At 65.0% G+C, this 56,581-nt stretch carries 50 protein-coding genes (1 of these 50 cut by a window edge); 37 read left to right on the top strand and 13 right to left on the bottom strand.

The annotated features are described in order from the left end of the window. Nucleotides 1-189: 189 nt before the first annotated feature. Nucleotides 190-1,764: a hypothetical protein gene (locus AC1AZA_RS08640; RefSeq protein WP_476514255.1), complete on the top strand. Its 1,575-nt coding sequence runs from the start codon at nucleotides 190-192 to the stop codon at nucleotides 1,762-1,764. A gap of 241 nt (nucleotides 1,765-2,005) precedes the next feature. Here AC1AZA_RS08640 and AC1AZA_RS08645 read toward each other — a convergent pair whose 3' ends face one another. Further along, the gene (locus AC1AZA_RS08645; RefSeq protein WP_476514256.1) at nucleotides 2,006-3,367 is read right to left on the bottom strand and encodes an SCO7613 C-terminal domain-containing membrane protein; all 1,362 of its coding nucleotides are present in this window, start codon (nucleotides 3,365-3,367) and stop codon (nucleotides 2,006-2,008) included. A 505-nt stretch (nucleotides 3,368-3,872) separates the two neighbouring features. Between AC1AZA_RS08645 and AC1AZA_RS08650 the strand changes: the two genes are divergently transcribed. After that, nucleotides 3,873-5,687, top strand: coding sequence for a proline--tRNA ligase (locus AC1AZA_RS08650; protein ID WP_476514257.1), 1,815 nt, complete (start codon nucleotides 3,873-3,875; stop codon nucleotides 5,685-5,687). A gap of 394 nt (nucleotides 5,688-6,081) precedes the next feature. On the opposite strand, the gene AC1AZA_RS08655 is transcribed toward AC1AZA_RS08650, so the two are convergent. Then, entirely contained in the window at nucleotides 6,082-7,029 is a 948-nt protein-coding gene (locus tag AC1AZA_RS08655; protein WP_476514258.1) for a DUF559 domain-containing protein, read from the bottom strand. Between the two features lie 343 nt (nucleotides 7,030-7,372). On the opposite strand from AC1AZA_RS08655, the gene AC1AZA_RS08660 reads away from it, so the two are divergent. Next, nucleotides 7,373-8,251: a single-stranded DNA-binding protein gene (locus AC1AZA_RS08660; RefSeq protein WP_476514259.1), complete on the top strand. Its 879-nt coding sequence runs from the start codon at nucleotides 7,373-7,375 to the stop codon at nucleotides 8,249-8,251. A gap of 141 nt (nucleotides 8,252-8,392) precedes the next feature. Here AC1AZA_RS08660 and AC1AZA_RS08665 read toward each other — a convergent pair whose 3' ends face one another. Further along, nucleotides 8,393-10,468, bottom strand: coding sequence for a M13 family metallopeptidase (locus AC1AZA_RS08665; protein ID WP_476514260.1), 2,076 nt, complete (start codon nucleotides 10,466-10,468; stop codon nucleotides 8,393-8,395). Nucleotides 10,469-10,688: 220 nt separating this feature from the next. Between AC1AZA_RS08665 and AC1AZA_RS08670 the strand changes: the two genes are divergently transcribed. From AC1AZA_RS08670 to AC1AZA_RS08680, 3 genes are all read left to right on the top strand, one after another. Next, entirely contained in the window at nucleotides 10,689-12,047 is a 1,359-nt protein-coding gene (locus AC1AZA_RS08670; RefSeq protein WP_476514261.1) for an HdeD family acid-resistance protein, read from the top strand. An 83-nt stretch (nucleotides 12,048-12,130) separates the two neighbouring features. Continuing rightward, complete coding sequence (map, locus tag AC1AZA_RS08675; RefSeq protein WP_476514262.1) at nucleotides 12,131-12,907, top strand: type I methionyl aminopeptidase; 777 nt, start codon at nucleotides 12,131-12,133, stop codon at nucleotides 12,905-12,907. A 209-nt stretch (nucleotides 12,908-13,116) separates the two neighbouring features. Then, nucleotides 13,117-14,409: a citrate synthase gene (locus AC1AZA_RS08680; RefSeq protein ID WP_476514263.1), complete on the top strand. Its 1,293-nt coding sequence runs from the start codon at nucleotides 13,117-13,119 to the stop codon at nucleotides 14,407-14,409. A gap of 102 nt (nucleotides 14,410-14,511) precedes the next feature. Here AC1AZA_RS08680 and AC1AZA_RS08685 read toward each other — a convergent pair whose 3' ends face one another. After that, nucleotides 14,512-15,387, bottom strand: a complete 876-nt coding sequence (locus AC1AZA_RS08685) for a hypothetical protein (protein ID WP_476514264.1) — start codon at nucleotides 15,385-15,387, stop codon at nucleotides 14,512-14,514. Next, nucleotides 15,377-16,057 (bottom strand): response regulator, encoded by a 681-nt coding sequence (locus tag AC1AZA_RS08690; protein ID WP_476514265.1) that lies wholly within the window; start codon nucleotides 16,055-16,057, stop codon nucleotides 15,377-15,379. The genes AC1AZA_RS08685 and AC1AZA_RS08690 overlap by 11 nt, the downstream gene beginning before the upstream one ends. 563 nt (nucleotides 16,058-16,620) lie before the next feature. Between AC1AZA_RS08690 and AC1AZA_RS08695 the strand changes: the two genes are divergently transcribed. The 6 genes from AC1AZA_RS08695 to AC1AZA_RS08720 all read left to right on the top strand — a co-directional run bounded on the left by AC1AZA_RS08695 (nucleotide 16,621) and on the right by AC1AZA_RS08720 (nucleotide 21,234). Next, nucleotides 16,621-17,325 (top strand): hypothetical protein, encoded by a 705-nt coding sequence (locus AC1AZA_RS08695; protein WP_476514266.1) that lies wholly within the window; start codon nucleotides 16,621-16,623, stop codon nucleotides 17,323-17,325. 10 nt (nucleotides 17,326-17,335) lie between these two features. Continuing rightward, entirely contained in the window at nucleotides 17,336-18,040 is a 705-nt protein-coding gene (locus tag AC1AZA_RS08700; protein WP_476514267.1) for a hypothetical protein, read from the top strand. 187 nt (nucleotides 18,041-18,227) lie between these two features. Next, complete coding sequence (locus tag AC1AZA_RS08705) at nucleotides 18,228-18,680, top strand: hypothetical protein (RefSeq protein ID WP_476514268.1); 453 nt, start codon at nucleotides 18,228-18,230, stop codon at nucleotides 18,678-18,680. A 75-nt stretch (nucleotides 18,681-18,755) separates the two neighbouring features. Then, entirely contained in the window at nucleotides 18,756-19,445 is a 690-nt protein-coding gene (locus AC1AZA_RS08710) for a hypothetical protein (protein WP_476514269.1), read from the top strand. Nucleotides 19,446-19,646: 201 nt separating this feature from the next. Further along, nucleotides 19,647-20,354 carry a hypothetical protein gene (locus AC1AZA_RS08715; protein WP_476514270.1) on the top strand — a complete coding sequence of 236 codons (708 nt, stop codon included), beginning with the start codon at nucleotides 19,647-19,649 and terminating at the stop codon, nucleotides 20,352-20,354. A gap of 196 nt (nucleotides 20,355-20,550) precedes the next feature. Continuing rightward, nucleotides 20,551-21,234: a hypothetical protein gene (locus AC1AZA_RS08720; RefSeq protein WP_476514318.1), complete on the top strand. Its 684-nt coding sequence runs from the start codon at nucleotides 20,551-20,553 to the stop codon at nucleotides 21,232-21,234. Nucleotides 21,235-21,318: 84 nt separating this feature from the next. Here AC1AZA_RS08720 and AC1AZA_RS08725 read toward each other — a convergent pair whose 3' ends face one another. Further along, on the bottom strand, nucleotides 21,319-21,600 hold the full coding sequence (locus AC1AZA_RS08725; protein ID WP_476514271.1) for a type II toxin-antitoxin system RelE/ParE family toxin: 282 nt from the start codon (nucleotides 21,598-21,600) through the stop codon (nucleotides 21,319-21,321). Continuing rightward, a complete protein-coding gene (locus AC1AZA_RS08730; RefSeq protein ID WP_476514272.1) occupies nucleotides 21,593-21,850 on the bottom strand; it encodes a type II toxin-antitoxin system RelB/DinJ family antitoxin in 258 nt (85 codons plus the stop codon). Before AC1AZA_RS08730 ends, AC1AZA_RS08725 begins: the two co-directional genes overlap by 8 nt. Nucleotides 21,851-22,137: 287 nt before the next feature. On the opposite strand from AC1AZA_RS08730, the gene AC1AZA_RS08735 reads away from it, so the two are divergent. The 10 genes from AC1AZA_RS08735 (at nucleotide 22,138) to AC1AZA_RS08780 (ending at nucleotide 33,074) form a co-directional block, all read left to right on the top strand. Beyond that, nucleotides 22,138-22,587, top strand: coding sequence for a hypothetical protein (locus AC1AZA_RS08735; RefSeq protein WP_476514273.1), 450 nt, complete (start codon nucleotides 22,138-22,140; stop codon nucleotides 22,585-22,587). A gap of 58 nt (nucleotides 22,588-22,645) precedes the next feature. Further along, nucleotides 22,646-23,335, top strand: a complete 690-nt coding sequence (locus tag AC1AZA_RS08740) for a hypothetical protein (RefSeq protein WP_476514274.1) — start codon at nucleotides 22,646-22,648, stop codon at nucleotides 23,333-23,335. A 189-nt stretch (nucleotides 23,336-23,524) separates the two neighbouring features. Beyond that, the gene (locus AC1AZA_RS08745) at nucleotides 23,525-24,232 is read left to right on the top strand and encodes a hypothetical protein (RefSeq protein ID WP_476514275.1); all 708 of its coding nucleotides are present in this window, start codon (nucleotides 23,525-23,527) and stop codon (nucleotides 24,230-24,232) included. 146 nt (nucleotides 24,233-24,378) lie between these two features. Next, nucleotides 24,379-25,545 (top strand): hypothetical protein, encoded by a 1,167-nt coding sequence (locus tag AC1AZA_RS08750; RefSeq protein ID WP_476514276.1) that lies wholly within the window; start codon nucleotides 24,379-24,381, stop codon nucleotides 25,543-25,545. Next, on the top strand, nucleotides 25,542-26,258 hold the full coding sequence (locus tag AC1AZA_RS08755; RefSeq protein ID WP_476514277.1) for an ABC transporter ATP-binding protein: 717 nt from the start codon (nucleotides 25,542-25,544) through the stop codon (nucleotides 26,256-26,258). The genes AC1AZA_RS08750 and AC1AZA_RS08755 overlap by 4 nt, the downstream gene beginning before the upstream one ends. Then, on the top strand, nucleotides 26,255-27,376 hold the full coding sequence (locus AC1AZA_RS08760; protein ID WP_476514278.1) for a hypothetical protein: 1,122 nt from the start codon (nucleotides 26,255-26,257) through the stop codon (nucleotides 27,374-27,376). The genes AC1AZA_RS08755 and AC1AZA_RS08760 overlap by 4 nt, the downstream gene beginning before the upstream one ends. Nucleotides 27,377-27,844: 468 nt before the next feature. Further along, the gene (locus tag AC1AZA_RS08765; RefSeq protein WP_476514279.1) at nucleotides 27,845-29,938 is read left to right on the top strand and encodes a CocE/NonD family hydrolase; all 2,094 of its coding nucleotides are present in this window, start codon (nucleotides 27,845-27,847) and stop codon (nucleotides 29,936-29,938) included. Nucleotides 29,939-30,095: 157 nt separating this feature from the next. Continuing rightward, the gene (locus AC1AZA_RS08770) at nucleotides 30,096-31,241 is read left to right on the top strand and encodes a peptidoglycan-binding domain-containing protein (RefSeq protein WP_476514280.1); all 1,146 of its coding nucleotides are present in this window, start codon (nucleotides 30,096-30,098) and stop codon (nucleotides 31,239-31,241) included. Further along, the gene (locus tag AC1AZA_RS08775; RefSeq protein ID WP_476514281.1) at nucleotides 31,238-31,963 is read left to right on the top strand and encodes an ATP-binding cassette domain-containing protein; all 726 of its coding nucleotides are present in this window, start codon (nucleotides 31,238-31,240) and stop codon (nucleotides 31,961-31,963) included. Before AC1AZA_RS08770 ends, AC1AZA_RS08775 begins: the two co-directional genes overlap by 4 nt. Then, nucleotides 31,950-33,074: a hypothetical protein gene (locus AC1AZA_RS08780; RefSeq protein ID WP_476514282.1), complete on the top strand. Its 1,125-nt coding sequence runs from the start codon at nucleotides 31,950-31,952 to the stop codon at nucleotides 33,072-33,074. The genes AC1AZA_RS08775 and AC1AZA_RS08780 overlap by 14 nt, the downstream gene beginning before the upstream one ends. A 50-nt stretch (nucleotides 33,075-33,124) precedes the next feature. Here the strand turns inward: AC1AZA_RS08780 and rlmH are convergent, their stop codons facing one another. Continuing rightward, nucleotides 33,125-33,604 (bottom strand): 23S rRNA (pseudouridine(1915)-N(3))-methyltransferase RlmH, encoded by a 480-nt coding sequence (rlmH, locus tag AC1AZA_RS08785; protein WP_476514283.1) that lies wholly within the window; start codon nucleotides 33,602-33,604, stop codon nucleotides 33,125-33,127. 198 nt (nucleotides 33,605-33,802) lie between these two features. Between rlmH and AC1AZA_RS08790 the strand changes: the two genes are divergently transcribed. Together AC1AZA_RS08790 and AC1AZA_RS08795 are read left to right on the top strand one after the other, a co-directional pair. Then, nucleotides 33,803-35,155, top strand: coding sequence for an MFS transporter (locus tag AC1AZA_RS08790; RefSeq protein ID WP_476514284.1), 1,353 nt, complete (start codon nucleotides 33,803-33,805; stop codon nucleotides 35,153-35,155). A 191-nt stretch (nucleotides 35,156-35,346) separates the two neighbouring features. Next, on the top strand, nucleotides 35,347-35,691 hold the full coding sequence (locus AC1AZA_RS08795) for a DUF6176 family protein (RefSeq protein ID WP_476514285.1): 345 nt from the start codon (nucleotides 35,347-35,349) through the stop codon (nucleotides 35,689-35,691). A 436-nt stretch (nucleotides 35,692-36,127) separates the two neighbouring features. Here AC1AZA_RS08795 and dapD read toward each other — a convergent pair whose 3' ends face one another. Further along, entirely contained in the window at nucleotides 36,128-37,111 is a 984-nt protein-coding gene (dapD, locus tag AC1AZA_RS08800) for a 2,3,4,5-tetrahydropyridine-2,6-dicarboxylate N-succinyltransferase (protein ID WP_476514286.1), read from the bottom strand. 158 nt (nucleotides 37,112-37,269) lie between these two features. Between dapD and AC1AZA_RS08805 the strand changes: the two genes are divergently transcribed. The 12 genes from AC1AZA_RS08805 (at nucleotide 37,270) to AC1AZA_RS08860 (ending at nucleotide 50,264) form a co-directional block, all read left to right on the top strand. Next, the gene (locus tag AC1AZA_RS08805) at nucleotides 37,270-37,404 is read left to right on the top strand and encodes a hypothetical protein (RefSeq protein WP_476514287.1); all 135 of its coding nucleotides are present in this window, start codon (nucleotides 37,270-37,272) and stop codon (nucleotides 37,402-37,404) included. Nucleotides 37,405-37,558: 154 nt separating this feature from the next. Continuing rightward, complete coding sequence (gene prfB / locus AC1AZA_RS08810; protein WP_476514288.1) at nucleotides 37,559-38,680, top strand: peptide chain release factor 2; 1,122 nt, start codon at nucleotides 37,559-37,561, stop codon at nucleotides 38,678-38,680. Between the two features lie 78 nt (nucleotides 38,681-38,758). Further along, nucleotides 38,759-40,075 carry a cell division ATP-binding protein FtsE gene (gene ftsE, locus AC1AZA_RS08815; protein ID WP_476514289.1) on the top strand — a complete coding sequence of 439 codons (1,317 nt, stop codon included), beginning with the start codon at nucleotides 38,759-38,761 and terminating at the stop codon, nucleotides 40,073-40,075. Beyond that, nucleotides 40,072-40,995 carry a permease-like cell division protein FtsX gene (gene ftsX, locus AC1AZA_RS08820; RefSeq protein WP_476514290.1) on the top strand — a complete coding sequence of 308 codons (924 nt, stop codon included), beginning with the start codon at nucleotides 40,072-40,074 and terminating at the stop codon, nucleotides 40,993-40,995. Before ftsE ends, ftsX begins: the two co-directional genes overlap by 4 nt. Nucleotides 40,996-41,060: 65 nt before the next feature. Then, nucleotides 41,061-42,497, top strand: coding sequence for a CHAP domain-containing protein (locus AC1AZA_RS08825; RefSeq protein WP_476514291.1), 1,437 nt, complete (start codon nucleotides 41,061-41,063; stop codon nucleotides 42,495-42,497). Nucleotides 42,498-42,636: 139 nt separating this feature from the next. Continuing rightward, nucleotides 42,637-43,116 (top strand): SsrA-binding protein SmpB, encoded by a 480-nt coding sequence (gene smpB, locus AC1AZA_RS08830; protein ID WP_476514292.1) that lies wholly within the window; start codon nucleotides 42,637-42,639, stop codon nucleotides 43,114-43,116. Between the two features lie 144 nt (nucleotides 43,117-43,260). After that, nucleotides 43,261-44,199, top strand: a complete 939-nt coding sequence (locus AC1AZA_RS08835; protein WP_476514293.1) for an ABC transporter substrate-binding protein — start codon at nucleotides 43,261-43,263, stop codon at nucleotides 44,197-44,199. Between the two features lie 378 nt (nucleotides 44,200-44,577). Further along, complete coding sequence (locus AC1AZA_RS08840) at nucleotides 44,578-45,495, top strand: ABC transporter substrate-binding protein (protein ID WP_476514294.1); 918 nt, start codon at nucleotides 44,578-44,580, stop codon at nucleotides 45,493-45,495. 51 nt (nucleotides 45,496-45,546) lie between these two features. Further along, entirely contained in the window at nucleotides 45,547-46,542 is a 996-nt protein-coding gene (locus AC1AZA_RS08845; protein ID WP_476514295.1) for an amino acid ABC transporter permease, read from the top strand. Nucleotides 46,543-46,580: 38 nt separating this feature from the next. Continuing rightward, entirely contained in the window at nucleotides 46,581-47,429 is an 849-nt protein-coding gene (locus tag AC1AZA_RS08850; protein WP_476514296.1) for an amino acid ABC transporter ATP-binding protein, read from the top strand. A 101-nt stretch (nucleotides 47,430-47,530) separates the two neighbouring features. After that, nucleotides 47,531-49,423 carry a glutamine--fructose-6-phosphate transaminase (isomerizing) gene (glmS, locus tag AC1AZA_RS08855; RefSeq protein ID WP_476514297.1) on the top strand — a complete coding sequence of 631 codons (1,893 nt, stop codon included), beginning with the start codon at nucleotides 47,531-47,533 and terminating at the stop codon, nucleotides 49,421-49,423. Between the two features lie 85 nt (nucleotides 49,424-49,508). Then, complete coding sequence (locus AC1AZA_RS08860) at nucleotides 49,509-50,264, top strand: pseudouridine synthase (protein WP_476514315.1); 756 nt, start codon at nucleotides 49,509-49,511, stop codon at nucleotides 50,262-50,264. Here the strand turns inward: AC1AZA_RS08860 and AC1AZA_RS08865 are convergent. Further along, nucleotides 50,259-51,395 carry a LacI family DNA-binding transcriptional regulator gene (locus AC1AZA_RS08865; RefSeq protein WP_476514316.1) on the bottom strand — a complete coding sequence of 379 codons (1,137 nt, stop codon included), beginning with the start codon at nucleotides 51,393-51,395 and terminating at the stop codon, nucleotides 50,259-50,261. The genes AC1AZA_RS08860 and AC1AZA_RS08865 overlap by 6 nt on opposite strands. 225 nt (nucleotides 51,396-51,620) lie before the next feature. Here AC1AZA_RS08865 and AC1AZA_RS08870 point away from each other — a divergent pair, with 225 nt between their 5' ends. Continuing rightward, nucleotides 51,621-53,696: a beta-galactosidase gene (locus AC1AZA_RS08870; protein ID WP_476514298.1), complete on the top strand. Its 2,076-nt coding sequence runs from the start codon at nucleotides 51,621-51,623 to the stop codon at nucleotides 53,694-53,696. Nucleotides 53,697-53,810: 114 nt separating this feature from the next. Here the strand turns inward: AC1AZA_RS08870 and AC1AZA_RS08875 are convergent, their stop codons facing one another. The 3 genes in view from AC1AZA_RS08875 to coaBC are tightly spaced (at most 51 nt apart) and all read right to left on the bottom strand, a layout consistent with a single transcriptional unit that may run on beyond the window. After that, nucleotides 53,811-54,584 (bottom strand): type III pantothenate kinase, encoded by a 774-nt coding sequence (locus tag AC1AZA_RS08875; protein ID WP_476514299.1) that lies wholly within the window; start codon nucleotides 54,582-54,584, stop codon nucleotides 53,811-53,813. A gap of 51 nt (nucleotides 54,585-54,635) precedes the next feature. Beyond that, nucleotides 54,636-55,409 carry a type III pantothenate kinase gene (locus tag AC1AZA_RS08880; RefSeq protein WP_476514300.1) on the bottom strand — a complete coding sequence of 258 codons (774 nt, stop codon included), beginning with the start codon at nucleotides 55,407-55,409 and terminating at the stop codon, nucleotides 54,636-54,638. Nucleotides 55,410-55,414: 5 nt separating this feature from the next. Beyond that, nucleotides 55,415-56,581: the 3' portion of a bifunctional phosphopantothenoylcysteine decarboxylase/phosphopantothenate--cysteine ligase CoaBC gene (gene coaBC / locus AC1AZA_RS08885; RefSeq protein ID WP_476514301.1), read on the bottom strand. 153 nt of this gene lie beyond the right edge of the window; 1,167 of the gene's 1,320 nt are visible here — the last part of the coding sequence; the start codon falls outside the window, past its right edge; its stop codon occupies nucleotides 55,415-55,417.

Consider the following 56,581-nt stretch of genomic DNA (forward strand, 5'->3'; position numbering starts at 1 on the left):
CAGCGGTCTGCGAACGTCCCCGTTCCCGGCGACAACACCCCCCGGATCATCAACGACAGGGCGAGAGAGTCATACCGGAACCGGCGACCCGGCCCCGACCATCAGGGCCTACCAAACATGGTAATGGGGGTAGCGTTTTTCCGTAGCGGTACCGGCTTTGGGCCGCGGAAACCAATGAAGGAAGAACCTATGAAGCAGATGAGGAAACTGGCGGCGGCCCTGGCCGCGGCCTGCACGCTGTTCGGGGGGATCGGTGCGGCTCATGCTGCGGACGCTCCGGCAGGCAATCCTGTGTCCGGTGCGTCCGTGAGCAACGTGAAGGTGTCGGACGTGGGCGCGCATACGGCGGACGTGTCGTTCGACTACAGCATCGATCCGGCCCTGCTGCCGCAGATCGCAAATGTGTGCTTCTCCGTCAACGTGCAGCGCATCACCGAGGTCACGGCCACCAAGGCTCCCTCCAACCAGTATGCGTGGGGCTGGTATGACGTGAGCTGCTCCGGCGTCGAGGACGAGGATCTCACCCAGAGCACCTACGATCACATCTACGGCGTGCACAAGGAGACCGTCAAGGATTCCCAGGGCAACGAGGTCGGCACCGCCAGCTTCCAGTCCTACAACCGCTACTACAAGGATTCGTGGAACGGCAAGGCCAGCGGCAGGTTCGACATGTCGCTCATCGGTCTGCAGGAGAACACCACCTACACCAATCAGGGGCTTTCCGAGTTCGGCCTGGCCCCTCTGGACGTGAACCTGTGGCGGATGGTGGATCAGGTCTACCAGCAGGGCGGGCACACCGCCGACGCGGGATTCGGCCAGATCTACGCCGGTCTGCGCATTGAACTCAAGAACGGCGACTTCGTGCCGTTCGGCAATGCCTCCGCTCCGGTGCCGAGCTTCACCACCACCGACGAGAAGTCGTCCGCCGCGGCGAGTGAGAAGCTCACCGAGCAGAACAAGGGCGACGTCACCGTCCCCGGCGGCACCGTGAAGGCCGGCAGCGTGGCCCGCGTATACATCAATGGGCTTCAGCAGGCGTGCGCCGCCAAGGTGGACGCCGGCGAGGACTGCTTCTGGTATGCGTACATCTACAGCGACCCGGTGCGCCTGACCGGCCCGGACGGCTCCCCGTACGTGACCGTCAAGAAGGACGATGCCGGCAAGTACTACGTTGACGCCTACATTCCCTCCGACTACTCCGGTAATCACAAGATCGCCCTGCAGGATGCCGACGGCGCCATTCAGGGCTGGACCGCCGTGACCGTGGGCGACAAGGCCGATGAGCCCGCGCCCAACCCCAAGCCGGCACCCAAGGCCGATAAGACCGCGCTCAATACGGCGATCGAAGAGGCCGGCAAGCTCGCTCAGTCCGACTACACCGAGGCGACCTGGGCGCCGTTCGCCAAGGCGCTTGACGCGGCCAAGGCCGTCGCCGCCAAGCAGGACGCCTCCCAATCCGACGTGGACGCCGCCGCGAAGGCGCTCACCGATGCGCAGGGCGCGCTGGTCAAGGCCGAGAAGGCCCCTGCTCCCGCGCCGGCACCGGATGCGAGCAACAACACGGGCGATAAGGATGCGGCCGTCACGCCGTCCGACGGTCAGAAGCCCGCCAACGGCTCTGCAACCAAGGATGCCTCCAAGCCCGCCGATGCCTCCAAGAAGCTCGCCGCCACCGGCGTGAGCGTTCTGGCGGTGGCGGCAGCTGCCGTAGTGTTCGTTGCTGCGGGCGTTGCTCTGAAGGGTGCCCGTCGCATGCGTCGCTGACTGCACATTACATTGCCGAGCCGTAGAGCCGCCGTGCGCGGCCATCGGGCTCGGTGACGGTCATTGACGGCAAGGGGCCATTTGGTTTCATACCAAATGGCCCCTTGCCGTGTTGCGATGTCGTGTTGTGATATCCGATTCGCCGAATCCGGCCTGTTGACGTGCAAATCGTTTCGGTTGATTCGGCCTGCCGGGGCCTGTTCATCTGTTCATCTGTGGACGGTTGATCGACGCCGCCAGATCAGCGCAGCTGCGAGATCCGGCGGCCTATCGATCGCATGGATCTGAGACTGGCCTCGTACCGGGCGGCCGCGGCCACCAGAACGATGCCGGCCGCAAGCAGCCAGATCCACCAGTAGTCCTGCGAGATCCGCACCAGCCACGGCCACAGCTGCCGCAGCACGTGGACGATCAGCACCGTCGCACCCGTCGTCACCGGTGCCTGCCATCCCAGATACGCGCCGGCCAGCAGCACGATCACCGCTGCCGTGAGCAGCAGCATCGACCGAACGGAGACGGGTGCCGGGTTCACCCAGCAGGCAAATAAGGTCGGTACGAACAGGAACGTCAGCCCGGGCCACAACGCCGTCCAGCTACGGAGCCTGCGGTCCGCCGCCATGCGCTGCGCGCCGATCGCCAACGCCATGAGGCCAAACAGTGCGGTGACGAGATCCGCAGGGATGATCCGATCGGCATCGAAAACGGCGAGCACCATGAGTGAGAGCGCCGTCAATCCCGTGAATGAGCCGGCAATCCACCGGCATGCGTTCCGCGCGTTCCGAGCCTTTCGCTCTACAGGGGCCGGAACCATCCACACCCCTGCGGTGACCGCGAGCATGAGCGCATACGTCACGACCGCCACGATCGGCAGTTCGAGCAGCGAGGAGTCGAAATCGCCGAGTGCCAGTGCCGTGAGCAGCACCATCGAGCCGACGAGCAGAATAATGCGCTCGGCGACCGGCGGCTTGGCGGGAGCGGATGCGGGGACCGGTGCAATCGCCGCATGCGGCATCAGGCTGGCGCCGGCGGCGAAGACGGCCAGACAGACCGCGGTGATTGCATCGCTCGCCGCACGCGACAGGAACGGCAGCCCGAGAATCATCGCCGTGGCCCACGGCAGGGCGATCGCCGCATACAGTCCGTAGGCGCGCAATGGGCGCGGGGCTGCACTGTCTGCCGCATCCGACCGTGGCTGTGCCGGCCGGACGGGAAGTATGCGCAATGCGAACGCCAGTGCAACGGTGAGCAAGAGCAAGCCGCCCACGGCTGGGTATCGGTAGTCGGAGAGTCGCAGCGCACCGAGATTGCCGATCAATGCCGCATCGATGCCCATCGCCGCCAATCCGGCCCATGCCACACCCTCCGCCGTGACGCGAAGTCGCTCGGCAATGAGACGTGAGATGACCAGCCCGGCCAGACCGATCAGACCGATCAGCGTCACTCGGGCGGCATCCCCGAACGCGGTGACCATGCTCGAGGCGAACGCCACAACCGCGGCGGTGATGAGTCCCACGCCCAGAACCAGGAGCAGAATCTGCACGCCGGAATTACGAGGCTGGGACGTGGCGGGCTGGTGTGATTGCGGGTACGGCTGGACGTTCACCGGCTGGTTGTTCACAGGCTGGCCGGCGAACGGACCGATCTGCGGAGCGTTGCCGAACGGAGGATCCCCCGATGGTGGAGCGTATGAGGGTCCGTACGGCGTCGGCTGCGCTGATCGGACTGGCTGCGTTGGCGGCTCCGCCGTTGCCGCCATGCCCTCGTCCCAGCGCGGGCCCTGCTGTGCCTCCCACCGAGGCGTACGCTGGGACCGGACGAAATCCCGGCGGTCGCTATCGGTTTGCTCCGGCGGGGCATAACAGGCCGAGCCGTCCGGGCCGGCTGAACCTGCCATCCCCGCGGAACCATTTGAACGTCCCGAATCGTGCGGCGGAACCCCAATTCCGTTGTTCGTCGGTTGATTGTATTGCGTCATCCTGAACCTCACTGTTCCATCCCTCACCATCCATTGTGGCATACGTGACGGCCAAACCGGACGGCACCGCGCGTCCCGCCGCATGCCCGCCTCCGGCCCCGGAATGTCCCCGAACGCGAATAACTTGGAACCCATGAGTTCCAAAGCATTACGACTGTCCACCATGTTCCTGCGCACCCTGCGCGAGGACCCCGCAGACGCCGACGTCGACTCGGCCAAGCTGCTCCAGCGCGCCGGTTACATCCGCAAGGCCGCGCCCGGCATCTGGACCTGGCTGCCGCTGGGCCTCTCGGTGCTCAACAAGATCGAGGCGATCATCCGCGAGGAGATCAACGGCATCGGCGCCCAGGAGGTCCACTTCCCGGCCCTGCTGCCGCGCGAACCGTACGAGGCCACCCACCGCTGGGAGGAGTACGGCGACAATATCTTCCGCCTCAAGGACCGTCATCAGGCCGACTACCTGCTTGCGCCCACCCATGAGGAAATGTTCACCCTGCTCGTCAAGGACATGTACTCGTCCTACAAGGATCTGCCGGTCACCCTCTACCAGATCCAGACCAAGTACCGCGACGAATTCCGCCCGCGCGCCGGTCTGATCCGCGGCCGCGAGTTCATCATGAAGGACGCCTACTCCTTCACCATCGACGAGGAGGGCATGCGCAAGGCCTACTACGACGAGCGCGGTGCCTACGAGCGCATCTTCCAGCGCCTCGACCTCAAGTACGTGCCCGTGTTCGCCATGTCCGGCCCGATGGGCGGCTCCGCGTCCGAGGAATTCCTTGCCCCGATGGCCATCGGCGAGGACACCTTCGCGCTCGCCCCCTCCGGCAAGGCATGGAACGTGGAGGCCCTCACCACCCCCGAACTGCCCGAGATCGACTGCTCCGCCACGCCCGCCGCGTCCAAGCGCCCCACCCCGGACGCCAAGACCATCGAGAACATGATCGCCCGCGCCAACGCGGACCATCCGCGCACCGACGGCCGCGAATGGCAGGCGTCCGACATCCTTAAGAACGTGGTCATCACCGTCAAGCACCCCGAGGACGCGGATCACGACGAGCCGTGGCGCGAAGTGATCGTGGTGGGTGTGCCCGGCGACCGCACGGTGGACATGAAGCGCCTTGAGGCGCAGTTCGCGCCCGCCGAGCTCGAGGAGGCCACCGAGGAGGATCTCAAGAAGCATCCCGAACTGGTGCCCGGCTACATCGGGCCGATGGCCCTGGGACCGCAGGCCGAGGCCGCCGGCGTCAAGGAGCCCGTGCGCTACTTCGTGGATGCGCACGTGGTCAAGGGCTCCGCATGGTTCACCGGTGCGGACGAGAACGAGGTCGACTACTACGATCTGGTGTACGGCCGCGACTTCAAGGCCGACGGCACCGTGGAGGCCGTTGAGGTGCGCCACGGCGACATGAGCCCGGACGGCTCCGGCCCGCTGAGCTTCGAGCGCGGCGTGGAGATCGGCCAGGTGTTCCAGCTGGGACTCAAGTACTCCAACGCGCTGGATCTCAAGGTGCTCGACCAGAACGGCAAGACCGTCCCGGTGTGGATGGGCTGCTACGGCATCGGCGTTTCCCGCGTGCTGGCCTGCATCGCCGAAACCCATCATGACGAGGCCGGTCTGGCCTGGCCCGCCGTCATCGCCCCTGCACAGGTGCACGTGGTGGCCACCGGCAAGGACAAGTCCGCCTTCGACGCCGCGGAGAAGCTGGTCGGCGAGCTGGAGGAACGCGGCATCGAAGTGATCTACGACGACCGTCCGAAGGTGTCTCCGGGCGTGAAGTTCAAGGATGCTGAACTCATCGGCGTGCCGCTCATCGCCGTTGCCGGGCGTGACACCGTGAACAACGGCACCATCGAGATCCGCAACCGCGATGGCTCCGACAAGGTGGCCGTTCCCGCCGCCGATGCGGCCGCCACGCTGGCGGATCGTCTCGCCGCGCTGCTGTAACGGCTGCGATGCGTTCGGCCGATTGATATCGGCCCCAAGGTTCCCGCTCGGTCGCTGCCGGGCGGGAACCTTTTTCGTTGCGTGGGAGGCGTGGGAGGCGTGGGCGTGAACGCATCGGCATGCGTATTTGCATAGTGTGCAGCACTTTTGCGCGATTGCAGGCATCTATCTGCATAGTGTGCAGTATGCTCCGCGTCGCAGTGCCCTGTCAGACCTCCCAGAATGGCGTTTTTCCGCATATGTGGGCAGGTGTTCGAGCTGTTGCGTGGTTACGAGTGCTGCACAGAACGCAGATAGATGGTTGCAGGTCTCGGAATGTGCTGCACACTATGCAGATGGAATGCCCAGACGGTCTGCATGGGCATGGATATGTGCCAGTGAGCCAGGAGAAGCCTCATGCACGGGCCCACGGCGCAATCCAACGTTCGCGCGGAATGCTCTGCCAAAGCGGCGTTTTCCTGCCTCGGCGGGCGTCGCAGATCTGTCGGTCCGTCATCCGGGGTACCAGCGGCACGGGGACTCCCAACACCATTTCGATCTTTGACGCGACGATCTGCGCCAGCGCCTCTTGGGAATCCGCATTGGCTAAATCCAGTTTGGTGACCTTGACGTAAATCCATCCGAGGGCCTCCAGCGCTCGTCTGCGGGCGTCGTCGCGCAGCACCTGCTCTCCGCTGAACCGGTGGTAGCCGCCGTCGTACTCGATGGCGATGCGCAGCTCCCCATAGGCCATGTCGAGCCAGACGGTGCGCCCGCCGCCAATGCGTACCGGGTGGTTCACGTCGGGTTCGGGCAAGCCGTAGCGCAGCAGGGTCAGTCTGGTGCGCGTTTCCTGAGAGGAGTCGGTGCTCGGGCGCATCAGGGCGAGGGCGCGTTTGCAGTTGCGCACGCCGAGGAATTGCCCGGCATGGTCCAGATAGGCCCGGAAGTCCTCCGGCTCCGCTCTCGCCAGACGCTGATCCCGGCGCATCATGGAGTCTGCGAGCACGATGAGCTCCTCCAGCGACAGTATGCCGGCGTAGTGCGCCCAGGTGCTCACCGCATCCAGACATTCCACGTTGCGCCCGACCGGCGTGGAGACAATGTTGCCGTTCCACACCAGCGTTCGGACGCCGTTGAGCTTCGAGCGTTTGGAACGGCTGTCCACGACGACGTCGACCTCCGTGCGAAGCCGTTCGCAGTCCGGTTCGATGGGCTGCTCCACGGCAAGGAGTTCCAGCGCGTCGGAGCGGGCGAAGACGAGCTGGCGGCCGGTGCGGCGCTGCAGGGCGTCGCAGATGGCGAAGCGGCGGCGTTTCGCCTCGGTGAGCGATTCCAGAGAGAACGATTCCAGAGTGACCATGCCTTCGACGCTAGAGGACAACGGCGGAAAAAGTAAAGCCGAACGGGCCTGTGTGCACGAACGTGGGTGTTGTGCAGGGTGTTATCCACCGTGACGGCATCGACACGCCCGAGGATGCGAGACCGGGGGGTACGTCCGTGCACACAGGCCCGTTCGGCTTGAGCGGGACCGACGCGATGCGGCACAGTGGAATCACCGCGCTGGTCGCGGCGCCGGAAGGCCGACGAGAAGATCAACCCAATCCCTCAAGCTTCTCTCCTCGTCGAGACTCCTGCAGAGGCGTCGCGGTCTGTCGCGGGCCAACGGCACAGCACAGCCAATCGTACGAAGGAAAGGAAACGTCATGGCAGCGCAGCAAGGCATCATCACCGTCAACGGGTACGTGGGAGGCGCTCCCAAACGTGTGGGGCAGACGGAGACGCCCATCAGCGTGTTCAACATGGGCACCACACGCAGCTACCACGACCAGAAAACCGGCAATTGGGTGGATCTTCCCACCACGTGGCTCAAGGTCAAGGCGTACCGTGCTCTGGCTCTGAATGTGCTCAGTTCGATCCATAAGGGCGAGCCGGTGATCGTGACCGGCCAGCTCGGCACCGAAACGTGGACGGATCAGAACGGCAGACAGCAGAGCAACGTCGTGATCAATGCGACCAACATCGGGCATGATCTCAACACCGGCAGCACTACGTTCACCCGAGTCGTCTACCAGAAGGACGGCATGGCGGCACAGGGGCAAGGGGCGTCGGGACAGGCGCAAACAGCGCAGGTGTCTCCGGCCGACGGGCTGGCAGGCGGAGCGCAGAACGGCGGCCGGCCTGGTCAACCCGGTCAGATTGGACAGGGCGGTCAGCAGCTGATGCAGCAGGCGGTCGGCGTTGACCCGTATGCACAGACCAATGCGCAAATGAACGTGAGCCCTGCCGGGCAGCCGCCGTTGCAATCGCAGTCGGAACGGTTCATGACCACCCAGTCATTCGGACAGCCGTCACCGGATCCGGACATGAATAGGCAGGAGACGGCCTCCGTTGCATCGGCATCGTCGGAACAACCTATGCAAGGGGCGCAGCAGACGAACTACCAAACGGGCGGGCAAACGGACCTGTCGGTCGTCAATCCGCCGCAAGCACCGGTCGAAGGCGGAGCGCAGCCGCCCGCCGACCATCATGACGTGGACGATTTCACCGTGACGAACGGCGACGATTCCGAAGTTCCATTCTGAAAGGAGCGGAACCATGAACCGTGCGGCGTTGAACAGTGACATCGCCCATAGCCAGAGCCCTCGGGCCGACCATGAGAAGGGGATCGGCCTCGAGGAGCTCGTTCGCAGGACCCGTCTATACCGGATGCGTCACCGGGCGCTTTACCAGATGCGCACGCGCTCGGACGGATCCAGCCACATGCCGTCGCCGGGCTTCACGTCGAATGCCTCGGCGAATAGGTCCACGTTCCTCACGATGCCGTTGGTGCGGCATTCGGCGGGGGAGTGAGGATCGATCTGCAGATACTGCTCGGCCAGCTCGTCGCGGTTCTTGGTACGCCAGATGGAGGCGTAGCTCAGGAAGAAGCGCTGCAGACCAGTGAATCCGTCCATCTCGGGGGCCTTGGCGAGCGCGGCCTTGATGGCCTCCGGGGTGCCGGATTCGGCGCTGCTCGGATCGAGCGCGAAGGCGTAGGCCTTGAGTGCGATGTTCACGCCGCCGAGGTCGCCGATGTTCTCGCCGATGGTGAGTGCGCCGTTGACGTGCGGCGCCTTGCTCGGGTCGTCCGCGTACTTGGCCTGGAGCTGCACGGGCACGAAGGCGTTGTACTGTTCGATGAGCGCGTGGGTGCGGGCTTCGAAGTTGTTGCGATCCTCGTCGGTCCACCAGTTGTGGAGCTTGCCGTCGCCGTCGTACTGCGAACCCTGGTCGTCGAACCCGTGGCCGATCTCGTGGCCGATGACCGCGCCGATGCCGCCGTAGTTCGCGGCGTCGTCGGCCTGGGGGTTGAAGAACGGGGGCTGGAGGATGGCGGCCGGGAACACGATCACGTTCATGGTGGGTTCGTAGTACGCGTTCACGGTCTGCGGGTTCATGAGCCATTCGTCCTTGTCGACGGGCTTGCCCACCTTGGCGAGCTGGTAGCCGGTCTCGTACAGGGCGGCGGCCTTCGCGTTGTCCGCGTAGGGGGCGTCCGCGTGCACGTCGAGGGCGGTGTAGTCGCGCCAATGGTTGGTGTAGCCGATCTTGGGCGTGAACTTGGACAGCTTCTCCAGCGCCTTGGCCTTGGTGGCCTCGCCGAGCCAGTCGGAGTTGGAGATTGAGACGCGGTAGGCGTTGATGAGGTTGGCGACGAGCTGTTCCATGCGCTGCTTGGAGCTTTCCGGGAAGTGACGCTTCACGTATTCGCGGCCCACGTCCTCGCCGCAGGTGCCGTTGACCAGGCTCACGGCGCGCTTCCAACGGTCGCGCTGGGCCTTGGCGCCGGAGAGCACCTTGCCGTAGAAGTCGAAGTTCGTCTCGTCGAACTGCTTCGACAGGCCGGAGGCGGCGCCGATGATCGTGTGCACGCGGGCCCACAGCTTGAGGTCGTCGAGATCGGCGGCGTCCCAGAAGGCGTCGAGTCCGGTCAGGAAGCTCGGCTCGTGTACGATCACCTTGGCGAACACGGACTTGAGGTCGATGGGGCGGGCCTTGGCGGCGCTGGTCGCGTCGTAGGCGGCCTGCCAGGCGTCGATCCACGAGACAATATCGAAGCGGGAGAGCGTCTCCGCGAGCTTGCTGAACTCGGTGGGGTTGTAGGTCTTCACGGAGTCGCGGGTGGCGACGTTGTCCCAGTGATTGGCGGCGATGCGGGTCTCCACTTCGAGATAGCGCTTGGCCTGCGTGTCGGCTTCGGCGTCGTCGGTGGCGTAACCGGCGTTGACCAGCTGCTTGGCGACCATGGCCACGTAGGCTTCGCGCACGGGGGCGTAATGCTCGTCGCGGTAGTACGCCTCGTCCGGCAGACCCAGACCGGCCTGCTCGAGGTGGGCGACGTTGACGTCCGGATCGCCCGGATCGCCGAAGACATACAGGCCGAACAGGTCCGGGCCGCCGGTGGGGTTGATGGAACCGAGCACGCGGGTGAGCGCGGCCTTGTCCCTGGCGCCGTCGATCGCGTCGAGATCGGCGCGGATCGGTTCGATGCCGGCTTCTTCGATGGCGTCCACGTCAAGGAAGCTCCGGTAGAGTGCGGCGGACTTCACGGCCGGGCAGTCGTCCTCTTCGAGGATGTCGCGCACCTGATTTTCCGCGTCTTCGGCGAGTTTGTCGAAGGAACCGAAGCGGGAGCGGTCGTCCGGAAGACGGTAGGTGTCGATCCACGGGCCGTTCACGTAGCGGAACAGGTCGTCGGAAGGCTTGGTGACGGAGGAGAAGGATGCCGGGTCGAGGCCCGAGGTCAATGCGTTGGTCATGACCCCAGCCTAGCCGCGTTCGGCGACACGGTCGGGTGCCCGATCGGGATTGGACGAGTGTGCGTGAAGTTCGGGATGAGCCTTAAATAGACAATGTGTTGTTCGTCGTTGAGACTTTGAGCAAACTCCCAAGAACCGCTCATATGCATGGAAGCAACAGGCGGAACGGAACGGCAGAAGACCGTCCCGCCGGCAGGATGATACGAACCAAGGAGTTGCAATGACCGACTTCAACAATGGCATGAGCGATGCGGACGGCAAGAACGGCATGAACGGCGTGGCCGGCGCGGCCGACGCGAACGAAGCGGGCGGCCAGCCGGGTGCCGGGGAGGGATCGCCCAGGGAGGACGGCCGGCCTCCGATGAACGGTCAGACCGAGACGGACGGTCAATCTGCAGGGAGCGGTCAGTCCGGTCAGGCGGCCGGATCGATGCCGCAGGACGATTCGGCGCCCGGCCCGCAGATGCCCTACGTGGAGAATCCCAACGGATTCGGCGCGAACTACGTGAACCAGCAGCCGACTGGCGCTCCGGGACAGCCGGGCATGGGCAACTCGAACGGCGTCCCGAACGGCGGCGTCCCGAACGGCCAGAACCCGTACGGCCAGTACGGACCGTACGGCTACTACGGTACCAACGGTCAGCCGAACTACGGTCAGCCGAACGGTGGTCAGCCGAGTCAACAGTACTACGGCCAGAATCAGACCGGTCCCCAGTACGGTCAGCCGAATTCCTACGGTCCGTACACATCAGGGCCGTATGCGTCCGGTTCTTACGCCTACGGCCCGTACTCCGGACAGTCGGGTTCGCGGCAGAACGCGCAGCAAGGCCCGTACGCAGGCCAGCAGGGCCAGCCGGGTCAGCAGCAGCACGGTCAGCAGACTCAGGGTCAGTCCGGCCAAGCCGGTCCGCAGTACGGCCAGCCCTACGCCTACACGCCCCGTCAGCAGCCCGGGCAGGATCCGCGCAGCGGCTGGTACGCCGAATTCTCCCGCACCGACTTCGATCCGTTCAAACTCATCGAGGAACATCTGCCGCAGCAGGCCAAGAACTGGATCCGCGCCGTCTATGCGGTGGTCGGCGTGGCCGCTCTCCTCATCGGCATCGCGCTGCTGGTGTGGCCGGGTCCGACGCTGGTGGTCGCCACCGTGGCGCTCGCCATCTACTTCGTCATCTCCGGCATCGTGCGCGCGGTCACCGCGTTCGCCGTGCAGGGCGTCCCGGCAGGCTGGCGCGTGCTCGACGTGGTCGTGGGCGTGCTGCTGACCATCGGCGGCGTGGTGATGCTCAAGAACACCGCGTTGTCCGCCTCCACGCTGCTCATGCTCATCACCTCGATCGTCGGCATCAGCTGGATCATGGAAGGCGTGGTGAGCCTGGCGGAATCGTGGCGCGTCCCCTCCTCCGGGTGGGCGGTGGCGTACGGGCTCATCTCCGTGTTCGCCGGATTCGTGCTGCTCGTCACACCCATGCAGTCCACGGTGTTCCTGGTCATCTTCGCCGGATGCTCGCTGGCGGTCATGGGCGTCACGGCGCTCGTACGTGCCTTCAAGTTCGGCCGCACGCCCAAAGCCCGCTGAGCGCACGGCCGCCGCGACGGTTGTTGGGCGTGCGCGCTAGGCTAGGGAGTTAACTGAGAACCATGTTCGGTAGAAAGAAACTCATGATTGAACTCAAGACCCCTCGGGAAATCGAAGAGATGAAGCCCGCCGGCCGTTTCGTCGGCAGCATCCTGCGCGAACTGCGCGGCATGACCACGGTCGGCACCAACCTGCTGGAGATCGACGAGTACGTGCACAAGAAGATCGTCGACCGCAAGGGCGCCGAATCCTGCTACGTGGACTACGCGCCGGACTTCGGCACCGGCCCGTTCGCCCACTACATCTGCACCTCCGTCAACGATGCCGTGCTCCACGGCGTGCCCTACGACTACAACCTCAAGGACGGCGACCTCGTCAGCCTCGATCTGGCGATCAGCGTGGACGGCTGGGTGGGCGACTCCGCCATCAGCTTCGTGGTCGGCAAGGACCCTGATCCGGACGACCTGCGCCTCATCAAATGCACCGAGGAGGCGCTCGCCGCCGCCATCGACGTGGCACAGCCTGGCAACCGTCTGGGTGACGTGTCCTCCACCATCGGAGATATCGCCCGCGAATACGGCTATCCGATCAATCTGGAGTTCGGCGGGCACGGCGTGGGCCACGTCATGCACGGCGACCCGCACGTGGCGAACGACGGCCGCGCCCACCACGGCTACAAGCTGCGTCCCGGTCTGGTGATCGCCATCGAGCCGTGGTTCCTCAAGACCACCGACGAGATCTACCAGGATCCCAAGGACGGCTGGACCCTGCGTTCCTCCGACGGCTCCCGCGGCGCGCACACCGAGCACACCATCGCCATCACCGAGAACGGGCCGGAAATCCTGACGGTCCGCGACTAGTCGCCTAACAGACCAAATCAAGCCAATCCAAGCCAAGATAGCCAGTCGGTGCCCTGCCGGCTGGCTATCCGCATATTGCACAAGGCATTGACGCATATGCCGCGCTATCAGACATCATCGCGCCGCCGTGCCCGCATTTCAGTCACGAAACACGATGGTTCACGGACGGTTGCTATGGTGGGCACCACCAAAAATCGAAAGGGGTGGCAATGGCGACTGCCAAGCTTGACGTGGATTCGAGCAGCTTCAATCTGCCGGTGGTGAAGGCCACGGCGGGTCCGGACGGCATCGTCGTCTCCACGCTGCGCAACGACGGATGGGTGACGCTCGACCCGGGGTTCCTGACGACCGCCCAGTGCGAATCCAAGATCACGTACATCGACGGCCAGCATTCCATCCTGCGCTACCGTGGATACCCCATCGAGCAGCTGTGCGACCAGTCCGACTTCCTTGAGGTGGCGTGGCTGCTGCGCTACGGCGAGCTGCCCACGCGCTCCGAGTTCGACACGTTCGTGCGGGACATCAACCACCGCACGATGGTGGGGGAGGACTTCCGTACCTTCATGGGTTCGTTCCCGCGCACCGCGCACCCCATGAGCGTGCTCGCCTCCGCCGTGAATGCGCTCGCCACGTTCTACCCGGACACCACGGACATCGAGGACTCGGACCAGCTGGACGAGGCGGCCACGATCATCATGGCGAAGGTGCGCACCATCGTGAGCTACATCTTCCGCCGTCGGCGCGACGAGCCGATGCTGTACCCGGACTACGCGCGCGGCTACGTGGACGACTTCCTGCGCATGTGCTTCGCCGTGCCGTACGAGCCGTTCGAGTCGGATCCGCTGTACGTGCATGCGCTGGGCCGCCTGCTCATCATCCACGCCGACCATGAGCAGAACTGCTCCACCTCGGTGGTGCGCATCGCCGGATCCGCGCACGCGAACCTGTATTCGGCGGTCGCGGCCGGCATCAATGCGCTGTCCGGCCCGCTGCACGGTGGCGCGAACGAGGCGGTGCTCCGCCAGCTCAAGGCGATCCGCGACTCGGGCAAGAGCGTCAGGCAGTTCGTGGAGGACGCCAAGGCGAACGGCACGCGCATCTCCGGTCTGGGACATCGCGTGTACAAATCGTACGATCCGCGTGCCGCCATCGCCCGCAAGTACATGGACCAGATCATGGAGCGCGAGGACACATCCAAGCTGCCGAGCGACGAGCGCGCCCTGTTCGACGTGGCCAAGGAGCTCGAGGCGATTGCCCTGCACGACGACTACTTCGTGTCCCGCAACCTGTACCCGAACGTGGATTTCTACACGGGACTCATCTACCGGGCGATCGGCTTCGACCCGGCCATGTTCACCACGCTGTTCGCACTGGGCCGCATTCCCGGGTGGATCGCCCAGTACCGCGAGATGCTGGCGGACCCCGCCACGCGCATCGGCCGTCCGCGGCAGGTGTACACGGGGGCCACGCTGCGCGATTACGTGCCGATCGACGAACGATAGACATAACCAAGGCCGCCAACACGGCAAAACGACCTTGACTCCCCAATTGCATGCCGGTGAAACCGGATGCGATCGGACTTCCACGATGAAGCCCTACCGAAATCAACGGTAGCGCTTGATAGAGGTTTCCTGCAAGGCACCATCTTCCGTTTCCGTGAAGATAGGGATGCGCGCGTAGCAGTTCCACTGCCATTGGCCGGAATGCCAGACGAGCTCGCCGCCGATATGCCGGATGATGAGCCGGTGCGCGCTGAGTCCCTGGCCGCCCACTTCCGGGGCGTCGGTCTCGCGGCGGGGTGCCGTCCACTGGCACAGTTCGCTGATCTCGATGCGGTCGCCGGCGCAATGCACGGACAGTTCGTAGACGCTGTCCGCGGAGGTACAGTGCTTGTTCACGTTGATGCACAGTTCGTGCACGAGCGCCAGGGTTTCCTCGCCGGTGGCCGCGTTCGGGGCGTGGACGAGCCGTCCGGTCACGCTGGTCTTGCCGGTAAAGCCCAGATCGGCAAGACGCGCCCGTTCCCGTTCGACGGCCCGCTGCAGCTCGCCTACGAACGCCTCGGCGGAGGCTGACGGCGCGGCGGAGGCGTTGCGGTCACGATTTGCGTCGAGCAGACCGGCCACGAGGCGGTGCAGATTGCGCAGCGCGCGGGTCACGTCCGCGTTGACGGCCTTCCATGCCGTGCGCTGGTCGTCCGTGATTGCAGGGGAGGGGGCGGTGCGGGTCTGGGATGCGGCGTCTCCGGCATCGGCGGCGCTTTGTGCGTCTGCGAGACGGATCTGCCGTTGCGCTTCGCGTGCCGCGAGAGACAGGGGGCCGCTCACCTCGTCGTGCAGATAGGCGGCAAGCTTGGCCCGGCGCAGCTGGTCGGAATCCGGCAGCTGTGCTTCCGTTCGTTGGTCCTCCGGCTGCTGCTGCGGATGCGATCGCTGGTGCGACGCTTCGGCTTCCTCGGAGCAGTCCTCCTCAGAGCACATAGCGCCGTCCGTCCTTTTCACTGCCGCTCCACCGCAACAGAGCCTGCCACCGGGTGTTCACGCCGAGCTTGTGCATGGCGGTCTGCAGATGCTTGCGCACGGTGTCCCGCCCGATCTGGAGGCGTTTGGCGATCACTTCGTCGTCGAGTCCCTCGGCCAGAAGGTCCATGGTCTGCGTCTCGCGCGTGGTGAGCGTATCCCTCAGGGTGGCGGGTTCGTATTCGAGCCGGTAGTGGGCCATCGCGGCGGTTTCGAAGCCGCCGTCTCCGTATGTGCCGCCGTCCACCACGGCGTTCAGGCCGCGGACGAGATCGTTCTCGTCGTTCTTGCTGGCGATGCCCTGCGCGCCGCAACGGCCGGCGTCCTCCGCGTAAAGGTCCAGAGTGAAGGAGGTGATGGCGAGCAGCGGCACCTCGTTGGTGGCACGGCGCACGCGGCGGCAGATGGTCAGTCCCGGCATGCTTTCCATGGACATGTCCACCATCATCACGTCCGGCTGGGTGGTGCGGTTCGTGGCGTAGATGACCGACTGCGCGCCATCCTGCACGGTCCAGAGCACAGCCGCTTCCGGAATGCGTTCCGCGATGATGCGTTCCAGTGAGCGCAGCGACAACGCGTCGTTGTCCGCTATGCCCACCGTGAACGCCCCGGTACTGCCGGTTCCATTCATCGCTTAACCTCCGTGTGACGCAAAGGCTCCCCCTCTGAGCGCCTTCGTAATTCCAAGGCCCCAGTATAGTTGGCCGGTTTTCCGGCATCGGCCCGGTCCCTCACGGAAGCGGAAGGTCTGGCGGCTCGGGGGTATGCGGGCGGGATGGCGGATGTCGGGCCGTCGTTGCGGTTTCCGGCCGGTCGGCCGGCAGGCGGGTCGAGAGGGAGTGCGCCTTTCCCTGCGCTGTACTCTTCTCCCGGAGGAAAATACGGGCTGGATGTGGCGAAATCTGCAATTCTAAGCGCGAATCTATCGCTGGAGCGATCATTTGACGCTTGGAATCCGGAATTTCGCGACATTCAGCCCGTATTCTGGCCGGCTGCGGCACAGTGCGGTCGTAACAGCCCGGTTGCGTGGGAAAGCCCTTCACGGGTTGGGAAGGTGGCTGCTTGCGGGGGTTGCGCGGGCTTGGATACAATTGTCGGTGACGGGATCCGATGGCGGGTTTCGCGTGGAGCGTGGCCGAACGATGGTGTCTGGTTGTTGTGGGGGCGCGGTCGGTTGGCCGGGAGGGAATCGTCATGAACGGGAGATTGGGTGTGCGTGCCGTTGTTTCCGTTGTGGCGGTGGTGTTGGTTGGTGTGTTGTCCGGTTGTGGTGGTGTGTCGTCTTCGGATGGTGGGTTGCCTTCGGGGTATGTGCCGCCGAATATGCGGACGACGTATGCGCAGTATTCGGATTCCGTGCAGGTCAACCAATCGTATATGGGTCAGATTCTGGATTCCGTTGAATATCGGCGTGGCAACAGTGATGCCATCGATGCGGTGCTTGCCGATCGTGTGATCACGGCGGATGAGATGAACGAGCTGGAGCGCAACGTCGTGGCGTGCATGGCGGGTTTCGGCTATGAGGTGAACCGCGACTACTGGTTCAGTGAGTCCGGTGGCATTGGTGCGGGTAATGCCCGCTCTATCCCGATCGAAGACATGAATAGCGTGGATTCCTGCGAACTGGATACAGGCTACTCCATACTTGCTGTGTACTACTTTGAGGCCTTGTACAATCCGGACAATGTTGATTTGGGGCCGTATCGGTTCCGGTGTCTTGTGGAGCATGGGTTGGTGGAGTCCGGGGTGTCGTATGGGGAGTATGTGGAGTTGGACAAGCAGGATAGGCCGCCGTTAATTGGTGATCCGCGTCGTTCGACGAGTTCGGTGCATGGCGTGTGGAAGGCGTGTCAGGCGGACCCGTTGCATAACATCGCGGATTCGCCGTTGAAGAAGTAGGGGGTGCGGCATGTCGAGACTGAGCGGTGCCGCTGTTTCCGTTGTGGCGGTGTTGTTGGTTGGTGTGTTGTCCGGTTGTGGTGGTTCGGGGGTGTCTTCGGATGGTGGGTTGCCTTCGGGGTATGTGCCGGCGAACATGCGGACGACGTATGCGCAGTATTCGGATTCCGTGCAGGTCAACCAATCGTATATGGACCAGATTCTCAATTCCGCATCCTACCGTTTCCATAGCAGTCATGACGTGGTGGATGCGGTGCTCTCGGACCGTGTGATCACGGCGGATGAGATGAACGAGTTGGAGCGCAACGTCGTGGCGTGCATGGCGGGTTTCGGCTATCAGGTGAACCGTGACTACTGGTTCAGCGAGTCCGGGGGCATCGGCGCGGGTAATGTCCACTCCATCCCGATCGAAGACATGAAGAACGTGGATTCCTGCGAGTCGGATACCGGGTACGGTACCTTGGCCAGCTATTACTACCGAATAAGGCGCAACCCGGATGACATCGATCTGATGCCGTATGTGTTCCAGTGCTTCCGTGAGCATGGCTTGGTGGATTCTTCGGTGTCGTATGACGAGTATATGCGCCTGCGCAGGGAGGACAGGGAACCGTTGATCGGCGACCCGACGCGTTCGACGAGTTCCGTGCATGGCGTGTGGGACTCGTGCTGGGATGATCCGTTGCGTAACATTGCTGATTCGCCGTTGAAGCGGTAGTCGTAGTCGTTTCTGGCGGGTTGTTCGGTTTTGCTCACGGGTTGGGAAGGTGGCTGCTTGCGGGGGTTGCGTGGGCTTGGGTAGCATTGGTGGTGACGGGATCCGATGGCGGGTTCCGCGGGAATGTGGCCGAACGATGGTGTCTGGTTGTTGTGGGGACATGTCGGTTGGCCGGGAGGGAATCGTCATGAATGGGAAATTGGGTGTGCGTGCCGCCGGTGCGGTTGCCGTGGCGTTGACGGTGGCGTCGCTGGGCGGCGTGCTGGCTGTTGGTGCGTCGGCGGCTCAGACTCCTGCGGGTCGTTCCGGCGTGGTGTCGTTGAGCGGCCGGTACGGCAGTCGCGCGCTGGCGGGCTGCGACTTCTATCAGGTGGATACGCCTCCGCCGGTGGGCGATCACCGATTCGCGATCAATAACACGTGCGATCAAGGCCTTAGGCATTGGGTACGAATTGGCAGCGACTATTATTTCCGCGGACAACAATATCGAGTCTATCCAGCGAGCGCATCTGATAGCTGGTGCGACACATTCGTGAATTATAATTATACCTATAAGCGTGTTCCATCCATCGGCGGTAGCTGCGTGAACGTTGATGGCGATTTGAAAGTTGCCATCAATGACTGGGGTAATGATTTTTGACAATTTCTAGAGTGTTTGGACTGATGATCAGTGCTATAGCTGATTATCAGTCCAACGCTAGGAGCAGTGATGCGTATGAGAAGGATAATGTGCGCTGTTGCGGCTTTGGTGCTGTGCTGCGGTGCCTGCGGAACGCCGCAGGACTCCAATAGTGCCGATGCTGATCCGCTGCTGAACAACATGAGATCAGAGTATGCGCAATACACCGATTCGGTTCCTGTCAATGCAGCCTATATGGATCAAATTAACGGATATCTACAGCGCAATGGTGATGGTCAGGATGTGGTTCGGCGGATACTCGCCGATGACGTCATCACCGCCGATGAGATGAATGTTGTGGAACGGACGATGGTTGGTTGCTTCGCGGAATACGGATATAGGATCAATGTTGATTACTGGCTGGCAAAGGACGGTGGTTTGGCGGCGAGCAAAGCCTCGACGATGCCTGCAGAAAGTGAGCAGGTTCAGACCGCCATGCGCCAATGCGAAAGCGCTACGGGGTATAACTTGCTCGTCAACTACTACTATCGAGCTTTGCACAATCCCGATAACATAGATTTGGATCCGTACGTCTTCCAATGCTTCCGGGAGCATGGTTTGGTCAGTCCGTCATTGACCTATGACGAGTTTCGGAAAATGGGCGATCAGGGAAAGAATCCGCTGATTGGGGACCCGTCCCGTTCCGGCAGTTCCATGCATGACGTTTGGTATGCATGTGCCTCGGATCCGTTGCATAACATTGCGGATTCGCCGTTGAAGCAGTAGGTGCGACGGTGCGTCGCGGTCGTCCTTTCGGACGGGCTGTTTGCCTTCACGGGTTGGGAAGTTAGCTGCTTGCGGGGGTTGCGTGGGCTTGGGTAGCATTGGTGGTGACGGGATCCGATGGCGGGTTTCGCGTGGAATGTGGCCGAACGATGGTGTCTGGTTGTTGTGGGGGCGCGGTCGGTTGGCCGGGAAGGAATCGTCATGAACGGGAGATTGGGTGTGCGTGCCGCTGTTTCCGTTGTGGCGGTGTTGTTGGCTGGTGTGTTGTCCGGTTGTGGTGGTGTGTCGTCTTCGGATGGTGGGTTGCCTTCGGGGTATGTGCCGCCGAATATGCGGACGACGTATGGGCAGTATACGCATTCGGTGCAGGTCAGTCAGGCGTATATGGATCGCATTCTGAATTCCGCGGAGTATTTGCGTCACAGCAATCATGACGTGGTGGATGCGGTGTTGGCTGATCGTGTGATCACGGCGGATGAGGTGAACGAGTTGGAGCGCAATGCGGTGGCGTGCATGGCGGGTTTCGGCTATGAGGTGAATCGTGACTACTGGTTCAGCGAGAGGGGCGGCATCGGGGCGTTTAACATTCATGCCATTCCGGCCGAGAGCGAGAAGAATGTGGATTTCTGTAGGGCGGATACGGGGTACAACGTCATCGTGGTTTATTACGACATGATCTGGACCAATCCGGACAATGTTGATTTGGATCCGTATTCGTTCCGGTGTCTTGTGGAGCATGGGTTGGTGGAGTCCGGGGTGTCGTATGAAGAGTACGTGCGTTTGAATCGTGAGGACAGGCCGCCGTTAATTGGTGATCCTCGTCGTTCGACGAGTTCAGTGCATGGCGTGTGGAAGGCGTGCCAGGCTGATCCGTTGCATAACATTTCTGATTCGCCGTTGAAGAAGTAGGGGGTGCGGCATGTCGAGACTGAGCGGTGCCGGGCATAGTGGCAGATCTTCGGGGGATGTTTCTGCGGATGGGGCCTGCGATGGAGTCATGTGCCAGTCATCGATGTCCGTTGTATCAACGGCGGCGTCAAGCCGGATTCGCCCTTCTCGCCGTGTAGGTGTTGCCGGGGGAATGCTATTGGGTAAGGGGTTGGCGATGAAGCGTCTAGGGTGGTTGTTGTCGGTCGTCGTGCTGCTGAGCGGATGCGGGGGACCGGCTGAAACTGGGAAGGGCGACGACGGGATGCTGGACAATATGCGTTCGGGGTATGCGCAGTATGCGGAATCGGTCCCGATCAACGCTTCCTACAGAAAGCAGATTGCAGGAGCTTTGGACCATGATTCCTCGGGGAAAGACGTCATCGAGCAAGTGCTTGCGGACGGCATCATCGACCCGGGGGAGATGAACGACGTGGAACGTCAGATGGTCGGGTGCTTCTCCGATTGTGGCTATGAGGTCAATGTGGATTACTGGCTTGCCAAGGACGGCGGATTTGCGGCCAGCAACGCGGCGACGATGCCTGCCGGCGACGAACGCGTGCAGGATGCGATCAGGCAATGCGAATCCAGGACGGGGTACGGCATATTGGTCTATTACTACAATCAGGCGAGCCGAAACCCCGATGACATCGATTTGGATCCATATGTGTTCCAATGCTTCCGAGAGCATGGATTGGTTGACGCAGGCCTTGCCTATGACGAATTCAGGCGGATCGGCGAGCAGGGAGGTAACCCGTTGGTGGGCGACCCCGCGCGTTCGGATAGCTCGAAGCATCAGGATTGGGAAATGTGCGTCTCGGACCCGTTGCATAACATCGCGGATTCTCCGCTGGCTCGGTAGACCCGTGCGGCTTTGCCGTTTGACCGTGGCGTGGGTCGGGTTGGCCGATGGGCCGGTCGTGCGGGGTGTCGTCTCCGAGACGGTTCAGTAGAGCTGGTCGTGCGATCCCGTTCTGACGAGCACCAGTTGCAGTTCGTCTCCGTCGATGCGGTAGATCAGCAGCCAGTCGCCTTCCAGGTGGATTTCCCGGTATCCCTTCCAATTGTTCGTCAGGGCGTGGTCTCGGTATTTTGTGGAGAGCAGGTCACGGTTCTGGGACATCAGCGCGTCGATCGCCCTGTGCATCTTCTCGGGATCGTAGTGTTTCTTCAGCAGTGCCTTGAAGTCCCGTTTGAACTGGCTGGTGCGGAAGATCGTTCTAAGCATCGAGCAGGTCTCGCATCAGGTCGTCGGCCGAGGAGAATGTCTTTCCGTCGCGTTCGTCGGCTTGGCGGCGGGCCTCGATGTTTTCCGCTCGGTCCTGGGTGATTTTGAACGGTATGCCGCCTTCCACGAGGGATTGGCGGAGGAAGACGTTCAGGGCGGTGGACAGGTCCATGCCCATGGATGCGTAGAGTTGCTGCGCCTTTTTTTTGATTTGCGGGTCCGTTCTGAAGCTGATGGTGGCGGTGTTCATGGAATCCCCCTGACTGTATTGCTTCTGTAATAACATTGTAATGCGTTGTGGGTTTCCGTCAATCGGCGTTCTTATGCTGCCGGGGTCGCCGTGGCTGCCGGGGTTTCCATTGTGGGGGCTGCTTGGTTTGCCTTCACGGGTTGGGAAGTTGGCTGCTTGCGGGGGTTGTGCGGGCTTGGGTAAAATTGAGGTGACGGGATCCGATGGCGGGTTCCGCGGGAATGTGGCCGAACGATGGTGTCTGGTTGTTATGTGGGGACATGTCGGTTGGCCGGGAGGGAATCGTCATGAATGGGAAATTGGGTGTGCGTGCCGCCGGTGCGGTTGCCGTGGCGTTGACGGTGGCGTCGCTGGGCGGCGTGCTGGCTGTTGGTGCGTCGGCGGCTCAGGTTCCTGCGGGTCGTTCCGGCGTGGTGTCGTTGAGTGGCCGGTACGGCAGTCGCGCGCTGGCGGGCTGCGATTATTATCAGGTGAATACTCCGCCGCCGGTGGGCGATCACCGGTACGCGATCAACTACACGTGCGACGGTGGCATCAAACATTGGTTCGTTATCGGATCATGGACCTATAGAGGACCATATTATGTTAGTCCTAGTGAAGCGTCAGATGGTCAGTGTGTCAGGATAAACCGTGACTACAGTCCTCCTAAAATCCCATCTGTCGGCGGCTCGTGCCATTACGCGGATAAGGATGTATTGCCCTTGATCAGTGATTGGGGAACTCAGGTTCTCGGCTAATTTACGGCAAAGTGTTCTCTCATCGGCAGAGGGGACACTTTGCAATAGGAGAGTTGCTATGCGCAATACTATTCGCCATGGCTCAATTGTCGGCTTGGTTGCTGTCGCATTATTAGGCGGGTGTGCCGGTGATGCGCTGTCGCCGAGCAACGTGGGTAGCAGGCCTATGGGGGCGCGGGATGGATATGGCCAATATGACTCTTCCGTAATGGTGACTCCGGCGTGGCGGGAAAAAATTGAGGTCGGTCTGGATAACGCATACGTGGATAGTGCCGGTGCGGTGGAGCAGGTATTGGCCGATGGGGCCATTACCTCCGAGGAGATGAACGCATTGGAAAGACAGGTGGTGGGATGCTATGCGCGGCACGGATTGACGGTGAATGTCGATTATTGGTTTTCGGAAGGTTCCGGCATTGATATTTGGAATGCTGCGAAGGTGAAGGGCGACAACCAATACGAACAGGAGTGCGAGATCGACTCCGGCTACCAGATTTTGGTGTATTACTACAACGGCATTCTTCGTAATCCAGATGACGTCGATCTTGAGCCATACCGGTACCAGTGCTACAAGGATCACGGTTTACTGATGAAGGAGTATTCGTACGAGGAGTTTGAAAGACTGAGATTGCAGGGGAGCACGGAGCCGTTGCTTAAGGGCGGCGATTCCGGGGATCCGATGACGTTGCTGGTGAACAAGTGCACCGACGATCCGTTGCATAACATTGCGGATTCGCCGTTGAAGCGGTAGTCGTAGTCGTTTCTGGCGGGTTGTTCGGTTTTGCTCACGGGTTGGGAAGGTGGCTGCTTGCGGGGGTTGCGTGGGCTTGGGTAGCATTGGTGGTGACGGGATCCGATGGCGGGTTTCGCGTGGAATGTGGCCGAACGATGGTGTCTGGTTGTTGTGGGGGCGCGGTCGGTTGGCCGGGAAGGAATCGTCATGAACGGGAGATTGGGTGTGCGTGCCGCTGTTTCCGTTGTGGCGGTGTTGTTGGCTGGTGTGTTGTCCGGTTGTGGTGGTGTGTCGTCTTCGGATGGTGGGTTGCCTTCGGGGTATGTGCCGCCGAATATGCGGACGACGTATGGGCAGTATACGCATTCGGTGCAGGTCAGTCAGGCGTATATGGATCGCATTCTGAATTCCGCGGAGTATTTGCGTCACAGCAATCATGACGTGGTGGATGCGGTGTTGGCTGATCGTGTGATCACGGCGGATGAGGTGAACGAGTTGGAGCGCAATGCGGTGGCGTGCATGGCGGGTTTCGGCTATGAGGTGAATCGTGACTACTGGTTCAGCGAGAGGGGCGGCATCGGAGCTACCAGTGTTAGGGCGATCCCTCAGGAGGATAGAAAGAATGTGGATTTCTGTAGGGCGGATACGGGGTACAACGTCATCGTGGTTTATTACGACATGATCTGGACCAATCCGGATAATGTTGATTTGGGGCCGTATTCGTTCCGGTGTCTTGTGGAGCATGGGTTGGTGGAGTCCGGGGTGTCGTATGAGGAGTATGTGCGTTTGAATCGTGAGGATAGGCCTCCTTTGGTGGGTGATCCTCGTCGTTCGACGAGTTCGGTGCATGGCGTGTGGAAGGCGTGTCAGGCTGATCCGTTGCATAACATCGCGGATTCTCCGTTGAAGCAGTAGGCGCAACGGCAGCGTAGCGCCTCCCTGTCCTCCTTTCGGACGGAATCCGGGCGGGAGGCGGTAAAACGGCGACGTAGCAACGGCATCGGGGTACACTGGAACCATAACGGGATGGTAGCGCGAAGACGCGCGGAGAGGCGGTCACCATGTTCGGCAAGAAGAAGGCGGACAAGCCCAAGCCGGTTGCGGCGGCAAACAGGTCCGGGCGGAAAGGGTTCGTGCTCGGCAAGCAGATGACGGCGCTCGTGGCCGTGGCCTGCCTGCTCGTAGGCGTGGGCGGCACCGCGATTGTGCTCGCCCCGCACCCGCCGCAGGTGCTGGCTCCAGCCAATGCGGACGGGGCCATGGCCATCGAAACCCAGCAGGTGAACGACGGACGATCCATCACCATCAACGCGGAGGAGGTCTCCATGGCCCCGGTCGTCTCCCCGCGCAGCGGCATGGTCACCGCATCCTCCTGCAAGCCCGGCGCCACGCTCGCATCCGGGCAGTCGCTCATGAGCATAGACGGCACCGGCGTACTGCTGCTCGCCACGGCCGAACCGCTCTGGCGGCCCCTCAAGGCGGGGGACAAGGGCTCCGACGTAACCGGGCTCAACAACGCGCTTAAAGCCATCGGTGCCGGGGACGTGGCCGGAGATACCGTGACCGCAGCCACCGTCGCCGCGTTCGTGCAGGCCTCCGCCAAGGCGGGCATCATGCTCGCCAAGGACTACACCACGATCGACACGTCCGACGTGGCATGGCTCGCCGCGGACGGCGTATCCGTCTCCGCATGCCCCGCTCCCGTGGGGCAGATGGTGGGGCAGGGACAGCCCATAGCCGAACTGCCCGCCATGGCCAGTTCCGCCAAGGCACAATCCCTGCCGGCAGGCGCCGTGGCCGGCGAACGCGTCATCCAGTCCGGGAACGTGACGATCGGCATCAACGATCAGGGCGACGTGGGCGATCTGACGGCGTTCTCGCGCACGCGCGCCTTCGAAACCGCATCGTCCATGCAGGACGGCACCCGGCAGGTGTCCGTGCAGTGGGTGCTCAAGGATCCGGTGACCGTGGGCGTGGTGCCCGCGTCGTCCATCGGCACCATGGGCGGAAACGCTGCCGGCGGGAATGCGCAGGGCGGCGTGCAGGCGTGCATCGTGGTGGCCGGCTCCGGCGACGTGGGCGGATCGTCCGCCGGTTCGGCCGGCGACCGCGCGGTGAACGTGAACATCGTGGGATCCATGCTCGGACGCACCTACATCCAAGGCGCGGACGGCGGCATCCCCTCCGGCAGCGTGCGGCTCACGCCCCATGCGGGAGGCTGCTCATGACCGGGATGGCCGGGGGCGGCACTCCGGCGCCGGACGGCATGCGCGTGACGCTGCACGACCTCGGCCACGCCTACGTGGCGGGCGACTTCCTGTTCCGCCACCTCAACGCCACGCTTGTGGCCGGGCGCATCCACGCGCTCATCGGCCCCTCCGGCTCCGGCAAATCCACCCTGCTCGCCATCCTCGCCGGATGGCTCCAGCCCACGGAAGGCAGCGTGGAACGGCACGACGTGAACCGCATGAACTGGGTGCCGCAGCTGCCGCTCGGCGTGGCCAAGCGCAGCGTACTCGACCACGTGGCCCTCCCCATGCTCGTGGGCGGCACCCCGCGCAACGTGGCGAACGCGGAGGCCCGGCGCATCCTGGAACAGTTCGGACTGGGAGACGTGGAGGACCATCCGTACGGCAGCCTGTCCGGCGGAGAGGCGCAGCGGCTCATGCTCGCGCGGGCGGCCGCCACCCGGTGCGACCTGCTGCTGGTGGACGAGCCGACCGCGTCGCTCGACCGCAACAGCGCGCGCACGGTCATCGCCCACATCCGTGGGCTTGCGGGGCTGGGATGCGTGGTCGTGGTGGCCACGCACGATCTGGAACTGCGGGACGCCTGCGACGATGTGGTCGACCTGGCGAAGGCGCAGCCGGCTGACGCGGGGGCGGAGACCGGGCCGGATGCGAGACCGGGCGGCGGAGCGGACGCGAAGGAGGTGGCATGATGGGCGGCAGGCATCGCGACGCCTCATGGTGGTGGCCGCTTGCGGAAGCCAGACGGGACCTGGCCTGCGGCGTGGGCAACCCCGGCATGTGGGCGTGCATCTTCCTGGTGATCCTGCTCATGTGCGGCGGGGCGGACGCGCTCAACGTGCGCCAGCTCACCGACACCGCATGGACCTACCGCCAATCCGGCGGCGACATCCTTACCATCAGCGCACCGGGAGGCATCCGTGGGCGGGACTGCGCGGCGCTGACCTCCATTTCCGGCGTGGAAGGCGCCATGGCAATGCGCGGCGCGGGGGCCGTTACGCCCATCGCGCTGCCGGACGCGCCTTACCTGTCCTACGAGGTCACCGCCGGGGCTCGGCAGTTGATGGGCGTCACCGGCGACGACGGATTCGTGATCTCCAACAAGGTGGGCGAGCAGCTCGGCGTGCGGACGGGCGAGGCCATCGTCACCACCGACGGGGCCTCGCATGCCGTCACCGGCATGTTCGACTGGCCCAACGACGGGCGGCTGCCCCAGTATTCGACCGCCATCCTGCTGACCGTGCCCGTCACCGAGGACGACACCATGTTCGACTCCTGCTGGGTGCGCGCATGGCCCATGACCACGCAGATCCGCGACGCCCTGAACTCGGTGGTCTTCCAGGCGGACGACATGGGCATTCCCGGCATGGGCTCCATGCCCACGCCCACCAGACTCAACCCGCTGCTCGCGGGCAACGCGCCGGGGGAGATGGAATACCGCACGCGCATCACGCGCTTCGCCGTCGTTCCTGCATTGCTGCTGGCGGCGGCGGTCGGTGCGGCGTCAGTGATACAGAGGCGCGTGGAACTGGCCATGCTGCGCCAGTTCGGCGCCACGCGTGCGCAGACGGCGGAGAAGATGCTCGGCGTGGCCCTGGGCTGGTCGCTGCCCGCAGCGGCCGCCGCCGCGGGATTGCTGGCGCTCATGCTCGCACCGGCGGCCGGGTCGGTGGCGGATGCGCTGGCCTTGTTCGCGGACGTGGGCGTACGGGCGGTGCTGGGAGGCCTGTGCGGGCTGTACGTGGGGACCATGGCGGCCGCCTGTGCCGTCAGCCCGAGGTCGCTGCCTACGCTGGTGCGGATTCGGTAGCGCGTCAATCGTTATATCTACGCGATGCGTGGTGCGCGAGAGGGGAAACGGCGCTCGCGGGAATTGCATTTCCGATTTGTGCGGTGGAAATTGGGACAGGGGGCGGATAGACCCTGCGTCATTCCGGCGTTTTTCCAATGGGTCTATGGAAGGGATCCCGGAAAAACAACCACACGAATCGAAAGTACGCATTACGTAGTCCGGTAATGTGCCCCAGCGCTTGCTCGATCGGTCCAATCTGCGGGCCCTGCGGCGCAGGTTGGACCGATCGGACGAAAATCAGGCCCGTTTCGGGGTCGAAAATCGCATGATCGGTCCAAGCTGCGCAAACAGGGAAGCAGGTTGGACCGATCGGATGATTCCGGGCGGAAATGCACCGGCCGAACATGCCGGGCGGCGGGCGCGGGCCGCGGATTGCGGGTAGTGTGGAAGGCGGGAGCCGCGGCGAGTGCGGCGGATGGAGGGGCAATGGCGCAGCAGCAAGCATTCCGCATCGGTGCGGACGGGACCAGCGAGGAGATGTTCTCGTTCGAGGATGCGATCCGGCAGTTCGTCTACGTGGAAATGCCGTTCGACGGGGACGACGACGGGAAGAACGACCTGATCCGCGTGGACATCATCCGCCCGCGCGAACTGGATGGCGACGGTCGGGTGCCGGTGATCATGGAACCGAGTCCCTACTACGGGCTGTACCCGCGGCACGGCGAGAAGAAGACCTACCTGCACGAGGGCGACAAGTGGAACAGCCCGCTCGTCACGTTCCCCCTGTTCTACGGCAATTACTTCGTGCCGCGCGGCTACGCGGTGCTGCTCACGGAAAGTTCGGGAACCGCGCTGTCCCAAGGATTCTGCGACATCGGCGGCAAACGGGACATCGCATCCGTGACGGCCGTGGTCGACTGGCTCAACGGCCGTGCCCGTGCCTACTGGACGCGCGACGACCGCAGCGACTCGAACCTCGCCACGGCATACTGGGCCACCGGCGCGGTGGGCATGCTCGGCCAGTCGTATGACGGTACGCTGCCCATCGGTGCGGCGGCCACCGGCGTGGAAGGCCTCAAGACCATCGTGCCGATCTCCGCCATCTCCAGCCAATACGACTGGTACCATCCGAATGGCTGCCTGCTTGACGGCGACGACGCGGACGGCGGCTGGTACGAGCCCTACAACTTCGCGGAGGTGCTGCAATCCACCGCGAACGGGCTCCTGCAGCGCTTCGAGGTGGCTTCCAACGGATACAAAGCGCTCAAGGCGGGGGCGGACAAGGAGCATCGCTGCACCAACGATTTCTGGCGCGAACGCAACTACCGGCTCAATGCGGACAAGTTCAAGGCGAGCGTGTTCATCGTGCACGGCACGAACGACCTCAACGTGATGATGAATCAGGTGGCCCCGTTCTGGGATCTGCTCGGCAAGGCGGGCGTGCCGCGCAAGATGTGGCTGCATCAGTATGCGCACGACGATCCGTTCGACTTCCGTCAGGCCGCATGGGTGGAGACCATCCACCGCTGGTTCGACCGCTGGCTGCTGGGCGTGGACAACGGCATCGACCGTGAGCCGGCCGTGTCCGTGACCGACCCGGACGACGTATGGCACGACTACCCGACCTGGCCGGTGCCGGGGACGGTGGACCATGCATGGGTTGTGCGGCGCGCGGGCGTGCGGCGCGTTCAGGACAGACAGGGCGGCGGTGCGGTGCCGGGAACGGTGACGCTGGAGCCGGAGACGGCATCCGTGGCGCCGGCGGCGGGCGGTGAACCGGCGGTGGTCGAACCGGCGGGCTGTGAACAGGCGGGTTGCGAACCGAGGAGCGCGAAAGAGCCGGTGAAGAAGACGGAGGCTACGGAGCATCCGGTGCAGTGTGCGGAACCGGGGGAGTCTGCGGAACCAGGGGAGCCTGCGGAACCGTCGGACATGCCGGAACTATCGGACATGCCGGAACCGTCGGATCCGTTCCGGTTCAGGGGCGCCCGCGTGGCGGAATTCGTGCCGCGCGCCGAATCCGCCAAATCGCACGACGATCGGCTTCTCGCAGTGTCCGAACCGCTGAAACGCGACATGCACCTGTCCGGCGAACCGCGCATCGCCCTGCGCGTGCGGCTCTCGGCCACGGGCCCGGAGGCCGCGGCGGTGAGCGAACTGGACACGAATCTTGCCGCGAGCCTCATCGAGTACGGTGAGGGCAACTACGTGCAGGTGGATGCGGATACGCACGTCATGATGGAGATCTCTGACCGGACGCGCACGGTGGGCCGGTCCACCCCGCAGGACAAGGCCACGTACAAGGTGAAGGTGCCGCGGCGGTCGTACGAGGTGGAGCACGTGGTGACGCGCGGATGGATCGCGCTCGCGCACCGGGATTCGTTCGAACGGTTCGAGCCGGCGCCGGTGGGGCAATGGCTGGACGTGGCGTTCCCGCTGCTCGCCTGCGACTGGACCGTGCGCGCCGGACATCGTCTGGCGTTGCAGGTGGCCAACACCACCACGCGCCTCGCCAAGGTGCCGCTCGCCGATTTCGAGGTGGACCTCGGTTCGGTGCGGCTCATACTGCCGTACCGCTGAGCGGCGTCCCTGGGCGATGCCGCGGTGGCGGAGAGCTGCGTGCGGCACGGTCAGGCGAAGGTCATGGCAATGGTGCGTACGATGGCACCAACGGCGTACCAAGGCCGGTCGAAGTCGACCGACGCGGACCGTCACGCCGGATCGGGAAGGGGTCGCGATGGCATTCGGCAGACGAACGACAGCGAAGAACGCTGCGGCGGTGCGCGGCGGGAACGGACGGCGCATACCGGTCACATGGCTCCTGCTGGCCGTGATCACGGCGGCAGCGGCGAGCGCGGGGGCATGCGCGTTGTGGCTGCCGGACCGTGCGCCCGCCATGCTGTCCGCACCTGCGGAGGTGACCGTCGCGCCCGTCTCCGTGCAGGCCTACGAAGGCCGCCAATCGGTGAGCGTGGTGCCCACCGTGTCCGCCAAGCGCCAGCTGCTGCTCAACACGTCCGGTACCGTCACCGAGGACCTGTCCGCGGGCGGTCTGGAATCCGGCAAAGGCGCGCTGGCCGTCAACGGGCGTACCATTGTGGCGCTCAACACGACCACGCCCCTGTACCGCGACCTTGCCCCGAATGCCAGGGGCGCCGACGTGAAGGCGCTCAACGCGGAACTCGCCCGGCTCGGCTATGGGGCTCCGGCCGACTCCGACGCCTATGGGCGCGCCACTGCCGCAGCGGTCAACGCGCTCATGAAGGCTGTGGGCAACGAGCCCGCCGGTGACGGCTCCCTGGCGCTGGCGGACGTGCTGTGGATGCCGCAGCGGCACGTGACGCCCACCGCATGGCAGGGCGTGGACGGCATGCCCGTGGGGGCCGGAACGCCCGTGGGCGAAATTGCCGGCGGCATTACGCGGATATCCGTCAAGGGCGGCACCCCGTCCGACCGGGACCGCACGCTCACGGTGTTCGGCGTGACCACTACGCTGCCGGCCGGGCAGACGGCCGTGGACGATGCGGAATTCTGCCGCAAGGTGACCGAAAGCGACACGTACCGGCAGATCGCCGGCCAGCCGCAGGTGGACCTTTCGCAAGGCTTTGACGCCACGCTGACCTTAAGCGAATCGGTGCAGGTACTGCGCGTGCCGGCAGCGGGCGTGTTCGGCGTGGGCCGCGGCGGCGACCCGGTCAAGGCGTGCGTGGCGGACGCGGATCGCAAGGCCGTGCCCGTGCGGATCGTCGGATCCGAGCTGGGCGTGAGTCTGGTGCAGGTGGAGGCGGACGCCGACGGGACCTCCGGCGATGGGCGGGCGTCGGACGCTCCGCCGGACAGTGTGTCGCTGGGCAGCGCGCTGGACGGTGTGCCATGCGCGTGAACGAGACGGAGCCGGGCGTCGGACGCAGCGTGGAGATCCTTGACCTCGGCCACCGATTTGCCGGCACGGACACCCTGTTCGAGCATCTCACCGCCACGCTGCTGCCCGGCGAGACCGTCGCTGTGTGCGGACCGTCCGGATGCGGCAAGTCCACGCTGCTGTCCATCCTGGCCGGCTGGGAGAAACCCGCCGCCGGACGCGTGGAACGCCACGGCGTTGCGCGCGTGGGATGGGTGTTCCAGAACCCGTACGGCGTGGCGGAACGCACCGCGCTGGACCACGTGGTCTTTCCGCTGCTTGCCAAGGGTCGGCGCCGGCGCGACGCCGAACGGGAGGCGCTGGAGGCCATGGCGCTGTTCGATCTGGCGTACGCCGCCGACCGGCCGTTCCGTGCGCTGTCCGGCGGGGAGGCGCAGCGGCTCATGCTCGCCCGTGCGGTCTGCTCCCGGCCGGACATGCTGCTCGTGGACGAACCGACCGCGCAGCTCGACACCCGCACCGCGCACGGCGTGAGCCATGTGCTCGGCAATCTGGCAGGGCAGGGCATGATCGTGGTGGTCGCCACGCACGACCCGGACACGCGCGACGCCTGCGGGCGGATCATCGATCTGGCCCACTATGCGCCCGGGGATCGCGCGCCCGGGGAGAAGGGTGCCGGGCCCGGGGCGCCGGACCGTGCGAACGCGGCAAGAGGGGAAGGGGGCGGACATGCGACTGACTGAACTGATCGGCGAGGCCCTGCGCAACATCGGCGCGGGCACGTCCAAGGCGTTCGCGTTCATGCTGTCCGTGGCGCTCGCGGGTACGCTGCTCGGCGGCTACGAGGCATATACGGTGATCGATCAGGAGCGCGAGGCGCTGGCACGCGTGAGCGCCGACGCGGACGTGAGTACCATTCTGGGCGGCTCTCCCATCGACGGGGCCGCATGCGACCGACTGACGCTCGCCGCGAACGGGCCGCAGGCCGCGGGAGCCATGCGCATCGCAGCGAACGTGGAACCGGCCTCCACGCCCGGCAGGTCGCTGAGCGCCTACGAGGTGACGCCCGGCATGCTCGGGCTCGTGGCCATGGGGGACCGCAGCCGCACGCTCAAGGCCGATCCGACCGGCATATGGGTCTCGCGCGATGCGGCGAACGACTTCGGCCTTGCGACCGGCGGCAGCCTGGAAACCACCGACGGTACCGTGCGTGTGGCCGGCGTCTACGACTGGCCCAACGACGGGCGTGACACGCGATTTGCCTACGCGGTGCTCGTTCCCGCGTCCACCGATCCGAGCCGCACCTATCAGGAATGCTGGGCCAAGCAGTGGCCTGCGGATCAGGACGAACTGTCCGCGCTGCTGTACACCACCGTGGCGGCGGGCGGTTCGGCAGGTTCGGGCGGTTCGGCAGGCTCGGGCGGTGCCGCGAACGGCGTGATGCAGCTCAACAAGAGCTTCGACCGTCGCTACGACGCCGCCGCGCTGTACGCCGGGCGCCCCACGCGGTTCGCCCCCGCGGTGGGACTGGCGGTGGGGCTGCTGATCGGCGCGGTTTCGGTACGTCGGCGCAGGCTCGAATATGCCGGCGCCCTGCATTCCGGGCAGCGCAAGAGCGACCAGCTGCTCGGCGTGGCCGTGGAAACGCTCGTCTGGGCGGGACTGGGCGTGCTGGCTGCCGTGGGAGCGCTGACCGTTTACTGCTGGCGGTGGTCGGTGTCCTCGCCGGATGCGGTGCTGTTCGCCGCGGTGCGCACGCCGGCCGCGCTGTTCGCCGGCGTGATGCTTGCCGCGGTCTGCTCGGCGGCGGTCATCCGCGAATCCCAGCTGTTCCGGCTGTTCAAGGCGCGCTGACGGGGAGACCGCCCGGCGGACGGGTCGCGGACGACGGGGACGAAGACGGCCTACTTGTGGTACGGCTCGTGGGCATTGATCTTGTAGGCGCGGTAGATCTGCTCGAGCAGGATCACGCGCATGAGCTGGTGGGGGAACGTGAGCCGCGAGAAGCTCAGCAGGTAGTCGGCGCGCTTGAGGACCGCCGGGGAGAGGCCGAGCGAGCCGCCGATCACGAGCTGGATGTGGCTCACCCCGCGCAGCCCCAGATCCGCCACCTTCGCCGCCAGTTCCTCCGAACTCAGCTGCTTGCCTTCGATGGCCAGCGCGATCACGTACGCGTCCGGGCTGAGATGCCTGGCGATCCGCTCGCCCTCGATCTCCTTGATGCGCCGGTCCGTGCCCTCGCTGGCGTTCTCCGGCGTCTTCTCGTCCGCCACCTCCACGATGGCGAGCTTGCAGTAGCGACTCAGGCGCTTGGAATATTCGGCGATCGCCTCGCGCAGATACGATTCCTTGACCTTGCCGACGGTGATGAGCGTGATCTTCATGGCAACCATCATGGCACAGGGTTGCGCGGACCCGTCCCACATATTGGGGTGCATGCCAATAATTAGTACGCTGGGATGCGGCATACGTTGGGATGTGGCATCCGTCGGGATGTGGCATCCGTCGGGATGCGGCAGACGAGAGAGCCATCGCAACGGCACTATCGCAGAGGAATCGCGGAGAGATTGCAGAGGGATCGCATGACGGGCACCAAGGAAGACAAGGACGCATCGCGCGGGCGCGCGGATCGACACGGAGCGGGACGGGCCGGCGACGAGCCCGCATACCGGGCGCTGGGCATTGCCGCGGGCATGGGGGCGTTCCTCGGATCCGGCGCCATCATCGCGCTGTCCGCCACGCTCGCCCTGTGGCAGCAGACGCTCGGACTCGACTCCATTGAGGTGGGCATGCTGTCCGCCGCGCTCATGTTCGCCTTCGCCATCGGGTCGTTCGGCGGAGGGTTCGTGGCCGACCGACTGGGACTGACCGCCACCTTCAACCTGACCATGCCCGTGTGCGCGGCGGCGTTCGCCCTGTGCGCGGGCGCCTTCGGGTTCTGGATGCTGCTCGCCGGCGTGACGCTCGCCGGTCTCGCCGCCGGCATCGAACTGCCCGTGGCACTGAGCGTGATGGGCCGGGACATTCGCCATGCCGCGCTGCGCACCAAGGCGATCGGCAATTCGCAGGTGCTGTGGTCGTCCGGCATTCTCGGTTCCTACGTACTTGCGCTGGCGGCCAGTCCGCTGCATGCCGCAGGCGCGCGCATGGTGTACGCGGTGCTTGCGGCGGTCGCGGCGCTGACGGGCGCGTGGAGGCTGTGCGACCGCAGGTTTACGGCGTTGCGCGCCGAGACGACGGTCATCGGGGCCGGGGCGAACGACGTCGGCTCGCGTGGCGGTGACTCGCACGGCGGCAGCGCCCGTGACGGCGGGGCTGCGGCCTCCACGTCCCTGCGCGAGGTGCTGCGCGGCACGGACGGTCTCGGGCGGCCCTACGCGCGCACGTTCGCGCTCATCGCGCTGTTCTACCTCATGTGGAATCTCATGGCCAACAGCATCAACCAGTTCCAGACGTATCTGCTGGTGGTGCAGCACGCCACGCAGCGGCAGGCCGTGGCCGTGGGGATCGCCGCCGCGGTGCTGTGCGTGGCCGGCGGCATGGTGTACACGCGCGTGACGTCGAAGCGGGGACGGCAGGTCATGTTCTGGCTCGGCGCAGCCATGCAGGTCGCGGCCATGATCGTGATGGCCGCCGGAGGAACCGTGGCCGCCACCGTGGCTGCCGTGCTCATGTTCCAGTTCTTCTGCAATTTCGCCGGCGAGATGAACGCCAAGGTCTGGACGCAGAAATCGTTCCCCGGCGGGGTGTCCACGCAGGCGCAGAGCCTGATTCTGGGGCTGAGCCGATTCCCGTGTGCGGTCGCCTCGCTTCTGCTGCCCACGTTCATGGTTCCGGGGACGATCGGCGCGCTTCTGTGGGCGTTCGTCGCCGTGGCGGCGGCTTCCGCGTTGTTCGGCGCGTTGTTCGTGATCGGGGATCGCAACGGCAGATAGATTGTTGCGGGTCTGTCTGTTGCGGCCCGTCTGCTGTGGTGCGTCCGCACGGTCCGCCGTGTGTCTGCCGTGTGTCTGCCGCGTGGATGCTGATGGGTGCAGGCCGCTCTGTCTGGACTCCGCCCGGATGCTGTGCGGATGCCGGTAGCATTGGCATCGGGACAACGGCAACCGAAGGAGGGACGGAACCCATGCACACCACGCTCGACAGATTTCGCATCAGGCCCGGGCGGGAGGAACTGGCCCGCGAGTGGATGCGGTTTTTGACCGATCATCTGGACGAGGGGAATGCGACGCTGCCGGACGAAGGCGCTCACGTGGAGACGTGGTTCCTCAACGAGGAGTCGGACGGACTGTGGGCGTACGTGTACACGATCGTCGACGACCCGGACGTGCAACGGGAGCGTTTCCGGCGCAGCGAGCATGCGATCGACGCCAGGCACGCGGAATACATGAGGCAGTGCGTCGACTACCGGACCCTCACGGAACTCAGTCCCGCCGTGGCGTTGGGGGATTATTCCGTGTTCGCGCACTGACGGGCGGCGGCCCGGCATGCTTCCGGGTGTGCCGGGAGTGTTGGCCCTTGGAAAGTGGCGGCTATTCCGGACTCGGAACGGCCGATCTGTGTCCGAATCCGCTACCGAAACGGGGAACGGTGGCTATTCCGGACTTGAAATGGCAGGTTTGCGTCCGGAAGAGCTACCGAAACGAAAAGTGGTGGCGATTTGAGACATGGAACAGCGGTTTTTGTCTCGAATCGCCACCACTTTCTGGGTCCGCGGATTTGATCGTGCTCCGCCAGCGCACGGCCCGGGATTGTGCGATAACGTGTGCGACTTCTAGGCGCACCGAGGGAAGGCGCTCCGTTATCGCACAATCAGTTCTTATGCCGAGCCGTGAAGCGGGAAGCCCTGTGGGCTTCCCGTAGGCGAGGGGAGCGGCCACTGCGGCCGCGACGGCTGCATAAGGACGTCAGTTCTTATGCAGCTTGGCGTTGAGCTCAATGCCCACCTTGCGGTAGCGGGCCTCGATGCGGCCGTTGACGGAGTTGCGGATGAAGAGGATGTTGTCCTTGCCGGACAGATCGGCGCCCTTGACCACGTTGAGGGGTTCGCCGGCGGCGGCCTTGGCCTTGTCCCAGATGGTGACCTTGGTGCCGGCGGTGACGTAGAGGCCGGCCTCCACGACGCAGTTGTTGCCCAAGGAGATGCCGATGCCGGCGTTGGCGCCGAGCAGTGAGTGCTCGCCGATGGAGTTCCGGAGCTTGCCGCCGCCGGAGAGGGTGCCCATGATGGAGGCGCCGCCGCCGATGTCGGAGCCGTTGCCGACGACGACGCCCTGGGAGACGCGGCCTTCGACCATGGAGACGCCGAGCGTGCCGGCGTTGAAGTTCACGAAGCCGGCGTGCATGACGGTGGTTCCTTCGGACAGGTAGGCGCCGAGGCGGACGCGGTCGGCGTCGCCGATGCGCACGCCGGAGGGGACTACGTAGTCGATCATGCGGGGGAACTTGTCCACGGAGAGCACGTTGACGTCCGCGGTGGGCAGCGGGGAGCCGGCGGCGGCCTTGAGCACGTCGAGCTTGCGCAGGGCGAAGTCCTCCACGGCGAACGGGCCGTAGTTGGTCCACACCACGTTGTTGAGCTTGGCGAAGATGCCGTCCAGATTGAGCGTGTTGGGCTTGGCCAGACGCTGCGACATGAGGTGCAGGCGCAGGTAGGCGTCGGCGGCGTCGGCGATGGGCTCGTCGAGTGCGGAGACGGTGAACACCGGGACGCGGCGCACGCCTCGCGCGTCCGGCGTTTCGCGGACCAGCGGGCCGAAGTCGTGGTTCGGGCGGGCGGATTCGGCGGGTGCCTCGCCCAGGGTGAGCTTGGGATACCACACGTCGAGGGTGTTGCCCGCGGCGTCCACGCTCGCCAGTCCCCAACCCCATGCGGTGCGTTCATCGGCCATTGGATGCTCCTTCTGTATGCATATGCGGCGGACCCGTCCCTCATGGGGCGGGCCAATGTCTCCAGTGTATGGCCCTCGGCGGTCCTCGGCGGGAATTGACCGAAAGCGACGGCGTTTGGCGGCAAGAAAATCCAGCGCGGTCGGTATGATGTCTCACCGTGAGTGATTACCGGGTTGAACGAGAGCAGCGCGAACGCCGCCGCCGCAATGTGATGCGGGCGGTGTGCATCGTCGTGGCCGCCGCCATGCTCGTCAGCCTCATCGTCCCCGCAATGGTCTACGCGGGCCTTTGACGCGCCCATTCTTCCGGCGTCCCGCCGTCCGCCGCGGACTGCCCGCGGACGGAATGCCGGAGCGCATGCGCATGGCATGCGTGCCGTGCGGTGCGGCATCGGGGATAATCGAAGCAATCAGGTTTTTCGCAACTAGAAATGTATGGTGGTAACGATGGCAGAATTTGATTTCTCGCAGGCGATCGGCGACGCGCGATCCAAGTACGACACGATCGCCGAGGCGCTGGACGTGGACCGTCTGCGCTCCCAGATCAAGGAGCTCGAAGCTCAGGCGAGCGAGCCGGGCCTGTGGGACGATCCGGAGCACGCGCAGAAGGTCACGAGCAAGCTGTCCGCGGCGCAGTCCCAGCTCAAGCGCCTGACGGACATGCACACGCGCATCGACGACGTGGAGACCCTCGTGGAGCTGGCCCGCGAGGAGGAGGACGCCTCCTCCCTTGCGGACGCGAAGAGCGAGGTGGAGTCGATCGCCAAGGATCTGGACGATCTGGAGATCCAGACCCTGCTCGACGGCGAATACGACGAACGCTCCGCCGTGGTGACCATCCGCTCCGGCGCGGGCGGCGTGGACGCGGCCGACTTCGCCCAGATGCTCCTGCGCATGTACCTGCGCTACTGCGAGCGCAACGGGTTCAAGGCCAAGGTGATGGACACCTCGTACGCGGAGGAGGCGGGCATCAAGTCCGCCACGTTCCAGGTGGATGCGCCGTACGCCTACGGGCGTCTGAGCGTGGAGGGCGGCACCCACCGTCTGGTGCGTATCAGCCCGTTCGACAATCAGGGCCGCCGCCAGACCAGCTTCGCAGCCGTGGAGGTGGTGCCGCTGGTGGAGGCGACCGATCACATCGACATTCCGGATACGGACATCCGCGTGGATACGTACTGCTCGTCCGGCCCCGGCGGCCAGGGCGTGAACACCACGTATTCCGCGGTGCGCATCACCCACCTTCCCACCGGTCTCGTGGTGACCATGCAGGACGAGCGTTCGCAGATCCAGAACCGCGCCGCCGCCATGGCCGTGCTCCAGTCCCGACTGCTCGTGCTGCGCCACGAGGAGGAGGCCAAGAAGAAGAAGGAGCTCGCGGGCGACATCAAGGCCAGCTGGGGCGATCAGATGCGTTCCTATGTGCTGCATCCGTACCAGATGGTCAAGGATCTGCGCACGGGCTACGAGACGTCCCAGACGCAGGCCGTGTTCGACGGCGACATCGACGGGTTCATCGCGGCGGGCATCCGCTGGCGCCACCAGCAGCGCCGCGAGTCCGCCGAGGAGTAATTCCGGGGGCATAACAGCCGCGGCGCACGATAGCGTGGCGGGAACGGCTAGGGCAAGGCGAACGAAGGAGCGAGGCATATGGCGCTGATTGCACTGGACCATGTCAGCAAGATCTATCCCAAGGGGTCGCGTCCCGCGTTGGACGACATCAGCCTGAACATCGATCGCGGCGACTTCGTGTTTCTGGTGGGCGCGTCCGGGTCCGGCAAGACCACGCTCCTGAGCCTGCTGCTGCGCGAGGAGGAGGCCACGTCGGGCGAGATCCGCGTGGCCGGCAACGATCTGCGCCGGCTGCCTGCGCGCCAGATCCCGCAGTACCGCCGGTCGATCGGCTTCATCTTCCAGGACTACAAGCTGCTGGCCAACAAGACGGTGTGGCAGAACGTGGCGTTCGCGCTGGAGGTGATCGGCACGCGGCGGTCCACCATCAAGTCGCTCGTGCCTCAGGTGCTCAAGACCGTGGGGCTGACGGGCAAGGAGCAGAACCTGCCGCACGAGTTGTCCGGCGGCGAGCAGCAGCGCGTGGCCATCGCCCGCGCGTACGTGAACCATCCGCAGATCCTGCTGGCGGACGAGCCGACCGGCAACCTCGACCCGACCACGTCGCTGGGCATCATGGAGGTGCTGGACGCGATCAACCGCACGGGCACTACGATCGTGATGGCCACGCACAACGAGGAGATCGTCAACTCCATGCGCAAGCGCGTGGTGGAGCTCAAGGCCGGAAAGATCATGCGCGACGAGAAGCACGGCTCCTACGATTCCGCGCTGTTCTTCCCGGACGCCGAGGTGGCCAGCAAGGCCCATGAGGCGATCCACGGCGACGGCACGCCTGCGGCCGAACTGTCGCTGCCGGAGGGATCGTACACGGATCCGACCGCGGCCACGAACGTGGATGTCTCCGCCGCGGCCCTGCAGGATTCCGGACTGCGTGACTCTGGACAGCGTGACTCCGGCGACGACGGCATCGCCCGCCTCGCCAGCTCCATGCATTCGGGGCGCACCGGCCGCTACGGCGAGGTGTTCCAGTCCGTGGAGGACACGCTCACGTGGGGCAAGGGGCTGAACCTCGAGGAGCACGCCGCCAAGGAGGTGAGCGAGCGGGCCGCCGCGTCCGCGGACGAGTTCGAGACCGTGGACGATCCCGGCGATACGGCGCGAGTTGACGACACCGCGCAGTCCGAAAACACTGCGCAGTCCGAAAACACCGCGCCGGTGCCCGAGGCGACGACGCCGACCGAATCCGTATCCGTGTCCGACAACCGTGACGCGCAACTGTCCGGTCCGCTCATGCCGCCCGCGCCGCCTGCCCCGCCGAGCCCGGGGCTCGGACGCAACGCCGCCGACCGTGACCAGACCCGCGACCATGCCGAAGGGGAGGAAAACAAGCAATGAGGACCCGCTTCATCCTGTCCGAAACCTGGACGAGCCTCAAGCGCAACGGATCGATGATCCTGTCCGTCATGCTCGTCACCTTTATCTCCTTCCTGTTCATCGGTGCCTCCGCGCTCATGCAGGCGCAGATCACCAAGGCCAAGGGCACCTGGTACGACCAGGTGGAGGTCGTGGTGTACTTCTGCCCGGACGGTGCTAGTCAGGCCGCATCCTGCTCCTCCGGCAAGTCCCCCAGCCAGGAGGACATCGCCGGCGTGATCGACCTCATCAAGCAGGAGCTGCCCAATGATGTGGCCAACATCACATACGTGAGCAAGGAGGATTTTTACAACGACACGTTCCTCAAGGAATACCCCAACGGCGAGTACAACGGGCGCACACTCACGGCCGCGGACATGCAGGATTCCCTGAGGCTCAAGCTCAACGACCCGACCAAGTACCAGGTCGTCTCCGAGGTGCTGTCCGGACGCAGCGGCATCGAGGAGGTGGTGGACCAGCGGCAGATCTTCGACCCGATCTTCAACGTGCTCAACAAGGCCACGGCGGTGACCGCGGCGCTGGCCGGCGTGATGGTCGTGGTGGCCATCCTGCTTACGGGCACAACGATTCGCATGTCCGCAGCGTCCCGCAAGAACGAGACGGAGATCATGCGACTGGTGGGCGCGTCCAACTGGACCATCCGCCTGCCGTTCATCCTCGAAGGCATGTTCGCCGCGCTGCTCGGCTCGCTCCTGTCCGTGGGGGCGCTCGTGGGCATCGTGGACGCGTTCGTGACCAACGGCGTGGCCAGGACGGTCACGTGGATGCCGTTCGTGGACCAGACGACCGTGCTGCTCACCGCGCCCGCGCTGATCGCCGGGGCGCTCGTGCTGTCCGCCCTTGCGTCCGCGTTCTCGCTGCGGCGTTATCTCAAAGCGTAATTTCTCCCAGCCGCACCCTGTACAATCGGCCGGGAACCTGTCGGAAACGAAGGAAGTTGACCCATATGATGACTCAACGAGCCAAAGCCTGGGCGGGATGGGCGCTGTGCGCCGTCACGCTCATGACCACCGGACTGGCGAGCATGTCCACCGGCGTCGTGGAGGCGTCCGCGGTGCCCAGCTACTCCGAATACCAGCAGAAACTCGCATCCGCCGCGGATCTCAAGGCTCAGCTGGCCGGCGCGAGCGCAGACCTGCAGGATCAGATCGTCGCGCTGGACGACCTGACCGAGAACCAGATTCCCGCCGCACAGGACGCCGCCGATCAGGCCGTCGCCGCCGCCCAGAGCGCCAAGGAGGCGGCCGACGCAGCCGCCGAGCGACTCAAGGCCGCGCAGAAGGACAAGGCCGACCTCGAGGCGAAGATCGCCGAGACCGGTGCCGACTACGACGACGCGAAGGCCGCCGTGGCACAGCTCGCCCGCGAGAGCTTCCACGGTTCTGACGCCTCCAAGGTGATGAGCGTGGTCACCAATTCGTCCACCGCGGACGACTTCGTGCAGAAGATGCAGGCCGACGCCGCCGTCACCCGTTCCGAGACCAACGCCGCGAACGATGCAGCCGCCAACCTGAGCACGTCCATGAACCGCCAGCAGCGTCTTGCGGCCATCGAGCAGGAGATCACCACGCTCAAGACTCAGGCCGATCAGGACGCCGCCACCGCGCAGAAGGCCGCCGAGGATGCGCAGGCCAAGCAGCAGCAGCTCACCGCTCTGCGCGACGAGGGCGACAAGAAGCGTCAGGCCCTCGAGGCCAAGGTGGCCCAGCTCACCGACGCATCCGCCAAGGAGGCCGCCGAGGCCGTGCTCATCAAGTCGCAGATCGACGACTACAACAAGCAGCTCGCCGCGCAGCAGGCCGCCGCGGCCGCCGCGGCTGCGAAGAACGCCACGCAGGCGCAGGACACCCCGGCACAGTCTTCGAACAAGGGCAACTCCGGCTCGTCCAACTCCGGTTCATCCAATTCCAACAAGGGCAACTCGAACTCCGGTTCGTCCACGCCGGTGAACAACAACGCGACCGCCAGCGGCATGAACTATTCGGTGCCCGGCAACTGCGCCCCGCACTCCAAGACCTGCTACGGCCACGCCACGCACGACTTCTCCAGCACCTACCCGTGGAGCCAGTGCACGTGGTATGCCTACAACCGCCGCCACGATCTGAACCTGCCGGTCGGCACGCAATTCGGCAACGGCGCGGACTGGGCGAACTCCGCCCGCTCCTACGGCTATCTGGTCAACAACACGCCGCACGTGGGCGCGGTCATCGTGTTCCGCCGCGGCCAGAACGGCGCCAGCGCGCAGTACGGCCACGTGGGAGTGGTGGAGCAGGTCCGCTCCGACGGCACCATCCTCATCTCCGAGTGCGGCGCCCGCATGATGGGCAAGGCCGGCACGCGCATCATCCGCGACCCGCAGAACTATCAGTTCATCCACTACTGATCCGACCGATACCGGACCATCCAAGGAACGCGCCGTCTGCCCGTGAGGGTCGGCGCGTTCCGTGCTACTGTAGGCATCTTGTGGAAAACGACCATCGGACCGTCGGACGGCGTCCGATTGACATGAAGGGAGGGGCGGCATGGCCAAGGAGCAAGGCACCAAGCTGATCGTGCAGAACCGCAAGGCGCGGCACAACTACACCATCGAGGACAAATACGAGGCGGGCATCGCCCTGACCGGCACCGAGGTCAAGTCCCTGCGCGAGGGCCGCGCGTCGCTCGCCGAGGCGTTCGTCTCCATCGACCGGCGCGGGGAGGTCTGGCTCGAGAACGCGAACATCCCCGAATACCTCAACGGCACGTGGAACAATCACGCCCCCAAGCGCAAGCGCAAGCTGCTGCTCCACGCGGCGCAGATCGCCAAGCTGAGCCGGCAGATCGAAGCCAAGGGGTACACCATCGTGCCCATCAGCCTGTACTTCAAGGATGGGCGCGTCAAGGCGGAGATCGCCCTGGCCCGGGGCAAGCGCGAATTCGACAAGCGTCAGGCCCTGCGTGAGGAGCAGGACAAGCGCGAAGCCCTGCGCATCATGCGCTACAAGAACAAGGCAGTGCGCTGAGGCCTGCGCATTGATGCCTCCGCACATGTGCGCAGTGCGCGAAACAAGGCGGTAACGCGCGCGTAGCATGCCGACTTTATGGTGTGCCGCATAGGAAAGCCCGGTGGATCCTTCCCGGGCCCGCGCCTATGAGAGGAAGCCACCATGAAGATCACCGCCACCCTGAAACCGTTCGCCGCTGCCACGCTCGGCGTTGCCATGCTGCTGTCCGTCGCCGCGTGCGGCACCAGCGACGCGACCGATACCGCATCGTCAGCCGGCGCTTCCGGCTCGTCGTCCGCATCAGCGCAGGGCTACGATGTGAGTTCCGTGGCCAAGGACGATGCGATCGCCGCCCTCGTGCCCGACTCCGTGAAATCCGACGGCAAGCTCACCGTCGGCATGGACACCTCCTACGCGCCCGCCGAATTCCTGGACGATAGCCAGAAGCCCGTCGGCTACGACGTGGACCTCGCCAAGGCGCTCGGCAAGGTCATGGGGCTGGAGACCGAGCCGGTCACCTCCACGTTCGACTCGATCCTGCCGTCCATCGGCTCCAAGTACGACATCGGCATCTCCTCCTTCACCATCACCGACGAGCGCAAGGAGGCCGTGGACTTCGTGAGCTACTACAAGGCCGGTTCCACGTGGGCCGTGAAGAAGGGCAATCCGGAGAAGTTCGACTCCAAGAGCCTATGCGGGCTCAAGATCGCCGTGCAGACCGGCACCACGCAGGAGGAGGAAGTCAACGCGGCCAACGAGCAGTGCCCGGCGGACAAGAAGATCGAGATCCTGTCCAACAAGCTGCAGACCGACGTGACCACCAACGTGGTGACCGGCAAGGCCGTGGCCTTCTACGCAGATTCGCCGGTTGCCGGCTATGCGATCAGCCAGACCGGCGGACAGCTCGAGGCGTTCGGCGAGGATGTGGGCGTGGCCACGCAGGGCATCGCCATCAAGAAGGGCGACAGCGCGATGGACGAAGTCGTGCAGAAGGCCGTGACCAAGCTCATGGACGACGGCACGTACGCGAAGATTCTCGACCAGTGGGGCGTGAAGTCCGGCTCGATCGACAAGTCGGAGATCAACCCGGCCGCCGACTGACCGGTCTGGTTGGTTGAGTTGCCCGTCTGACCGGTTGGCTGTCTGGCCGGCTGATTGATCGACCGACCAACCGACCTCCGGCATCGATATTGTAATTTCGTTACAAAGTATGTCTCGTAGCGCGGCTTAGCGGCCCGGTTTGTAACGAAATTACAAAAATGGTCTCTAACGGCGCGTCAGCCATCATGTTTGTAACTTTTTTACAAATATGGTGGCTGACGGCCGCTACGAGACCATATTTGTAAAAAAGTTACAAAAGTGATGCGATTGCGGGAACGAGAGCGACTGCACGGGGACGGCCTGCAAGTAACGTTGTCGTAGCGAGACGTCATTATGGTGTTTTCCCAGTAAGACGCCGAGAGGTAAGGAACACGTTCCATGACGTTCAGATTCAAGTCCGCCGCGGCCGCGACCGTCGCCGCTTCCATGCTGTTCTCGCTCGCCGCATGCGGTACCACCGACGAGGGTGGCGCAGCCGCATCCGGTGCCGTCACGCAAGGGTACGACGTGAGCGCGGTGGCCAAGGACGATGCGATCGCCGCCCTTGTGCCGGACTCGGTGAAGTCCGACGGCAAGCTGTCCGTCGGCATGGAGCTGAGCTACGCGCCCGCCGAATTCCTCGCCGCAGACGGCACCACGCCGCTCGGCTACGACGTGGACATCTCCAGGGCGCTCGCCAAGGTGATGGGTCTCGAGGCGGACATCGTCTCCTCCACGTTCGACTCGATCGTTCCGTCCGTCGGCGCCAAGTACGACATCGGCATCACCGCCATGACCATCACCCCCGAGCGCCTTGACGCCGTGGACTTCGTGAGCTACTACAAGGCCGGCTCCACGTGGGCCGTGAAGAAGGGCAACCCGAACGGCGTGAACACCTCCGACCTGTGCGGTCTCAAGGTGGCCGTGCAGACCGGCACCGTGCAGGAGCAGGAAGCCAACGACGCCAACGCCAACTGCCCGGCGGACAGGAAGATCGAAGTGCTCTCCAGCAAGCTGCAGACCGACGCCGCCACCAACGTGGTGACCGGCAAGGCCGACGTGTTCTACGCGGATTCGCCGGTGGCCGGCTATGCGATCAGCCAGACCGGCGGCCAGCTCGAGGCGCTCGGCGGCAACGTCGGCTCCGTCAAGCAGGGCATCGCCATCAAGAAGGGCGACAGCGCGATGGACGAGGCCGTGCAGAAGGCCGTGACCAAGCTCATGGACGACGGCACGTACATGAACATCCTCAAGCATTGGGGCGTGGAATCCGGCGCTCTGGACAAGGCCGAGATCAACCCGACCGACCTCGAATAGTCGCGGCCCAACCGTCCGCGCAAACCGCAGGAGCAGGAGAAGGAAACCGACATGGCGAAGAAGGAAATCGACGGCGAGGGGCTGAACATCCCCAACCGCATCAAGGCGCTGCCCGTGCGCCGCACCGGTCCGGTCGTCGCGGCCGTGATCGTGGCGCTGCTCGCGGCCATGCTCATCCAGGGACTCGTCACCAACGAGCGCCTCGACTGGCCCACCGTATGGAAGTACCTGTTCAACGAGAACGTGCTCAAGGGCGTGCGCTACACGCTGGAGCTCACCGTCATCTCCATGGTGGTGGCGATCATCCTGTCGGTGATCCTCGCGATCATGCGCAAGTCCATCAACCCGGTGCTCAGGGGCGTGAGCTGGTTCTTCATCTGGTTCTTCCGCGGCACCCCGGTCTATACGCAGCTCGTGTTCTGGGGCCTGTTCTCCGTGCTCATCCCCAAGATCTCGCTGGGCATCCCGTTCACGGACGTGGCGTTCTGGAGCATCGACTCGTCCGTGGTGGTCACCGCGTTCAACGCCGCGTGGATCGGTCTGGCGCTCAACGAGGCTGCGTACCTCTCGGAGATCGTGCGCGCCGGCCTCGAGGCAGTGGACAACGGGCAGACCGAGGCGGCCGAGGCGCTGGGCATGAGGCGCTCGCTCATCATGCGGCGCATCATCCTGCCGCAGGCCATGCGCATCATCATCCCTCCCACCGGCAACGAGACCATCGGCATGCTCAAGAGCACGTCCCTGGTGCTGGCCGTGCCGTTCACGTACGAGCTGCAGTTCGCCACCAACGCCATCGCCAACCGCCTGTACAAGCCGATCCCGCTGCTGCTCGTGGCCTGCATCTGGTACCTGTTCATCACCTCCGTCATGATGGTCCTGCAGGCCCAGCTCGAACGGCACTTCGGCAAGGGCTTCGACGCCCGGCCCGTCGGCACCAAGGGCAAGCAGCCGCCGTACGATCCTCCCTACCCGGGTCGTTCCGACGGCGAACAGCAGGACGACGTCGCCAAGATCAATCAGGCGACCTTCACCGGACTCAACGCGTAAGGCGCGGAACACCGCGGAACAAGGTAAGGACGGCAATCATGACCAATCCGACGAATTCAGCAAGCTCAGCGAACCGCGTGGATCCGGCGAACCGCGCGGGCTCCGCGAACCCGGCGATCGTACCGGCCATCAAGGCCACCGGCGTGCACAAGGCCTTCGGCTCGCTGCACGTGCTCAAGGGCGTGGATCTCACCGTCATGCCCGGCACCGTGACCGTGATCCTCGGCCCCTCCGGTTCCGGCAAATCCACGTTCCTGCGCCTCATCAACCAGCTGGAGACCCTGACCGGCGGCGAGATCGACGTGGACGGCGAGATGATCGGCTACAAGACCGTGGAACGCCACGGGCAGCAGGTGCTCCAGACCCTCAACGACAGGGAGGTGGCCGCCCAGCGCGCCAAGCTCGGCATGGTGTTCCAACGCTTCAACCTGTTCCCGCATATGACCGCGCTGGAGAACGTGATGGAGGCGCCCGTGCATGTCAAGCGCATGAACAAGCACGAGGCTCGGGAACTGGCCGTCATGGAACTCAACCGCGTGGGACTGGGCGAGCGGCTCGACTACTACCCGGCGCAGCTTTCCGGTGGCCAGCAGCAGCGCGTGGCCATCGCCCGCGCACTGGCCATGAAGCCCGAGATCATGCTGTTCGACGAGCCCACCTCCGCACTCGACCCGGAACTCGTGGGCGAAGTGCTCAACGTGATGCGCTCGCTCGCCAAGGAGGGCATGACCATGGTGTGCGTGACCCACGAGATCGGCTTTGCGCGCGAAGTGGCCGATCAGGTGGTGTTCATGGACGGGGGAGTCGTGGTGGAGAAGGGCGGACCCGAGATCATCACGAACCCCAAGGAACCCCGGTTCAAGGACTTCCTGCAGCACGTGCTGTAAGTTGGCCCGGGCTTGCGACGGACCTGTGGAATTGTGCGGATAGCGTGAGACGGCGGGTTGCGGTTTCGGTGCGCAACATCCATCGGCTAGGCTGGTGAGCCATGTGTGGAATCGTAGGATATGCAGGATCAATCTCCACGGCGTGCGGCAAGCCCCTTGAGGTGTGCCTTCAGGGTTTGCGGCGCCTCGAATACCGCGGCTACGACTCGGCCGGCGTGGCACTGAGCGCCCCCGGCATGGAGCAGGTGGCCGTGCGCAAGAAGGCCGGTCGCCTCGACAATCTCGTCGCGGACATCGAACGCAATCCCATGCCCGCCGCCACCGTCGGCATCGGGCACACGCGCTGGGCCACCAATGGCGTGCCGAGCGACGTGAACGCCCACCCGCACACGAGCCGCGACGGCAAGGTTGCCATCATCCACAACGGCATTATCGAGAACGCCTCCCAGCTGCGGCTCGACCTGCAGGCCGAAGGCTACCGGTTCTCCTCCGACACGGACACCGAAGTGGCCGCCAAGCTGCTCGGCAAGATCGTCGACACCGTGATCCGCGAGGAAGGTCGGCCCGACCTGTTCAAGGCCGTCCGCCGCCTCGCCCGCATGCTGCAGGGCGCATTCACCATCCTCGCCACCGACTGCCGACAGCCGGACATCGTGGTTGGCGCGCGTCACGATTCGCCGCTCGTGGTGGGCTTGGGCGACGGGGAGAACTTCCTCGGCTCCGACGTGGCCGCATTTGTGGCCTACACCAAGCGGGCCATGGAAATCGATCAGGACCAGGCCGTGTGCGTGTCCGCCGATTCGGTGACCGTCACCGACTTCAACGGCAACGTGGTGGAGAACCCCAAGACCTACACCGTGGACTGGGACGCCTCCGCCGCGGAAAAGGGCGGCTGGGACTCCTTCATGGACAAGGAGATCCACGAGGATCCGGCCGCCGTGCAGCGCACCCTGCTCGGCCGGCTCGACGGGAACGGCGACCTCAACCTCGACGAGGTGCGCATTGACGAGCACGACTTCAAGGCCGTGGACAAGATCATCGTGATCGCCTGCGGCACCGCGGCCTACGCCGGCATGGTGGCCAAATACGCCATCGAACACTGGGTGCGCATCCCCGTGGAGGTGGAGCTCGCGCACGAATTCCGCTACCGCGACCCGATCCTCACGTCGCGCACGCTCGTGGTGGCCATCTCCCAGTCCGGCGAAACTATGGACACGCTCATGGCCCTGCGCCACGCCCGCGAGCAGGGCTCCAAGGTGCTCGCCATCTGCAACACGCAGGGCGCATCCATCCCGCGCGAATCCGACGCCGTGCTCTACACGCACGCCGGCCCGGAGGTGGCCGTGGCCTCCACCAAGGCGTTCGTGGCGCAGATCACCGCCGCCTACCTACTCGGCCTCTACCTTGCGCAGGTCAAGGGGGCCATGTTCCGCGACGAGATCCATCAGGTGCTCGATTCCCTGAAGCACATGCCGCGCAAGATCCAGTGGGTGATCGACACGCAGACCTCCGCCATCCAGGCCGCCGCCGAACGCATGGTGGACGCCAAGTCCTTCCTGTTCCTCGGACGCCACGTGGGCTACCCGGTGGCGCTCGAGGGTGCGTTGAAGCTCAAGGAGATCGCGTACACGTTCACCGAAGGGTTCGCGGCCGGCGAGCTCAAGCACGGGCCCATCGCGCTCGTGGACGAAGGCGAGCCCGTGGTGTTCATCGTGCCGCCGGAGCGCGGGCGCAACGTGCTGCACGTCAAGGTGATCTCCGGCATCGAGGAGGTGCGGGCGCGCGGCGCGTTCGTGATCGCCGTGGCGGAGGAGGGTGATCCAGATGTGGAACGCTACGCGGACGTGGTGTTCTGGCGGCCGCAGTGCCCCACCCTGATGAGCCCGCTGGTGGACGTGGTGCCGCTGCAGCTGTTCGCCATGGACATGGCCAAGCTCAAGGGCTACGACGTGGACAAGCCGAGGAATCTGGCCAAGTCCGTGACCGTTGAGTGACGGCTTGGTCGGCGGTTTGATCGGCGGTTTGAATGACGGTACTGCGGGCGGGGGATCCGGTGCGCCCGCTCGCCCGCACCGCTGGGTGACCGACGAGCCGCGCATCCCGTTCGCATGCGAAGTGCTGTACGAGGACGATCGGATCATCGTGGCCGACAAGCCGCACTTTCTGGCCACAACGCCCAGGGGCATGTGGTACCGCGAAACCGCGCTCATCCGGCTGCGCGAGCGGTACGGCGAGCCGGACATCACGCCGGCCCACCGCCTCGATCGCCTCACCGCCGGCGTGGTGGTGTTCGTGCGCAGACCGGAGTTCCGCGGCGCCTACCAGATGCTGTTCCAGAACCGGCTGGCCGTAAAGACCTACGAATGTCTTGCCCGGTGCGCGTCGGTAGCGCGTCCCCGGTTCGGCACCGTCGAGAGGCTGGAGCCGCCGCGGGTCTTCCCATTGCGGAGGCGGTCGCGGATCGTGAAGACCCGGGGTATCCTGCAGGCGTATGAGGAGCCGGGTGCGGTGAATGCGGAAACGGTGATTGAGCTGGGGTCTGGAGGAATGGGCGCTGCCGGCCGCGGCGGTTTCGGCCGTGCCGGTTCCCCAGCCGTGCGCGCGTACACCCTGCGCCCGCGCACCGGCAAGACCCATCAGCTGAGGGTTCACATGGCCTCGCTGGGTCTGCCGATCGTCGGCGACGACTTCTACCCGGTATTGCGCGAGCCGCGGGCCTACGACGACTTTTCCGAGCCGCTTGAGCTGGTGGCCAGATCCCTCGAGTTCACCGATCCGGTGACCGGGGAACCGCGGCGGTTCGTTTCGCGCGTGCCGCTGGGCTGCGGCCTATGACCGGTCTCCGGCGCATGCGGCGACGGAGCCTCGCCTCACCAGTTCCACGGGCAGTACGGCACGCACGCCGGTGGGCAGTTCCTCGCCCTCGCAGGCACGCATCACCATGGTGAATGCGCGCTCGCCGATCGCATCGAACGGTATGCGCACGGTGTCGAGGTCCAGCCGTGGCACGACGGCGGTCAGCGAGTCATCCACGCCGATCACGCTCACGTCCTCGGGCACGCGGCGACCGCTGGCGCGCATGGCCAGCATGCAGCCGTACGCCATCTGGTCGTTGGAGGCGTACACCGCCGTGCAGTTCGGATCCCGGGCGAGTTCGAGACCCGCGTCGTAGCCGGAATCCGCACTCCAATCGCCGCGCAGCACCGGGGGAGGGGTAACGCCTCGGCGTGCCAATGCCGCCCGCCATGCCTGTTCGCGCTCCTGGGAGGCGCAGGAGGATTCCGGTCCGGCGATGTGATGCACCGTGCGATGCCCCTCGTCCAGCAGCAGACCCACCGCCTGCGCGGAGCAGTCGAGCTGGTCGGCGTCCACGGTGAGGCAACCGGGCAGAGGCCCCTCGGTGATGAGCACGACGGGCAGTTTCGCGGTCGGCAGAAACGTCGTGAGGTCCGCAGGCCGGCGTTCCAGCGCGATGATCACGCCGTCGATGGGCAGGGTACGCATGCGGGCGAGGGCCTGCGCGGGGGTGAGGGACGGCTCTGCGGCGATGGGCGCGTGGTCTGCGTATGTGCGGTCGGCAGGCCGGCTGGCGGACTGGTTGACAAGCCGACCGGCAGGGTCGCCGGCGGATGTGCGGCTGGCGGCCCCGCCAGCCGTCCGGGCTCCGGTTTCGGTGCCGCCGTCCAGCGTGAGCAGGGTGATGGCGTAGCCGTAGCGTGCCGCCGTGGCGCTGATGCTGGACAGGATACGCATGTTGCCGGTCTGCGTGGTGTTGAACAGGATAACGCCCACATTGTTGAACCGGCCGTGCTTGAGTGCGCGGGCCGCGTAGTTGGGGCGGTAGCCGAGCTCGCGCATGGCGGCGCGCACGCGTTCGGCGGTGTCCGGACGGACGAGATCGCTGCCGTTGGCCACGCGGGAGACGGTTTGCGAGGACACGCCGGCGCGTTGCGCCACTTCGCGCAGGGAGATCGAGCCGGAACCCGGACCGGAGACCGAGCCGGATGCCGAGCCTTGTCGCCTCGAAGCTGAAGTCGTCGCCATGGAACCGCCTTTCGTGGTGCGTGCACGGGTTGGAAGTGAGTCGCCCGGCGTGTGCGGAGTCGTTACCTCTGCTATGATGATAACGTAAACATTCCCGTTCGGGAACGGATCGCCATCATGATCCGATCATAACGACAAGGAGGTCACATGGCACGCAGGGAACACCGCTGGCCCCAGCCGCTCGCCGGGCAGAAGGCCCGCGTCTGGTACGGCGGCGACTACAACCCCGATCAATGGCCCGAGGAGGTATGGGACGACGACATCCGCCTGATGAACAAGGCCGGCGTCAACTTCGTCTCCGTAGGCATCTTCAGCTGGGCGAAGATCGAACCGTCGGAGGGCGTATTCGACTTCGACTGGCTGGACCGCGTCATCGACAAGCTGGGCAAGGCCGGCATCGCCGTCGACCTCGCCTCCGCCACCGCCTCGCCGCCGATGTGGCTCACCCAGGCCCACCCCGAAGTGCTGTGGAAGGACTACCGCGGCGACGTCTGCTGGCCCGGCGCCCGCCAGCATTGGCGCCCCACCAGCCCCGTCTTCCGCGAGTACGCCCTCAAGTTGTGCCGTGCGATGGCCGAGCACTACAAGGACAACCCGTACGTGGTGGCCTGGCACGTGGGCAACGAGTACGGCTGCCATAACCGCTTCGACTACTCGGACGACGCCATGCGCGCCTTCCAGGACTGGTGCAAGGACCGCTACGGCACCATCGACGCCGTGAACGACGCGTGGGGCACCGCCTTCTGGTCGCAGCGCATGAATGACTTCTCCGAGATCGTGCCGCCGCGGTTCATCGGCGACGGCAACTTCATGAACCCCGGCAAGCTGCTCGACTTCAAGCGCTTCAGCTCCGACGCCCTCAAGGCGTTCTACGAGGCGGAGCGGGACGCACTGGCAGAGATCACTCCCGGCCTGCCGCTCACCACGAACTTCATGGTCTCCGAAACCGGCACCTGCCTCGACTATGACGACTGGGGCAGCGAAGTGGACTTCGTGTCCAACGACCATTACTTCAGCCCCGGCGAGGCGCACCTCGACGGCATCGCGTACACCGCGTCCCTCACGGACGGCATCGCGCGCAAGCAGCCGTGGTGCCTCATGGAGAACTCCACGTCCGCCGTGAACTGGCGTCCGATCAACTTCCGCAAGGAGCCCGGGCAGCTGGTGCGCGACGCCCTGACCCACCTCGCCATGGGCGCGGACGCGATCTGCTTCTTCCAGTGGCGGCAGTCCAAGGCCGGCGCCGAGAAGTTCCACTCCGCCATGGTGCCCCACGCGGGCGAGGACAGCCAGGTCTACCGCGACGTGTGCGAGCTCGGTGCGGATTTGAACAAGCTCGCGGACGAGGGCCTGCTCGGCACGAAGCTCGTCAAGTCCAAGGTGGCCGTGGTGTTCGACTACCAGTCGCAGTGGGCCACCGAGCACACCGCTACGCCCACGCAGAAGGTCCATCACGTCACCGAGCCGTTCGCATGGTTCCGCGCGCTTGCGGACCACGGCGTCACGGCCGATGTGGTGCCGGTGCGCGCCGACTGGGACGAGTACGAGGCCGTGGTGCTGCCGAGCCTGTACCTGATCGACGAGAGGACCGCACGCCGCGTGCGCGAGTACGTGGCGCAAGGCGGCAAGCTGCTCGTGAGCTCCTACACCGGCATCGCCGACGAGAAGGACCACATCTGGCTCGGTGGCTACCCGGGCGCCATCCGCGACGTGGTGGGCGTGCGTAGCGAGGAGTTCGTGCCGCTCGCCCAGGACGACGGCACGCTCGACCACCTCGACCTGAGCAACGGGGCCGTGGCCTACGACCTTGCCGACTGCATCACCTCCGTGGCGGACACTGCTCGGGTTCTGGCCACCTTCAAGGCCGATCCTGTGACCGGCATGGACGGACGCCCGGCCATCACCATCAACGAGTACGGCGATGGCAAGGCGGTCTACGTGGCCGGTCTGCTGGGCCGCTGGGGACTGTCGAAGAGCCTGCCCGAGCTGCTCGGCGAGCTGGACATCGACGCCCGCGCGGAGGAGGACTGCGGCGACGTGCTGCGTGTGGAGCGCGCCGACGAGTCGGATGAGAACCACTTCGTGTTCCTGTTCAACCGCACCCGCGAGAACGCCGTGGTGGACGTGGAGGGCGAGCCGGTGGTGAGCTCCCTGGTGCACCTGACCATGAGCGAGCATTCGGCCGTCATCAAGCCGAACGGCGTGCTGGTGGTCAAGCTGTAGCACGCATCGGCCCGTAGGTGCGGACCGGTTATCGGGGCTCCCCGTTGAGGATTCGGCGGGGAGCCCTTTCGTATGCGGAGCGGGGAAACCGTTCGCATACGAAAGGACCGCCGCTCAGCGCGCGGCACGCGTGCGCTGGTGGATGATCGCCATGCCCTTGAAGATGAGGTCCGGATCGTACACGTCGATCAGATCGGTGTCGTCGGCGAACACGCGGCCCAGTCCTCCGGTGGCGACCACCTGGAAGTCCTCGGGGATCTCCGCGCGGAACTGGCGGATCGTGCGCTCGATGCCGCCCAGGAAGTTGTAGTACAGACCGGCCTGCATGGCCGTCTTGGTGCCCTTGGCGAGGATGGTCTTCGGACGGGTGATCTCCACCTCCGGCAGCTGCGCGGTGCCGCCCCACAAGGCCGCGGCGGCCGTACGGATGCCCGTGGTGATGAGACCGGCGGTGATGGTGCCGCGGTCGTCCACGTAGTTGAACGTGGTGGCGGTGCCGAAGTCGGCCACGAGCGCCGGACCGCCGTACACGTGGTAGGCGCCCGCGCAGTCGGCCAGGCAGTCCGCGCCCATGGACTTCGGATCGTCCATGCGGATGTTGATGCCGGTCTTGACGCCCGGTCCCACCACCATCGGCTCGAGGCGCAGGAACTTCACGATCGACGCGCGGAACGAGTGCATCACCTTGGGCACCACGGAGGCGATGATCACGTCGTCCACGTCGTCCGGGCGGTAGCCGGACATGTCCAGGAACTCGGTGAGCAGCAGGCCGTACTCGTCCGACGTATGGTTTGCCTTCGTGGTGATGCGGTACGTGCCCACGATCCTCGAGCCCTCGAGGAATCCGAGCTTGATGTTGGTGTTGCCGATATCTACTGCGACGAGCATGCGTTCCCTTCCTTGACTGTGCGTTGTTGCGGATGCGTTCCGGACAGGCGGCTAGCGGCGCTGGCGCTGACGCGCGTAGATGATGGCGAGCCCCTTGAAGATGAGGTTGCGGTCGTATACGTCGATCGAGGCGGTGGCGTTCGTCAGGATGCTGCCGAGCCCGCCGGTGGCCACGACCGTGAAGTCCGCACCCGTCTCCCTGCGGAACTGGCGGATGGTGCATTCCACGCCGCCCAGAAACCCGTAGAACAGTCCGGCACGCATGGCCGCCGTGGTGTTGGTGCCCAGCACCGTGCCCGGATCGCCCAGTTCCACCTCCGGCAGCTGCGCGGTCTGCCCCCACAGGGCGTTCGCCGCGGTCTGCATGCCGATGCCGATCGCGCCCGCGCGAAACGTGCCGCCGGCGTCCACGTAGTCGTACGTGGTGGCGGTGCCGAAGTCGATCACCAGCACCGGGCCGCCGTACAGCTCGTACGCGCCCACCGAGTCGGCGATGCGGTCCGCGCCCACCGCCTTGGGGTTGTCCATGCGGATGTCGAGCCCGGTAGCCACGCCCGGGCCGAGCACCACCGGCTCCAGCCCCAGGAACTTCACGATGCTGTTGCGGAACGCATGCATCACCTTGGGCACCACGGAGGAGATGATCACCCCGTGGAATTCCGTGCGGTCCACGCCGGAGAGGGCCATGAACCGCTTGAGCATGAGCGCGTACTCGTCCGCCGTATGGTGGTTCTTCGTGGTGATGCGGTACGTGCCCACCACCGTGCCGCCGTTCAGGAACCCTACGGAAATGTTGGTGTTGCCGATGTCCACCGCGAGCAGCATGGGCGTTACGCCTCCCGCACGAAGTCCACGTCGAACATGGGCTGCTCTGCCAGCTTGTTCGCGTGGATCACGGCCAGTCGCTTGAGGATCAGCGCGGCCAGATCGTCCTTGCCCATGAGTGTGAGCGGTTCGGGGGCGGCCCCGGGCGTGAGGACCGTGACCACGTTGGTGTCCGTGGCGAATCCGGCGCCGCGGTCGTTGAGGTTGTTGGCCACCAGCATGTCGCAACGCTTCTCGGCGAGCTTCTGCGCGGCGTGCTCCACCAGATGCTCGGTCTCCATGGCAAAGCCGCACAGCACCTGTGGGCGCGGCTCCTCGCTGCCGTCGCCCAGCCGCACGCCCTCGCGCTTGTGTCCGCCCGCCCAAGCGAGGATGTCCGGGTTGGAGACGAGCTTCAGGTCCAGCGTGTCCCGCCCGTGCTTCTTGATCTTCTGCGGGTGCACGTTCTCGGCCCGGAAGTCGCCCACGGCGGCGGCCATGACCGTGATGTCCGCCTGCTCGAAGTGCGCCGCGACCGCGTCGAACATGTCCTGCGCGCTCGTCACGCGCACGGTGTCCACTCCGTCGGGGGCGGCCAGCGCGACCGGGCCGGAGACGAGCGTCACGTTCGCGCCCATGTCCCGCGCGGCCTCGGCGATCGCGTAGCCCATCTTGCCGGTCGAATGGTTGGTCAGGTAGCGTACCGGGTCCAGCGATTCCTGGGTCGGTCCGGCCGTCACCAGCACGTTGAGGCCCTTGAGCGGCAGCGTGGACGGGTCCGCGTGCGCGCGCAGCAGGGCGGCCACGGCCCGTTCGATCGCCGCGGGCTCCTCCATGCGGCCCTTGCCCACGTCCTGGCAGGCGAGCACGCCGGACTCCGGCTCCACGATCGTCCAGCCGTCCTCGCGGCAGCCCGCGAGGTTGCGCTGCGTGGCCGGATTGGCGTACATGTGCGTGTTCATGGCGGGGCACAGCATCTTCGGCCCCTCGTAGGCGAGCACGGTGGAGGTGAGCTCGTCGTCCGCGATGCCGTTGGCCACCTTGGCGATCACGTCCGCGCTCGCCGGGGCGATGACCAGCACGTCCGCCCATTTCGCGTCCTCGATGTGGCTGATGCCGGAAGAACCGGAATCCGGGGCCATGCCCGCCGCCGGACCGCGGCCGAACATGGCGGTGCGCACCGGACGGTGGGT

Source organism: Bifidobacterium sp. LH_389 (genome assembly GCF_056357235.1).

What these genes read in the sequence shown, in the direction of transcription:
- map (WP_476514262.1), top strand. Translation starts at nt 12,131, where the DNA reads ATGATTGAACTCAAGACCCCTCGGGAAATCGAAGAGATGAAGCCCGCC.
- AC1AZA_RS08825 (WP_476514291.1), top strand. Translation starts at nt 41,061, where the DNA reads ATGATGACTCAACGAGCCAAAGCCTGGGCGGGATGGGCGCTGTGCGCC.
- ftsX (WP_476514290.1), top strand. Translation starts at nt 40,072, where the DNA reads ATGAGGACCCGCTTCATCCTGTCCGAAACCTGGACGAGCCTCAAGCGC.
- AC1AZA_RS08710 (WP_476514269.1), top strand. Translation starts at nt 18,756, where the DNA reads ATGAGAAGGATAATGTGCGCTGTTGCGGCTTTGGTGCTGTGCTGCGGT.
- AC1AZA_RS08700 (WP_476514267.1), top strand. Translation starts at nt 17,336, where the DNA reads ATGTCGAGACTGAGCGGTGCCGCTGTTTCCGTTGTGGCGGTGTTGTTG.
- ftsE (WP_476514289.1), top strand. Translation starts at nt 38,759, where the DNA reads ATGGCGCTGATTGCACTGGACCATGTCAGCAAGATCTATCCCAAGGGG.
- AC1AZA_RS08750 (WP_476514276.1), top strand. Translation starts at nt 24,379, where the DNA reads ATGTTCGGCAAGAAGAAGGCGGACAAGCCCAAGCCGGTTGCGGCGGCA.
- AC1AZA_RS08660 (WP_476514259.1), top strand. Translation starts at nt 7,373, where the DNA reads ATGGCAGCGCAGCAAGGCATCATCACCGTCAACGGGTACGTGGGAGGC.
- AC1AZA_RS08665 (WP_476514260.1), bottom strand. Translation starts at nt 10,468, where the DNA reads ATGACCAACGCATTGACCTCGGGCCTCGACCCGGCATCCTTCTCCTCC.
- AC1AZA_RS08735 (WP_476514273.1), top strand. Translation starts at nt 22,138, where the DNA reads ATGAATGGGAAATTGGGTGTGCGTGCCGCCGGTGCGGTTGCCGTGGCG.
- AC1AZA_RS08850 (WP_476514296.1), top strand. Translation starts at nt 46,581, where the DNA reads ATGACCAATCCGACGAATTCAGCAAGCTCAGCGAACCGCGTGGATCCG.
- AC1AZA_RS08685 (WP_476514264.1), bottom strand. Translation starts at nt 15,387, where the DNA reads ATGTGCTCTGAGGAGGACTGCTCCGAGGAAGCCGAAGCGTCGCACCAG.
- AC1AZA_RS08845 (WP_476514295.1), top strand. Translation starts at nt 45,547, where the DNA reads ATGGCGAAGAAGGAAATCGACGGCGAGGGGCTGAACATCCCCAACCGC.
- AC1AZA_RS08720 (WP_476514318.1), top strand. Translation starts at nt 20,551, where the DNA reads ATGAAGCGTCTAGGGTGGTTGTTGTCGGTCGTCGTGCTGCTGAGCGGA.
- AC1AZA_RS08790 (WP_476514284.1), top strand. Translation starts at nt 33,803, where the DNA reads ATGACGGGCACCAAGGAAGACAAGGACGCATCGCGCGGGCGCGCGGAT.
- dapD (WP_476514286.1), bottom strand. Translation starts at nt 37,111, where the DNA reads ATGGCCGATGAACGCACCGCATGGGGTTGGGGACTGGCGAGCGTGGAC.
- AC1AZA_RS08670 (WP_476514261.1), top strand. Translation starts at nt 10,689, where the DNA reads ATGACCGACTTCAACAATGGCATGAGCGATGCGGACGGCAAGAACGGC.
- glmS (WP_476514297.1), top strand. Translation starts at nt 47,531, where the DNA reads ATGTGTGGAATCGTAGGATATGCAGGATCAATCTCCACGGCGTGCGGC.
- AC1AZA_RS08870 (WP_476514298.1), top strand. Translation starts at nt 51,621, where the DNA reads ATGGCACGCAGGGAACACCGCTGGCCCCAGCCGCTCGCCGGGCAGAAG.
- AC1AZA_RS08765 (WP_476514279.1), top strand. Translation starts at nt 27,845, where the DNA reads ATGGCGCAGCAGCAAGCATTCCGCATCGGTGCGGACGGGACCAGCGAG.
- rlmH (WP_476514283.1), bottom strand. Translation starts at nt 33,604, where the DNA reads ATGAAGATCACGCTCATCACCGTCGGCAAGGTCAAGGAATCGTATCTG.
- AC1AZA_RS08730 (WP_476514272.1), bottom strand. Translation starts at nt 21,850, where the DNA reads ATGAACACCGCCACCATCAGCTTCAGAACGGACCCGCAAATCAAAAAA.
- AC1AZA_RS08650 (WP_476514257.1), top strand. Translation starts at nt 3,873, where the DNA reads ATGAGTTCCAAAGCATTACGACTGTCCACCATGTTCCTGCGCACCCTG.
- AC1AZA_RS08840 (WP_476514294.1), top strand. Translation starts at nt 44,578, where the DNA reads ATGACGTTCAGATTCAAGTCCGCCGCGGCCGCGACCGTCGCCGCTTCC.
- AC1AZA_RS08695 (WP_476514266.1), top strand. Translation starts at nt 16,621, where the DNA reads ATGAACGGGAGATTGGGTGTGCGTGCCGTTGTTTCCGTTGTGGCGGTG.
- AC1AZA_RS08705 (WP_476514268.1), top strand. Translation starts at nt 18,228, where the DNA reads ATGAATGGGAAATTGGGTGTGCGTGCCGCCGGTGCGGTTGCCGTGGCG.
- AC1AZA_RS08715 (WP_476514270.1), top strand. Translation starts at nt 19,647, where the DNA reads ATGAACGGGAGATTGGGTGTGCGTGCCGCTGTTTCCGTTGTGGCGGTG.
- AC1AZA_RS08770 (WP_476514280.1), top strand. Translation starts at nt 30,096, where the DNA reads ATGGCATTCGGCAGACGAACGACAGCGAAGAACGCTGCGGCGGTGCGC.
- AC1AZA_RS08680 (WP_476514263.1), top strand. Translation starts at nt 13,117, where the DNA reads ATGGCGACTGCCAAGCTTGACGTGGATTCGAGCAGCTTCAATCTGCCG.
- smpB (WP_476514292.1), top strand. Translation starts at nt 42,637, where the DNA reads ATGGCCAAGGAGCAAGGCACCAAGCTGATCGTGCAGAACCGCAAGGCG.
- prfB (WP_476514288.1), top strand. Translation starts at nt 37,559, where the DNA reads ATGGCAGAATTTGATTTCTCGCAGGCGATCGGCGACGCGCGATCCAAG.
- AC1AZA_RS08835 (WP_476514293.1), top strand. Translation starts at nt 43,261, where the DNA reads ATGAAGATCACCGCCACCCTGAAACCGTTCGCCGCTGCCACGCTCGGC.
- AC1AZA_RS08640 (WP_476514255.1), top strand. Translation starts at nt 190, where the DNA reads ATGAAGCAGATGAGGAAACTGGCGGCGGCCCTGGCCGCGGCCTGCACG.
- AC1AZA_RS08690 (WP_476514265.1), bottom strand. Translation starts at nt 16,057, where the DNA reads ATGAATGGAACCGGCAGTACCGGGGCGTTCACGGTGGGCATAGCGGAC.
- AC1AZA_RS08725 (WP_476514271.1), bottom strand. Translation starts at nt 21,600, where the DNA reads ATGCTTAGAACGATCTTCCGCACCAGCCAGTTCAAACGGGACTTCAAG.
- AC1AZA_RS08655 (WP_476514258.1), bottom strand. Translation starts at nt 7,029, where the DNA reads ATGGTCACTCTGGAATCGTTCTCTCTGGAATCGCTCACCGAGGCGAAA.
- AC1AZA_RS08875 (WP_476514299.1), bottom strand. Translation starts at nt 54,584, where the DNA reads ATGCTCGTCGCAGTAGATATCGGCAACACCAACATCAAGCTCGGATTC.
- AC1AZA_RS08880 (WP_476514300.1), bottom strand. Translation starts at nt 55,409, where the DNA reads ATGCTGCTCGCGGTGGACATCGGCAACACCAACATTTCCGTAGGGTTC.
- AC1AZA_RS08760 (WP_476514278.1), top strand. Translation starts at nt 26,255, where the DNA reads ATGATGGGCGGCAGGCATCGCGACGCCTCATGGTGGTGGCCGCTTGCG.
- AC1AZA_RS08740 (WP_476514274.1), top strand. Translation starts at nt 22,646, where the DNA reads ATGCGCAATACTATTCGCCATGGCTCAATTGTCGGCTTGGTTGCTGTC.
- AC1AZA_RS08795 (WP_476514285.1), top strand. Translation starts at nt 35,347, where the DNA reads ATGCACACCACGCTCGACAGATTTCGCATCAGGCCCGGGCGGGAGGAA.
- AC1AZA_RS08745 (WP_476514275.1), top strand. Translation starts at nt 23,525, where the DNA reads ATGAACGGGAGATTGGGTGTGCGTGCCGCTGTTTCCGTTGTGGCGGTG.
- AC1AZA_RS08780 (WP_476514282.1), top strand. Translation starts at nt 31,950, where the DNA reads ATGCGACTGACTGAACTGATCGGCGAGGCCCTGCGCAACATCGGCGCG.
- AC1AZA_RS08755 (WP_476514277.1), top strand. Translation starts at nt 25,542, where the DNA reads ATGACCGGGATGGCCGGGGGCGGCACTCCGGCGCCGGACGGCATGCGC.